Annotated in this window: 52 protein-coding genes and 3 pseudogenes (1 of these 55 running past the window's edge); 19 read left to right on the top strand and 36 right to left on the bottom strand. The window is 68.4% G+C overall.

What is annotated here, in order from left to right; translation table 11 throughout:
- Positions 1 to 2140: the 5' portion of an AfsR/SARP family transcriptional regulator gene (locus tag B0F77_RS23185; RefSeq protein WP_086665066.1), read on the bottom strand. 689 nt of this gene lie to the left of the window's left edge; only the first 2140 of its 2829 coding nucleotides appear in the window; its start codon is at positions 2138 to 2140; the stop codon falls past the left edge of the window.
- 191 nt (positions 2141 to 2331) lie between these two features.
- On the bottom strand, positions 2332 to 2826 hold the full coding sequence (gene mug, locus B0F77_RS23180) for a G/U mismatch-specific DNA glycosylase (RefSeq protein WP_211293950.1): 495 nt from the start codon (positions 2824 to 2826) through the stop codon (positions 2332 to 2334).
- A 37-nt stretch (positions 2827 to 2863) separates the two neighbouring features.
- On the opposite strand from mug, the gene B0F77_RS23175 reads away from it, so the two are divergent.
- Positions 2864 to 3118: an HAD domain-containing protein gene (locus tag B0F77_RS23175; RefSeq protein ID WP_086665065.1), complete on the top strand. Its 255-nt coding sequence runs from the start codon at positions 2864 to 2866 to the stop codon at positions 3116 to 3118.
- Between the two features lie 15 nt (positions 3119 to 3133).
- Here the strand turns inward: B0F77_RS23175 and B0F77_RS48040 are convergent, their stop codons facing one another.
- The 5 genes from B0F77_RS48040 to B0F77_RS23155 all read right to left on the bottom strand — a co-directional run bounded on the left by B0F77_RS48040 (position 3134) and on the right by B0F77_RS23155 (position 6455).
- Positions 3134 to 3298 (bottom strand): hypothetical protein, encoded by a 165-nt coding sequence (locus B0F77_RS48040; RefSeq protein WP_158102796.1) that lies wholly within the window; start codon positions 3296 to 3298, stop codon positions 3134 to 3136.
- A 32-nt stretch (positions 3299 to 3330) separates the two neighbouring features.
- Entirely contained in the window at positions 3331 to 3642 is a 312-nt protein-coding gene (locus B0F77_RS23170; RefSeq protein WP_086665064.1) for a sunset domain-containing protein, read from the bottom strand.
- A gap of 10 nt (positions 3643 to 3652) precedes the next feature.
- Entirely contained in the window at positions 3653 to 4108 is a 456-nt protein-coding gene (locus B0F77_RS23165) for a hypothetical protein (RefSeq protein WP_086665063.1), read from the bottom strand.
- 74 nt (positions 4109 to 4182) lie between these two features.
- Positions 4183 to 5832: a bifunctional metallophosphatase/5'-nucleotidase gene (locus B0F77_RS23160; RefSeq protein WP_483868449.1), complete on the bottom strand. Its 1650-nt coding sequence runs from the start codon at positions 5830 to 5832 to the stop codon at positions 4183 to 4185.
- Positions 5833 to 5924: 92 nt separating this feature from the next.
- Positions 5925 to 6455, bottom strand: a complete 531-nt coding sequence (locus B0F77_RS23155) for a hypothetical protein (RefSeq protein ID WP_086665061.1) — start codon at positions 6453 to 6455, stop codon at positions 5925 to 5927.
- Between the two features lie 109 nt (positions 6456 to 6564).
- Here B0F77_RS23155 and B0F77_RS23150 point away from each other — a divergent pair, with 109 nt between their 5' ends.
- Genes B0F77_RS23150 through B0F77_RS23135 form a run of 4 tightly spaced genes read left to right on the top strand, consistent with a single transcriptional unit; the run spans position 6565 to position 12228 of the window.
- Positions 6565 to 7290 carry a response regulator transcription factor gene (locus tag B0F77_RS23150; RefSeq protein ID WP_211293946.1) on the top strand — a complete coding sequence of 242 codons (726 nt, stop codon included), beginning with the start codon at positions 6565 to 6567 and terminating at the stop codon, positions 7288 to 7290.
- The gene (locus tag B0F77_RS23145; protein WP_086665059.1) at positions 7268 to 8659 is read left to right on the top strand and encodes a sensor histidine kinase; all 1392 of its coding nucleotides are present in this window, start codon (positions 7268 to 7270) and stop codon (positions 8657 to 8659) included. Before B0F77_RS23150 ends, B0F77_RS23145 begins: the two co-directional genes overlap by 23 nt.
- An 18-nt stretch (positions 8660 to 8677) precedes the next feature.
- Positions 8678 to 10399, top strand: coding sequence for an ArnT family glycosyltransferase (locus B0F77_RS23140; protein WP_086665058.1), 1722 nt, complete (start codon positions 8678 to 8680; stop codon positions 10397 to 10399).
- Entirely contained in the window at positions 10396 to 12228 is a 1833-nt protein-coding gene (locus B0F77_RS23135) for an ArnT family glycosyltransferase (protein ID WP_086665057.1), read from the top strand. The genes B0F77_RS23140 and B0F77_RS23135 overlap by 4 nt, the downstream gene beginning before the upstream one ends.
- On the opposite strand, the gene B0F77_RS23130 is transcribed toward B0F77_RS23135, so the two are convergent.
- From B0F77_RS23130 to aspS, 4 genes are all read right to left on the bottom strand, one after another.
- Entirely contained in the window at positions 12204 to 12974 is a 771-nt protein-coding gene (locus B0F77_RS23130; protein WP_245848568.1) for an SGNH/GDSL hydrolase family protein, read from the bottom strand. The genes B0F77_RS23135 and B0F77_RS23130 overlap by 25 nt on opposite strands.
- Before the next feature lie 53 nt (positions 12975 to 13027).
- Positions 13028 to 14038, bottom strand: coding sequence for a hypothetical protein (locus B0F77_RS23125; protein WP_342746813.1), 1011 nt, complete (start codon positions 14036 to 14038; stop codon positions 13028 to 13030).
- 264 nt (positions 14039 to 14302) lie between these two features.
- Entirely contained in the window at positions 14303 to 15244 is a 942-nt protein-coding gene (locus B0F77_RS23120; protein WP_086665054.1) for a DUF389 domain-containing protein, read from the bottom strand.
- Positions 15244 to 17028, bottom strand: a complete 1785-nt coding sequence (aspS, locus tag B0F77_RS23115; RefSeq protein ID WP_086665053.1) for an aspartate--tRNA ligase — start codon at positions 17026 to 17028, stop codon at positions 15244 to 15246. Before aspS ends, B0F77_RS23120 begins: the two co-directional genes overlap by 1 nt.
- A gap of 119 nt (positions 17029 to 17147) precedes the next feature.
- Between aspS and B0F77_RS23110 the strand changes: the two genes are divergently transcribed.
- Complete coding sequence (locus B0F77_RS23110; RefSeq protein ID WP_086665052.1) at positions 17148 to 17435, top strand: hypothetical protein; 288 nt, start codon at positions 17148 to 17150, stop codon at positions 17433 to 17435.
- Between the two features lie 230 nt (positions 17436 to 17665).
- On the opposite strand, the gene B0F77_RS23105 is transcribed toward B0F77_RS23110, so the two are convergent.
- The 3 genes from B0F77_RS23105 to B0F77_RS23095 all read right to left on the bottom strand — a co-directional run bounded on the left by B0F77_RS23105 (position 17666) and on the right by B0F77_RS23095 (position 21259).
- A complete protein-coding gene (locus B0F77_RS23105) occupies positions 17666 to 18835 on the bottom strand; it encodes a S8 family peptidase (RefSeq protein ID WP_342746812.1) in 1170 nt (389 codons plus the stop codon).
- 110 nt (positions 18836 to 18945) lie between these two features.
- Positions 18946 to 20019: a S8 family peptidase gene (locus B0F77_RS23100; protein WP_342746811.1), complete on the bottom strand. Its 1074-nt coding sequence runs from the start codon at positions 20017 to 20019 to the stop codon at positions 18946 to 18948.
- Positions 20020 to 20095: 76 nt separating this feature from the next.
- Positions 20096 to 21259: a S8 family peptidase gene (locus B0F77_RS23095; RefSeq protein ID WP_086665050.1), complete on the bottom strand. Its 1164-nt coding sequence runs from the start codon at positions 21257 to 21259 to the stop codon at positions 20096 to 20098.
- A 179-nt stretch (positions 21260 to 21438) separates the two neighbouring features.
- On the opposite strand from B0F77_RS23095, the gene B0F77_RS23090 reads away from it, so the two are divergent.
- Positions 21439 to 22356, top strand: coding sequence for a hypothetical protein (locus B0F77_RS23090; RefSeq protein ID WP_086665049.1), 918 nt, complete (start codon positions 21439 to 21441; stop codon positions 22354 to 22356).
- Here B0F77_RS23090 and B0F77_RS23085 read toward each other — a convergent pair.
- The 8 genes and pseudogenes from B0F77_RS23085 to B0F77_RS23050 all read right to left on the bottom strand — a co-directional run bounded on the left by B0F77_RS23085 (position 22296) and on the right by B0F77_RS23050 (position 31604).
- On the bottom strand, positions 22296 to 23111 hold the full coding sequence (locus B0F77_RS23085; protein WP_086665048.1) for an alpha/beta fold hydrolase: 816 nt from the start codon (positions 23109 to 23111) through the stop codon (positions 22296 to 22298). The genes B0F77_RS23090 and B0F77_RS23085 overlap by 61 nt on opposite strands.
- 13 nt (positions 23112 to 23124) lie before the next feature.
- Positions 23125 to 24264: an acyl-CoA dehydrogenase family protein gene (locus B0F77_RS23080; protein WP_086665047.1), complete on the bottom strand. Its 1140-nt coding sequence runs from the start codon at positions 24262 to 24264 to the stop codon at positions 23125 to 23127.
- Positions 24261 to 26108 (bottom strand): ATP-binding protein, encoded by a 1848-nt coding sequence (locus B0F77_RS23075; protein ID WP_086665046.1) that lies wholly within the window; start codon positions 26106 to 26108, stop codon positions 24261 to 24263. Before B0F77_RS23075 ends, B0F77_RS23080 begins: the two co-directional genes overlap by 4 nt.
- A gap of 5 nt (positions 26109 to 26113) precedes the next feature.
- Positions 26114 to 27664, bottom strand: coding sequence for an acyl-CoA carboxylase subunit beta (locus B0F77_RS23070; RefSeq protein ID WP_086665045.1), 1551 nt, complete (start codon positions 27662 to 27664; stop codon positions 26114 to 26116).
- Positions 27664 to 28776 (bottom strand): acyl-CoA dehydrogenase family protein, encoded by a 1113-nt coding sequence (locus tag B0F77_RS23065; protein WP_086665044.1) that lies wholly within the window; start codon positions 28774 to 28776, stop codon positions 27664 to 27666. The genes B0F77_RS23070 and B0F77_RS23065 overlap by 1 nt, the downstream gene beginning before the upstream one ends.
- A pseudogene (locus B0F77_RS23060) lies at positions 28773 to 30295 on the bottom strand (acyclic terpene utilization AtuA family protein). Before B0F77_RS23060 ends, B0F77_RS23065 begins: the two are co-directional and overlap by 4 nt.
- Positions 30292 to 31026 carry a TIGR03084 family metal-binding protein gene (locus B0F77_RS23055; RefSeq protein ID WP_086665043.1) on the bottom strand — a complete coding sequence of 245 codons (735 nt, stop codon included), beginning with the start codon at positions 31024 to 31026 and terminating at the stop codon, positions 30292 to 30294. The pseudogene B0F77_RS23060 and the gene B0F77_RS23055 overlap by 4 nt, the downstream one beginning before the upstream one ends.
- The gene (locus tag B0F77_RS23050; protein ID WP_245848567.1) at positions 31023 to 31604 is read right to left on the bottom strand and encodes a TetR/AcrR family transcriptional regulator; all 582 of its coding nucleotides are present in this window, start codon (positions 31602 to 31604) and stop codon (positions 31023 to 31025) included. Before B0F77_RS23050 ends, B0F77_RS23055 begins: the two co-directional genes overlap by 4 nt.
- A gap of 72 nt (positions 31605 to 31676) precedes the next feature.
- Between B0F77_RS23050 and B0F77_RS23045 the strand changes: the two genes are divergently transcribed.
- The 4 genes from B0F77_RS23045 to B0F77_RS23030 all read left to right on the top strand — a co-directional run bounded on the left by B0F77_RS23045 (position 31677) and on the right by B0F77_RS23030 (position 37925).
- Complete coding sequence (locus tag B0F77_RS23045) at positions 31677 to 32408, top strand: putative protein N(5)-glutamine methyltransferase (protein ID WP_211293943.1); 732 nt, start codon at positions 31677 to 31679, stop codon at positions 32406 to 32408.
- 129 nt (positions 32409 to 32537) lie between these two features.
- The gene (locus B0F77_RS23040; protein ID WP_086665041.1) at positions 32538 to 35321 is read left to right on the top strand and encodes a DUF4082 domain-containing protein; all 2784 of its coding nucleotides are present in this window, start codon (positions 32538 to 32540) and stop codon (positions 35319 to 35321) included.
- Positions 35322 to 35336: 15 nt separating this feature from the next.
- Positions 35337 to 35681, top strand: a complete 345-nt coding sequence (locus tag B0F77_RS23035) for a nuclear transport factor 2 family protein (RefSeq protein ID WP_245848566.1) — start codon at positions 35337 to 35339, stop codon at positions 35679 to 35681.
- Between the two features lie 135 nt (positions 35682 to 35816).
- The gene (locus B0F77_RS23030) at positions 35817 to 37925 is read left to right on the top strand and encodes a zinc-ribbon domain-containing protein (RefSeq protein WP_143466863.1); all 2109 of its coding nucleotides are present in this window, start codon (positions 35817 to 35819) and stop codon (positions 37923 to 37925) included.
- On the opposite strand, the gene B0F77_RS23025 is transcribed toward B0F77_RS23030, so the two are convergent.
- Positions 37912 to 39888, bottom strand: a complete 1977-nt coding sequence (locus tag B0F77_RS23025) for an intein-containing Rv2578c family radical SAM protein (protein ID WP_086665038.1) — start codon at positions 39886 to 39888, stop codon at positions 37912 to 37914. The two genes, B0F77_RS23030 and B0F77_RS23025, sit on opposite strands and share 14 nt — an antisense overlap.
- A 45-nt stretch (positions 39889 to 39933) precedes the next feature.
- Here B0F77_RS23025 and pnuC point away from each other — a divergent pair, with 45 nt between their 5' ends.
- The 3 genes from pnuC to B0F77_RS23010 are packed head-to-tail and all read left to right on the top strand — an operon-like array spanning position 39934 to position 42915.
- Complete coding sequence (pnuC, locus tag B0F77_RS23020; protein ID WP_245848565.1) at positions 39934 to 40494, top strand: nicotinamide riboside transporter PnuC; 561 nt, start codon at positions 39934 to 39936, stop codon at positions 40492 to 40494.
- Positions 40491 to 41552, top strand: a complete 1062-nt coding sequence (locus B0F77_RS23015; RefSeq protein WP_086665036.1) for an AAA family ATPase — start codon at positions 40491 to 40493, stop codon at positions 41550 to 41552. The genes pnuC and B0F77_RS23015 overlap by 4 nt, the downstream gene beginning before the upstream one ends.
- On the top strand, positions 41530 to 42915 hold the full coding sequence (locus tag B0F77_RS23010) for a YibE/F family protein (protein ID WP_342746810.1): 1386 nt from the start codon (positions 41530 to 41532) through the stop codon (positions 42913 to 42915). The genes B0F77_RS23015 and B0F77_RS23010 overlap by 23 nt, the downstream gene beginning before the upstream one ends.
- Here the strand turns inward: B0F77_RS23010 and B0F77_RS23005 are convergent.
- Positions 42836 to 43189, bottom strand: coding sequence for a DUF1304 domain-containing protein (locus tag B0F77_RS23005; RefSeq protein ID WP_086665034.1), 354 nt, complete (start codon positions 43187 to 43189; stop codon positions 42836 to 42838). The genes B0F77_RS23010 and B0F77_RS23005 overlap by 80 nt on opposite strands.
- A 45-nt stretch (positions 43190 to 43234) precedes the next feature.
- On the opposite strand from B0F77_RS23005, the gene B0F77_RS23000 reads away from it, so the two are divergent.
- On the top strand, positions 43235 to 44071 hold the full coding sequence (locus B0F77_RS23000) for a spermidine synthase (RefSeq protein ID WP_086665033.1): 837 nt from the start codon (positions 43235 to 43237) through the stop codon (positions 44069 to 44071).
- 74 nt (positions 44072 to 44145) lie between these two features.
- Here B0F77_RS23000 and B0F77_RS22995 read toward each other — a convergent pair whose 3' ends face one another.
- The 3 genes and pseudogenes from B0F77_RS22995 to B0F77_RS22985 form a co-directional block, all read right to left on the bottom strand.
- Positions 44146 to 44772 (bottom strand): hypothetical protein, encoded by a 627-nt coding sequence (locus tag B0F77_RS22995; RefSeq protein ID WP_086665032.1) that lies wholly within the window; start codon positions 44770 to 44772, stop codon positions 44146 to 44148.
- An 89-nt stretch (positions 44773 to 44861) separates the two neighbouring features.
- Positions 44862 to 46121: pseudogene (gene hisS, locus B0F77_RS22990) on the bottom strand (histidine--tRNA ligase); the annotation flags it as partial.
- Positions 46118 to 46813, bottom strand: a complete 696-nt coding sequence (locus B0F77_RS22985) for an MBL fold metallo-hydrolase (protein ID WP_086665030.1) — start codon at positions 46811 to 46813, stop codon at positions 46118 to 46120. The gene B0F77_RS22985 and the pseudogene hisS, both read right to left, overlap by 4 nt.
- A 114-nt stretch (positions 46814 to 46927) precedes the next feature.
- Between B0F77_RS22985 and B0F77_RS22980 the strand changes: the two genes are divergently transcribed.
- Positions 46928 to 47782, top strand: coding sequence for a peptidylprolyl isomerase (locus B0F77_RS22980; RefSeq protein WP_086665029.1), 855 nt, complete (start codon positions 46928 to 46930; stop codon positions 47780 to 47782).
- Positions 47783 to 47854: 72 nt separating this feature from the next.
- On the opposite strand, the gene B0F77_RS22975 is transcribed toward B0F77_RS22980, so the two are convergent.
- The 3 genes from B0F77_RS22975 to B0F77_RS22965 all read right to left on the bottom strand — a co-directional run bounded on the left by B0F77_RS22975 (position 47855) and on the right by B0F77_RS22965 (position 51268).
- Entirely contained in the window at positions 47855 to 50140 is a 2286-nt protein-coding gene (locus tag B0F77_RS22975) for a RelA/SpoT family protein (RefSeq protein ID WP_425435702.1), read from the bottom strand.
- Between the two features lie 122 nt (positions 50141 to 50262).
- On the bottom strand, positions 50263 to 50439 hold the full coding sequence (locus B0F77_RS22970; RefSeq protein WP_169730973.1) for a DUF397 domain-containing protein: 177 nt from the start codon (positions 50437 to 50439) through the stop codon (positions 50263 to 50265).
- Entirely contained in the window at positions 50414 to 51268 is an 855-nt protein-coding gene (locus B0F77_RS22965) for a helix-turn-helix domain-containing protein (RefSeq protein WP_086665026.1), read from the bottom strand. The genes B0F77_RS22970 and B0F77_RS22965 overlap by 26 nt, the downstream gene beginning before the upstream one ends.
- A 199-nt stretch (positions 51269 to 51467) precedes the next feature.
- Between B0F77_RS22965 and B0F77_RS22960 the strand changes: the two genes are divergently transcribed.
- The 3 genes from B0F77_RS22960 to B0F77_RS22950 all read left to right on the top strand — a co-directional run bounded on the left by B0F77_RS22960 (position 51468) and on the right by B0F77_RS22950 (position 52474).
- Positions 51468 to 51740 (top strand): hypothetical protein, encoded by a 273-nt coding sequence (locus B0F77_RS22960; RefSeq protein ID WP_143466862.1) that lies wholly within the window; start codon positions 51468 to 51470, stop codon positions 51738 to 51740.
- Between the two features lie 14 nt (positions 51741 to 51754).
- On the top strand, positions 51755 to 52042 hold the full coding sequence (locus tag B0F77_RS22955; RefSeq protein WP_086665024.1) for a hypothetical protein: 288 nt from the start codon (positions 51755 to 51757) through the stop codon (positions 52040 to 52042).
- A 105-nt stretch (positions 52043 to 52147) separates the two neighbouring features.
- Complete coding sequence (locus B0F77_RS22950) at positions 52148 to 52474, top strand: hypothetical protein (RefSeq protein WP_143466861.1); 327 nt, start codon at positions 52148 to 52150, stop codon at positions 52472 to 52474.
- Positions 52475 to 52477: 3 nt separating this feature from the next.
- On the opposite strand, the gene B0F77_RS22945 is transcribed toward B0F77_RS22950, so the two are convergent.
- The 6 genes and pseudogenes from B0F77_RS22945 to B0F77_RS22920 all read right to left on the bottom strand — a co-directional run.
- The gene (locus B0F77_RS22945; RefSeq protein ID WP_086665022.1) at positions 52478 to 52969 is read right to left on the bottom strand and encodes an adenine phosphoribosyltransferase; all 492 of its coding nucleotides are present in this window, start codon (positions 52967 to 52969) and stop codon (positions 52478 to 52480) included.
- Between the two features lie 23 nt (positions 52970 to 52992).
- On the bottom strand, positions 52993 to 54147 hold the full coding sequence (gene secF / locus B0F77_RS22940; RefSeq protein ID WP_086665021.1) for a protein translocase subunit SecF: 1155 nt from the start codon (positions 54145 to 54147) through the stop codon (positions 52993 to 52995).
- 1 nt (position 54148) lies between these two features.
- A complete protein-coding gene (gene secD, locus B0F77_RS22935; protein WP_086665020.1) occupies positions 54149 to 55942 on the bottom strand; it encodes a protein translocase subunit SecD in 1794 nt (597 codons plus the stop codon).
- Positions 55943 to 56071: 129 nt separating this feature from the next.
- Complete coding sequence (gene yajC / locus B0F77_RS22930) at positions 56072 to 56416, bottom strand: preprotein translocase subunit YajC (protein WP_086665019.1); 345 nt, start codon at positions 56414 to 56416, stop codon at positions 56072 to 56074.
- A gap of 93 nt (positions 56417 to 56509) precedes the next feature.
- Positions 56510 to 57523 (bottom strand): Holliday junction branch migration DNA helicase RuvB, encoded by a 1014-nt coding sequence (gene ruvB / locus B0F77_RS22925; protein WP_086665018.1) that lies wholly within the window; start codon positions 57521 to 57523, stop codon positions 56510 to 56512.
- Positions 57520 to 57671 (bottom strand): annotated as a pseudogene (locus B0F77_RS22920) (Holliday junction branch migration protein RuvA); the annotation flags it as partial. The gene ruvB and the pseudogene B0F77_RS22920, both read right to left, overlap by 4 nt.

Raw genomic sequence — 57671 nt, 5'->3', positions numbered from 1 at the left:
CGAGGGCCTCCAGCGCGCACGGGTACTCGCCGAGATCGCGGCACACCATGCCGATGCCGTTCATCGCGACGGCCTCGCCGTGCTTGTCGCCCAGGTTCACGAACAACGTCTGCGCGGTGTCGAACCACGACCGCGCCTCGACCAGGTTGTCGCGCTTGTAGTGCATCTGCCCGAGGCTGCAGCGCAGGACCGCTTCGAGCCGCACGTTCCCGGTCCTCCACACGGCTTCCAGCGCCGCTGTGTGTGTTCGTTCCCAGGCCTCGTACCGGTTGCGGAGCCCGAACCAGGCGAACACGAGCACCTCGGCGAGCTGCGACGCGATCTCCGCGAGCCCGAGTTCCGCGGCGCGTTCCACGAGTCTGGTCAGCAGTGACTCCTCGCGGGCGAACCAGGCGTCCTTGTCCGTGGGACGTGCTCCCGGCGTGACCACGCCGAGCGAGTCCTGCATCCGCGGCACGGCGAGGAAGAGCTGTTCGGTCAGTCCATCCACAGTGGACAGAGCCGCGACCACGGCCCTTCGCACCATGTCCTCGCGTTCCTCTTGCGGGTCTTCGGCTTCGGCGAGCTCACGGGCGTGCAGGCGTACCAGTTCGTGCATCCGGTACCGCGCGCTGCCGATGACGTCGAGCAGCCGGGCGTCGACGAGCTGGTCGAGCACGTCCTCGTCGAGCAGGTGCGCCCACAGGAAGCTGGGCACCTCGGGCAGCCCGAGGAACCCGAAGATCCGGTAGGCACTGCGCACGTTCTCGTCGAGCGCCCGGTACGTCAGCTCCAGGCTGGACCGCACGGCGAGGTCGTCCGCGACCAGCTCGTCGAGCCTCGACCGCTCGTCGGAGAGGCGGCGCACCAGCTTGGACACCGGCCAGTGCGCCCGCCCGGCCAGCCGCGCGCCGGTGATCCGCACCGCGAGCGGCAGATACCCGCACAGCCGCGCGACCTCGTTGGCCTGGTCGGGTTCGTCGGACACCCGGTCGTCGCCGAGGATGCGCTTGAGCAGCGTGACGGCCTCGTCGCTGCTCAGCACGTCGAGCGGGATGCGGCGCACGCCCTCCAGCCCGCACAACCGGCTGCGGCTGGTGATCAGCGTCAGGCACCCCGGACTACCCGGCAGCAGCGGCCTGACCTGCGACACGCTCGTGACGCCGTCCAGCACGATCACCACGCGCCGCCCGCCGACCGTCGCCCGCCAGAGCGCCGCGCGTTCCTCGGCCGACTCCGGAATCCGTTCGCTCGGCACGTCCATGGCCCGCAGCAACGCGTCCAGCGCCCCGGACGGCGAGTGCAGATCCACGAACAGCTGCCCGTCCGGATACCGCTCGGCCAGCCGGTGCGCCGCGTGCACCGCCAGCGCCGACTTGCCCACGCCCGCCGGTCCCTCGATCCACCAGACGCCGCCGTCGCCGTCCAGCAGCCGGCTCAGCTCCCGGTCCCGCCCGGTGAAGTCGCCCGCGTCGCGTGGCAGGTAGTTGCGCCGGCTGTCCCGCGCGCCCTCCAGAACGTCCCGGTAGAGCTGCTGGAGCTGCTCGCCCGGCTCGACGCCCAGTTCGTCGACGAGCACCTTGCGCGTCTCCCGGAACACCCGCATGGCGTCCGCGCGACGCCCCGCCCTGGCGAGCGCGGTCATGAGCTGACCCCGCAGCCGTTCGGCGAGCGGGTACTCGGCGACGAACGTGCCGACCTTCTCGATCAGCTCGGCGTGCCGGCCCAGCGCGAGCTCGACGTCGACCAGCTGCTCGGCCGCGGCGAGCCGTTGCACGTCCAGCGTCTGCGCGAACACCGCCGGCGCACCCCGCCAGAGCTGCAACGCGTTGTTGAGCGCCTCGGCCTTGACCCTGAGGTCGGTCTCGTCGCCCGCCTTCGCCACCAGCTTGCGGAACAGGTGCAGGTCGACGCTCTCGGGTTCGGCGTTGAGCACGTACCCCGCCGCCCGGTGCTCGACCGGCAGCCCAGCCCGCCGCAGACTCGAGATGTGCACCTGCAGCGACTTGCGCGCCTGCGGCGGCGGCTCCTCACCCCAGATCAGATCGATGAGGCGCTCGACGGGCACGATCTTCCCGCATTCGACCGCCAGAACAGCTAGGATCTGCGCGGGCTTCGGCGGTACCGACGGCTCGACCGGCCCGAGAATCCTGATCTCCACTGTGCCCCCACCAGTGTTGAAGATTCACCAAGTAATACGCGGAATCGCCAAATTCTGACGCAGTCCGACGTGACCAGGTTCCACTTCCGGGTGAATGCACTCGAACGGACGCAGTTCCGGATGCAAGTAGACCAGACTTGGTTCCGTCCAGCCCACTTTCAGTGGGCATAAATGTGAACTTTTGTTCCGTTTCAGAGAGTTGCCCTGAGTCGCGCGAACTCCTCGGCCAACGCCGGAAGCTGCCAGTGCGCGTTCAACCCGCTCGGATTGGGCAGCAACCACACCCGCGCCCCACCCACCAGCTCCTCCTGTGGCCCGACCTGCGCTTTCTTGCGGCCGAACGCCGCCCGGTACACCGTCACCCCGAGCACCGCGAGAACCTTCGGTGAATACCGCGCGACCTTTTCGGCCAGCTCGACGCCACCGGCCTTGAGTTCGTCAATTGTTAATTCATCGGCCTTGGCACTGGGCCGCGCGACGACGTTCGTGATGCCCAGCCCGAGCCCGAGCAACTCCTCCTGCTCGGCCGGCGCGAACAGCCGAGGCGTGAAACCGGACAAATGCAGTGCGGGCCAGAACCGGTTTCCGGGCCGCGCGAAGTGGTGCCCGGTCGCCTCCGACACGAGGCCGGGGTTGATGCCGCAGAAGAGCACGTCCAGCCCGGGCTTGATCACATCGGAAATCACTCGCCGAGCCTACGAGACGCCGCCTACCGTGCCCGCCATGGCCGGGCTCCCCCTCCTCTTCCTCGACGTCGACGGCCCGCTCCTCCCCTTCGGAGACGGCGTTGCCGGCACTCCAGGCCTCTCCCGCCTCGACCCGATGCACGGCCCGTGGCTGGCCGCTCTGCCGTGCGAGCTGATCTGGGCCACGACGTGGATGGACGACGCGAACGACCCACGGCACGGGCTGACCGACGCCGACTACCTGAAGCTCGACGCCTGGCTCCGCACCGCGACCGAACTCACTCGCGGTTGATCGAGAACCCCAGGATCACCGCCGCCGACACCACCACGTGGACTCCATTGCGAACGTCGCCTCGCGCTCGTAGCCGGGGAACTGGCGCTCCGAGCCGTAGGTCCACGAGCTGCGCAGGCCGAGTTGGGAGCGTTCAACCGCCGCGTCGGACACGCCGTGGGAGCGCAGTGCATCGCGCACGGCGGCCATCGCGTCGCCGGGGCGGAGAGGTTTTAGGGAACCGCCGGCACGCGCGGTCGAGGCGTCCACATCGTGTAGCCGGCTCGGCGCGCGTCCTCCGGTGAGTGGAAGAACGCGTCGCCCTTCATCCGCTTGTAGTAGGGCGATTCAGGCGTGTGGTACATCATCGTGCGCGAGTTCGCCTTGATCGCGGGCACCACCGCCGGCGGCTCCTCCATGATCGACAGGCGGGCCTCTGCCGGGGCCTCCGCTCCCCGCGTGCGCATGGTCAGCCAGGTCAGCAGCACGCCGGCGAGGAAGGCGCCCGCGCACAGCAGGAACATCTGGAAGAAGAACCCGAACAACGAACAGCTCCTAGTCCGAAGTGAAGTCCTCGTCGACGCGCAGGCCGGGGACGGCGGCGCGCAGGGCGTCGCTCAGGGCGCCCGCGCGGTCCGGGTCCGCCACGCGGGCCGACGCGGTCAGGTGTCCTTTGTCGACCACGCCGGTGAAGTCGGTGACGTCCTGGTCGAGCACCGCCGCCAGCAAGCCCGCCGCCGCGGCCGCGCTGACCGGCATGCGCTCGCCCGCGTTCGGGGTGATCATGTCGGTGATCCGGTGGGCGGCGGTCAGCGCGCGGACGGCGTCGACCAGGTCCTGCCGTTCACGAGCGGACGCGGCGGTGCCGGCCAGCACGATCTCGGACGACCGCACGGCGAACACCAGGTGGCCGGGCGTCACGTCCGGCGCGGGATGGGCCGCGACACCCACCGTGGCGAGCAACGCGGGCACGATGAGAGCGCCGACGAAGACGCGTTGCGGCAACTGCACGCGCTTGGCCTATCTCATTCGGGCGATCGCGTGCCACCGCCTGCCGCGGAACTCCCTGGACAACACGCCCAAATTCACCCGTTGGTGGAGACCACCACTGGTATGCCGCCAGCCACCAGGCGCCAGTCCGAACCGGCGAAGTCAGCGGGGTCGAGCACGCCCGCGGCCTTGACCCAGTCGATCAGCAACTGCCGGATCTCCTGCCGCTGGTTGTGCAGCACGGGCGCGGACGCGATGTGCGGGAAGTCGCCGCCACCCGCCTGCCGGTAGTTGTTCACGGCCACCGCGAACTCGAACCCATCCGCGACCGGCACCCCGTCGTAGGCCAGCCCCACGATCCGCGACCCGACCGGCTGCGAGATGTCGATGTCGTACGTCAACGGCGCGGACAACCCGTACGCGATGTCGAAGTTGTAGTCCGGCACGTCCGCGGAGATCTCGTCGGCCGTGAACGGTCCTGGACCACCGACCTGGAGGAAGTACCGCGCCGACTCCTCCAGGAAGTCCCGCAGCTGCGCCCCGGTCAGCCGCACGCCCACCAACGTGTTGTCGAAGATGTAGAGCCCGGCGACGTCCCGGATGGACACCTCGCCGGACGGAATCGCCGCCGCGCGGTTGAACGGCGCACACAGCGACACCACGGGCAACGACGTGGAGTTCGCGACCTCCAGCGCCTGCACGTGGTTGATGAACCGCAGCGCGGGCGTGTCCTCGAACCGCGACCGGGCGGCCGACATGGCCGCGGAGCACGTGCCGATGTGCGCGTTCACATAGGAGACGACCTTCTCGTGGTCGTGCCGCAGCAGTCGCACGATCCGCGGATCCTCCTCGACCGACGCGGTGGACAGCACCGACGACCGCGCCCCGACGAGTTCCCAGCGGCCGTTGTGCCGCAGGTCGAACTCCATCAGCGACAGGCGCTTGCCCCAGTACAGCGGCTCGGTCAGCAGCACCGGCCGTCCGGTGACCTTGTTCGTGACGAACCGCTCCGGGATCTCCACGTGCGCGTGCCCGACCAGCACGGCGTCGATCCCCGGCACCGTCTCGGCCACGAGCTCGGCGCAGTTCTCCGGGAACGGCACCTGGTCGCCCAGCGACGACGACAGATCGGCCCCGGAATGCGCCGCCACGATCACCAGGTCGGACTTCGACCGCACCTCCGGCACCCAGTGCAGCGCCTGCTCCACCAGACCGGGGAACGTCAGCACGCCCTCGACGTGAGCGCGGTCCCACACCGCGATGCCGGGGTTGGTCAGCCCGAGGATCCCGACCCGCAACGGCGGCCCGTCCGTCCGCCACACCGTGTGGATCACGTACGGCGGGAACGCCGGTTGACCGGTGGACACGTCCAGCGCGTTGGCCGCGAGCAGCGGGAACTCCAGCTGCCGCTCGAACATCCGCAGCACGTCCAACCCGTAGTTGAACTCGTGGTTGCCCAACGCCGCCGCCGTGTACCCGATGGCGTTCATGGCGGCCGCCATCGGGTGCACGTGCGTACGCGTGATCGGCTCGACCTTCGCGTAGTAGTAGGCGAGCGGTGTGCCCTGGATGGTGTCACCGGCGTCGAGCAGCAACGTCCGATGGCGCCCCACGGCAGCACGTACCTCGTTGACCAACGTCGAGATCTTCGCGAGCCCGACGTCGTTGTGCGCGAAGTCGTCGAACTCGCGATCGAGGTAGTAGTCCCAGTTGAAGAGATTGCCGTGCAGGTCAGTGGTCCCCAACACAGTCAGTGTGAACGTGCGCAGACCGCTCACCTCCGGTTGTGGTCGGGCATAACCCGACCATAACCACTCACACTTGACCAAGCAGCCGGCTACCGGGTCGGAGGCTGCTGCCCCTGCTGGCCCTGTTGACCGCGCTGACCAGGCTCGACGACGCTCGAAGCGACCGACTTGCCGTCCTCTGTGGTGGCGATCACCGTCACCGTGTCGCCCTTCTCGACACCTTCGGCCACGGTGTCGGCGTCGATCACGTAGGTCTTCGTGTAGCCGTCGGTCGACTTCACCTCGACGGACGTGTCGCTGATCGCGGTGACCTCACCGGTCTGGAACTCGCCGTGCGTGGCCGACCCGGACCCGAGGCCGAAGCCGGGTCCGCCCTGGCGCATGCCGCCCATGCCGTAGCCACCGCCGGGCGGCCCTCCGCCCATGCCGCCGGGGCCTCCCATGCCGTTCTGCTGGTTCGTGCCACTGGCGGCGTAGATCGCGACGCCACCGGCCGCCGCGATGCCGACGGCGATGGCCACGGCGGCGACTGTCTTCTTCGCGGTCCAGGCCGGGCGCTGCGCTTCGGGCTGGGGTGCGGGTGCTGGTGCGCCCCACTCCGGGGGCTGTTGTTCGGTCATGTCAGCCACCGTGTCGGCGTTTTCTGTGCCGAACCTGTGCCTGAAGTAGGCCTGAGCTGTGCACCTCGCTCACAGCTGGTACACAGAATCGGCATTCAGGATGGGAGCCATGCGCGCGATGAAATCCGAACTCCGCAGGCCCGACGGGCAGCCCGTGCGGGTGCTCGTGGTGGACGACGAGTCCACCCTGGCGGAGCTGATGTCGATGGCGTTGCGGATGGAGAAGTGGGACGTCCGCACGGCGCTCGACGGTCAGACGGCGGTGCGGACCGCGCGTGAGTTCCGGCCGGACGTCGTCGTCCTCGACGTGATGCTGCCGGATTTCAACGGGTTCGAGGTGCTGCGCAAGATGCGCGCGGACTTCCCCGCGTTGCCGGTGCTGTTCCTGACGGCGAAGGACGCCGTGGAGGACCGCATCGCCGGGCTGACGGCGGGCGGCGACGACTACGTCACCAAGCCGTTCTCACTGGAGGAGGTCGTGCTCCGGTTGCGCGCGCTGCTGCGCCGCACGGGCGTGACGGACGCGGACGCGGGTGCCCGGCTGGTCGTCGGCGACCTGTCGCTGAACGAGGAGACGCGCGAGGTGAACCGCGGTGGCGCGGCGATCGAGCTGACGGCGACGGAGTTCGAACTGCTGCGCTACCTGATGAGCAACCCGCGCCGGGTGCTGAGCAAGGCGCAGATCCTGGACCGCGTGTGGAGCTACGACTTCGGCGGCCAGGCGAACATCGTCGAGCTCTACATCTCCTATCTCCGCAAGAAGATCGACGCCGGGCGCGCCCCGATGATCCACACGATGCGAGGCGCCGGATATGTCCTCAAGCCTGCGACCTAGAACCCTGCGGGCCCAGCTGGTCTCCGGCCAGATCGTCCTGCTCACCGCACTGTGCCTGGTGATCGGCGGGATCGCGGTGCTCGCCCTGCACGCGTTCCTGATGGACAACCTCGACCGCCAGGTCACGACGATGCGACCGCCACCACCGGGTTCCCCGTACTCCATCGGCCTCAACGCGATCGTCCAGCGCGACGGCACCATCAACGGCACGATCGAGCTGCCCGGCTGGCTGCAGCCGCGTGCCCTCACCGACGAGGAGATCACGGCACTGGAGGCGGTGCCGTCCGGCCTGCACACGATCGACATGGGCGAGGCGGGCGAGTTCCGCGTGCTCACCGACGGCCGGGGCATCAGGGGCCTGTCGCTCTCCCCCGTGATGGACATCGTCTGGCAGATGGTGTGGATCCTCGCCGGGCTGATCATCGCGGGAGCGGCGGCCGTCGCGCTGGCAGGCCGGGTCGTCGTGCGGCGCGCGCTGGTGCCGCTCGACCGCGTCGCCGAGACCGCCACCCGCGTGTCCGAACTGCCGCTGCACGAGGGCGAGGTCGCGCTCGCCGAACGCGTGCCGGAGGAGGACACGGACCCGGCGACCGAGATCGGCAAGGTCGGGCTCGCGCTGAACCGGATGCTCGGCCACATCGATGAGGCGTTGAAAGCCCGGCACGACAGCGAAACGCGCGTGCGGCAGTTCGTCGCCGACGCCTCGCACGAGCTCAGGACACCACTTGCCGCGATCCGGGGTTACGCCGAACTGACCAGGCGGACCGGCGAGGACCTGCCGCCCGAGGTCACCCACGCGATGAACCGGGTCGAGTCCGAGGCGCTGCGGATGACCTCGCTCGTCGAGGACCTGCTGCTGCTCGCCCGGCTCGACGCGGGCCGTCCGCTGGAGCGCGAGGACGTCGACCTCTCCCGGCTGGTGCTGGACGTGGTCGGCGACGCGCGGATCGCGGGTCCCGACCACAGCTGGAAGCTCCAGCTGCCACAGCAACCCGTGGTCGTCCCCGGTGATGTCCAGCGGCTGCACCAGGTGCTCGGCAACCTGCTGTCCAACGCCCGCACGCACACCCCGCCGGGCACCACCGTCACCACCGGATTGTCCGTCCACAACGGACGCGTCGACCTGACCGTCACCGACGACGGACCCGGTGTCCCGCAGGGCCTGGAAGTGTTCGAACGGTTCGCGCGCGGCGACAGTTCACGGTCGCGCGCGGCGGGCAGCACCGGGCTGGGCCTGTCGATCGTGTCCGCTGTGGTCGGCGCGCACAACGGTGACGTGTCGGTGACGAGCGCGCCAGGTCACACGACTTTCACCGTCTCACTGCACACAGGTGGTTCACAGCAACAGCACACGACCGACCCAGGGTGACCGGCGATTCTCGTCTCCATGAGACGAGAACGCCTGGCGCTGGCGGTCCTGCTGATCGCGACCGGCGCGCTGTACCTGTGGCGGCTGGGGGACTCGGGCTGGGCCAACGCCTACTACTCCGCCGCCGCCCAGGCCGGTGCCACGAGCTGGAAGGCGTGGTTCTTCGGTTCGTCGGACGCCTCGAACGCGATCACCATCGACAAGACACCCGCCTCGGTGTGGGTGATGGGCCTGTCCGCCCGGCTGTTCGGCGTCAACGCGTGGAGCATCCTGGTGCCGCAGGCGTTGATGGGCGTGGGCAGCGTGTGGTTGCTGTACGCGACCGTCCGCCGCTGGTTCTCCCCCGCCGCCGCGCTGATCTCCGGCGCCGTGCTCGCGCTGACCCCGGTCGCGGTGCTGATGTTCCGCTTCAACAACCCGGACGCGCTGCTGGTCCTGCTGCTGATCGCGGGCACCTGCTGCGTGACCCGCGCGGTCGAGCAGGCCAGCCCGTTCTGGCTCGCCCTCGCCGGTGTCGCCGTCGGGTTCGGGTTCCTGACGAAGATGCTGCAGGCGTTCCTGGTACTGCCCGCGTTCGGGCTGGTCTACCTGATCGCCGCACCGACGAGCATGGGCAAACGCTTGCTGCACCTGCTCGGCGCGCTGGGAGCGATGATCGTCGCGGGCGGCTGGTGGATCCTCGCCGTCGAGCTCACGCCGGACCGGCCCTACATCGGCGGCTCGCAGACGAACAGCGTGCTCGAACTGGCGTTGGGTTACAACGGTCTCGGCCGGCTCACCGGGGACGAGGTCGGCAGCGTCGGCGGCGGTCGCGGCTGGGGCTCGGCCGGCTGGAGCCGCCTGCTGGGCGCGGAGATGGGCAGTCAGATCGCGTGGCTGCTGCCGGCCGCTCTGGTGCTGCTGATCGCCGGGCTGTGGCTGACCAGGGGCCGCACCCGCACCGCGCTGGCGTTGTGGGGCGGCTGGCTCGTGGTCACCGCCGCGGTGTTCAGCTTCATGAACGGGATCATCCACTCCTACTACACCGTGGCGCTGGCTCCCGCGATCGCCGCGATCGTCGGCATCGCCGCCACCGAACTGTGGGCGCGCCGGCACGAACCCGTTGCCGCAGCGGTGCTTTCGGGCTCCGTCGCGTTGAGCGCGCTGCAGTGTTACGTGCTGATCAACGCTTTCTCCACGCCCGTCGCCGTGCTGGCGCTGATGGCCGGGCTGATCGCGGCGGTGGGCCTGGTGCTGTCGATGCGCTGGGCCATCCCGGTCGCGCTCGTCGCCGCGTTGCTCGGCCCCACCACGTACTCCTTCGCCACCGTGACCACTCCGCACACCGGCGCGCTGCCCGTCGCGGGCCCGTCGAGCGGGCGGATGGGTGGCATGGGCGGCGGCCTGCTCGACGCCACGACGCCGGACTCCCAAGTCGTGACCCTGTTGCAGGACAACGCGGCTGACTACAGGTGGGCCGCGGCGACGATCGGGTCCAACAACGCGGCGGGCCTGCAGCTCGCGAGCGGGCAGCCGGTGATGGCGCTCGGCGGCTTCAACGGCACCGACCCCGCACCGACCCTGGCGGAGTTCCAGGAGATGGTCCGAAATGGACAGATCCACTACTACGTCGCGGCCGGCCGGATGATGCAGGGCAACACCGGCAGCGACGCAGCCCACGAGATCGCCGACTGGGTCGCGCAGAACTACACCGCGACCACCGTCGCCGGTACCACCCTCTACCGACTGGACGCCTCATGACCGCCACACTCGCACCCGCGGCACCGGCCGCGCCGGCCCCGGCCGAGCGCCGGAAGGTGAACGCGAAGACGTTGCACCGCATCGCTTTCCTCTGCCTGCTCGCCGGTACCGCCGTGCTGTACCTGTGGAACCTCACCGCGTCCGGCTACGGCAACGAGTTCTACGCGGCGGCGACCCAGGCGGCCTCCCAGAGCTGGAAGGCGCTGCTGTTCGGTTCACTCGACCCCGGCAACACGATCACCGTCGACAAGCCGCCCGCGTTCCTGTGGGTGAGCGGCCTGTTCGCCAAGGCGTTCGGCTTCTCCAGCTGGACCGTGCTGGCCCCGCAGGCGCTGGAAGGCGTCGCGGCGGTGGGACTGCTGTACGCGACCGTGAAGCGCACGTCCGGTCCGGTCGCCGCCCTGTTCGCCGGAGCGGCCTTCGCGCTGACCCCGGTGGCCACGCTGATGTTCCGGTTCAACCTGCCGGACGCGTTGCTGGTGCTGCTGATGGTCGCGGCCGCGTACTGCACGGTGCGGGCGCTGGAGAAGGCGAGCCCGCTCTGGCTGGCGCTCGCGGGTTCGGCGATCGGATTCGCGTTCCTCACCAAGATGTTGCAGGCGTTCCTGGTGCTGCCCGCGCTCGCGCTGGCCTACCTGATCGCCGCGCCGACGTCACCGCTCAGGCGGCTCGTGCACCTGCTCGGCGCCGGTCTCGCCGTGGTCGTGTCGGCCGGGTGGTTCATCGCGCTGGTCGAGCTGTGGCCGGCGGACAGCCGCCCGTACATCGGCGGCTCCACCAACAACTCGTTGTGGGAGCTGGCGATCGGCTACAACGGCCTCGGCCGCATCTTCGGCAACAGCGGCGGCGGACCCGGCGGCGACGGCGGGGGCATGGGCGGCAACGGGAACATCGGTTTCGGCGGCTCGACGGGCATCGGCCGGTTGTTCGGCGCCAGCATGGGCCCGGAGATCTCCTGGCTGCTGCCCGCGGCGTTGATCGGGCTCGCCGCCGGGCTGTGGTTCAGCCGCAGGGCACCGCGCACCGACCGCACGCGCGCGGCGCTGGTGATCTGGGGTGGCTGGACGATCGTCAGCGGTCTGGTGTTCAGCTTCATGAGCGGCATCACGCACCCCTACTACACGGTCGCCATGGCACCCGGAATCGCCGCGCTCGTGGGCGTTGCCGGGCGTGAGTTGTGGCGTGGCCGCGCGCACTTCCCGGTGCGGATGGCGTTGACGGCGATGGTCGCCGCGACCGGTGTCTGGGGCTTCATCCTGCTCGACCGCACGCCCACCTGGATGCCCTGGCTGCGCTGGGTTCTGCTGGCCGTCACGGCGGTCGCGGTGTTCGCGCTGGTGTTCGGCGTGAACGCGCGCCGCTGGGTCGCCGCCGCTCTTCTGGTGACGGCATTGCTCGGCACCTCCGGCTACGCGTTCGCGACCGCAGCCACCACGCACAGCGGCTCGATCCCGTTGTCCGGCCCGCGCTCCCAGCAAGGTGGTGGCGGAATGGGCGGAGGCAGTTCCTCCACCGAGGTCGTGCAGTTGTTGAAGGCCACGGACACCCAGTGGGCGGCCGCGACCGTCGGCGCGCAGAGCGCGGCGTCGTTGCAGCTCTCGTCGGGCCGGCCGGTGATCGCGATCGGCGGCTGGAACGGCAGCGATCCCGCGCCCACGCTCGACGAGTTCAAGGCGCTCGTCGCCGAGGGCGAGGTCCGCTACTTCGTCGCGGGTGGCCGCGGCGGACCCGGTGGTGGCAACAGCGAGATCGGCGAGTGGGTCGCGGCGAACTTCAAGGCCGTGACGGCGGGTGGCGAGTCCATCTACGACCTGACGGTCGCCGCCTGATCGTCAGCGCCGGCCGGGAACATCTCGGCCGGCGCCTCGCCGGTCCACAACAACGGCAGCAGGTCCGCACCCCGCTTCCACAGCCACGGAATCCCCTTCAGCATCAGCCACGCGACGTGGTGCCACACCGTGAGCTCGCGCCCGCCGGAGCACTCCAGGCTCACCTCGCCGACCGGGTGCCCGAGCGCGCGCAACTCGTCGGCGAACGCCCGCGCCAGCATCCGGTGACCGAGCTCGGACGGGTGCAGCCGGTCGACCGCCCACGTCTCCAGCTCGTACGCGCCGGGCAGGGTGTGCAGGTCGACGCAACGGACGCCGTGCCGCGCGACCACGACGTCGATCACGCGGTTGTACTCGTCGATGCGCTCCTTGAGCACCCGCCGCAGCTTGCCGGGCAGCTTGAACACGCGGCCCTGGTCGTGGAACCGCACGGTGACCACGGAAACGCCGACGCTCGTCAGCTCGCGGCAGACGTGGTCGAGGTCCTCGTGCATCTGCCGCGTGGAGAAGTCCGAACGCAGCGTGTCGTTGACGCCGGCGATGACGACGGCGGCGGTGGGCTTGTCCCGCAACGCCTGCGGCAACTGGGTGCGTCTGACGTCGGCCAGCCGCGCGCCGGAGACGGCGTAGTTGCGGTAGCCGTTGTCCGGGTAGGCGGACGAGAGGATGGGACCGAACCCGCGCCAGCCGCCGGGAACGAGGTCGCCGATCCCGACCGCGGTCGAGTCACCGAGTAACACCAGCACACGCCTCAGCATCAGCGGGCCTGGTGATCTCGGCATGGCCGTGCGGGAACGGTTCAGCGAAATGCTGGGTAAAGCGGGAGTTCGAGCACCTCAGGGCCGTAGCGGTCGGCCAGTGCGCCGATCACCGCGTCGGCGTGCGAAGCAACGGTCTTCTCGCCCAGGATCAGCGCGTCGGACCGCAGCCGGACCCACCGCCCGGTCAGCACGACGCTGCGCGGTGGCGCGTTGACGACGCTCGGCATCGGCTTGGACAGCGCCCGCCACGTCGCGAGCCACACCCACAGCAGCTGGGCTTCCAGCAGGCGAGGTAAGAGCACCGCGTCGTCGTCCATCTCCGGCCACACCGACCCGACCTCGGCCCGCCACGCGGCGACCATGGCCTCGGACATGCCCGGCGGCAGACCCCAGCCGCACCAGCAGGACGGGAACGGCACGCGCAGCGCGGCGGCGTCGAACACGATGTCGCGGACGCAGCCGCCCTCGAAGTCGACGAACCGGACACCGCGCGAGGTGACCAGGTGGTTGTCCGGACAGGACGTCGACGGGCTGAACGCACGGCGACGCGAGGTGCTGAACGACCGTGCGGCGTCGGCGGCGAACTCGCTGGCCTGCGGGGACGTCTCGATGCCCAGTGTGGACGCGAGCAACGCAGGTAAGCCCACGATCGCCGCGTGCACGTCGACCGCGATCGGGTCCTGGCAGCACTGCGCACCGGCCCGGCGCATCAACGCGTCGAAGTCCGCGTCACGACCGGCCGTCGTGGCGTGCAGACGGCCCATGGCGTGAGCCCACGACAACAGCCCGCGTTCCGCGGCGCGCGCGTCCGGGGCGTGCAGCTTCTCGGACAAACGCGGCGCACGGCCCAGGTCTTCCAGTACGACCAGACGCGCTGCGGCGTCGTGTGCGAACAGTTCTGGCGTAGCGCGCTCTTCGGACGGAAGCGCGGTGAGCAGCTGATGGCTGACCGCCTCGTGCGCCCACGGGTCCCGGTCGCCGCTCGCCTCCGGATAGCGCTTCACGACCAGCGTGCGCGGCATGGAGAACGGCGAGGACGCGACTCTCACGCGAATGACGACGGAACGACCGGTACCCCCGAGAGTCTCGGGGTCCGAGAGGCGCACCTGTGCGCCCAGTCGCCTGGTCAGTACCCGCTCGGCGGCGTCGACAGCTTCGGCAATCTCAGGTGAAGTCGTGTCGGGAGGGCCCGCGGTGATCTCCACGCTCATCCCCTCCGACCCTACTCCCCATGTCCGTGAGCCGGACCGACGCTAATCCGGCCAGGCTGCGACCACCACCACTCGTTGATAACGGCTCGCGCCGTTTCCGGATCACCCCTTGGACAGTGGACGTGTGGAAACACCATCCGTTGCCCGGCGCCTGCGGATCAACAGAACGAGCGCGGCGGCGACGACAATACCGATCAAGTTGATGCCCAGCTGAGCAACAGCGGGCCCGACTCTGTCCCACACTCCGAGAATCGCGGCCAGCGCGGCGTACCCGGCGGCCGGAACGGTGGTGACCGAGATGAACACGCCGACGAGCACCGCCGACTTCGCGGACGTCATCGAGAGCATGCCCGCCGCACCCGCCAGCAGTGCCACGATCAGCGAGAACGGCCCGAACTGGTAGACGAAGTCGACCTGGTGACCGTTGACCAACGCGGTCCTGTCGAACAGCCCGCCGAGCTCGCCGAACCACGTCAGCACGGACGTGATCACCATCGCCAGCGGGAACCCGACGCCCAGCGCGATCGATGCCCGTTTGACCAGGTCCCACCGCTTCGCGACGAGCCCGACGGCGATCGCGGCGAGCGGCCCGAACTCCGGCCCGACGACCATCGCGCCGACGATCGTGACCGGCGAGTTCGTCGCGACGCCCACCGCCGCCAGCAGGCAGGCGATGGTGAGGAAGGCCTGGAAGGTGACGCTCGGCCGGGACTCCTCGCCGGACTTCGCGATCAGCTCCTCCCACACGATCACGTCCGAGCCCTCGCCCGGCGCGTTCTCCTCGGCGCGGTCGGCGCTGTCGGACAGCGAGGTGTCGATCGTCTCGATCGTCACGCCGCCGGTGTGGTCGATGTGGAGGTCGCAGAGCGCGCCGACGATCTCGTCGACGGCCTCGCGGGCCACGTCGGCGGTGATCAGGTCGCCCTCGGGGTCGATCGCCGCGCCACGCAGGAGCACCAGGTGGGTGGCTCCCGCGTGGTCGCGGAGGATCTTCGTGGCGGCCTCGGTCTGGTCTGCCGGACAGACCACCCGCAGCCGCAGCATCAGGCCTTCTGGTCCTTCTGCTCCGGCTTGAAGTCGACGCCGGCTTCCTTGCGCTGCTGCGACGTGATCGGCGCCGGGGCCGCGGTCAGCGGGTCGTAGCCGCCGCCGCTCTTCGGGAACGCGATGACCTCGCGGATCGAGTCGGCACCCGCGAGCAGCATGCAGAGGCGGTCCCAGCCGAGCGCGATGCCACCGTGCGGCGGCGCACCGAACTTGAACGCGTCGAGCAGGAAGCCGAACTTCTCCTGCGCCTCCTCGGCACCGATGCCCATGACGTTGAACGCGCGCTGCTGCACGTCCGCGCGGTGGATACGAATCGAGCCACCACCGAGCTCGTTGCCGTTGAGGATCACGTCGTAGGCGTAGGCCAGCGCGTTGCCGGGGTCGGACTCGAAGTTGTCGATCCACTCCGGCGTCGGCGAGGTGAACGCGTGGTGCAACGCCGTCCAGTTGCTACCGCCGACCGCGACGTCACCGGCCTCGAGCTTGTCGACCGACTCGAACATCGGGAAGTCGACGACCCACGCGAACGCCCACGCGTTCTCGTCGATCAGGCCAACGCGGTGCGCGATCTCGACCCGGGCCGCACCGAGCAGCGCCCGCGCGTCCCGCGGGTCGCCCGCACCGAAGAAGATGCAGTCGCCGGCGTTGGCACCAACGGCCTTCGCGAGACCGTCGCGCTCGGTGTCGGTGAGGTTCTTGGCGACCGGCCCGCCGAGCGTGCCGTCCTCCTGGACCAGCACGTACGCGAGCCCCTTGTGACCACGCTGCTTGGCGAACTCCTGCCACGCGTCGAGCGTGCGCCGCGGCTGCGAGGCACCACCCGGCATCACCACGGCACCGACGTACGGCGCCTGGAACACGCGGAACGTCGTGTCCTTGAAGTACTCGGTCAGGTCCGTCAGCTCGAGCTCGAAGCGCAGGTCCGGCTTGTCCGAACCGTACTTGGCCATCGCGTCCGCATAGGAGATCCGGCGGAACGGCAGCGGCAGCTCGACGCCCTTGGTCTCCTTCCAGATCGCGGCGAGCAACTTCTCCGTCAACCCGATGACGTCGTCCTGCTCGACGAAGCTCATCTCGATGTCGAGCTGGGTGAACTCCGGCTGACGGTCGGCGCGGAAGTCCTCGTCCCGGTAGCAACGCGCGATCTGGTAGTACCGCTCCAGCCCACCGACCATCAGCAGCTGCTTGAACAGCTGCGGCGACTGCGGCAGCGCGTACCAGGACCCAGGACGCAGCCGCGCGGGCACCAGGAAGTCACGCGCGCCCTCGGGCGTGGACCGCGTCAGCGTCGGCGTCTCGATCTCGACGAACTTCTCGCCGTGCAGCACCTCACGAGCGATCCGGCTGACCTCACTGCGCAACCGGATGGCCTTGGCCGGGGCGGAACGACGCAGGTCGAGGTACCGATGCTTGAGACGGGCCTCCTCGCCCGGCTCGACATCGCTCTCGACCTGGAACGGCAGCGGCGCTGCCTCGTTGAGCACCTCGAGGTCGCTCACGTAAACCTCGATGGCCCCGGTGGGCAGCTCGGGGTTCTCACTGCCCTCGGGCCGCTTGCTCACGTCGCCGGTGACCTTGATGACGTACTCGCTGCGCAACCGGTGCGCGCGCTCGGCCATCTCACCCTCGCGGAACACGACCTGGGCGACACCGGAGGCGTCACGGAGGTCGATGAAGATGACACCGCCGTGATCACGCCGGCGAGCGACCCACCCGGTGAGGGTGACGGACTGCCCGGCGTGCTCGGCCCGGAGTGATCCGGCCTCGTGCGTGCGCAACACGGTGGTGGCTCCTTGTAGACGAAGTCAGCTTTGCCGTCAAGGCTAGCCGGACCCGCCTCCCGTTTTTCACTCAGGTGCTTTCTCCAGCGGGGACGCCCGCCGTTGGCTAGCTTTCGATCATGCGGATCGCGGTGGCTCTGTTCGGCACGCTGGCGATGTTCGTGCTCAGCATCGGCGTGCTCTTCCTGGGCATCCTCGGCTTCACCCCGGTGAACCCGTGCACCGGGCCGTGCCACGTACCGCTGGCCCTGGTCCTGGTCGGCACCGGTGTCATCTGGCTGTCCACGATGTTCGCAACGTGGTTCCGCGCCCTACGCGAGCCGCGCGCGTACTGGCCATGGATCGGAGCACTACTGATCGTCGTGCTCTACCTGGTGTCACTCAAGATCGCGGAACAGGTCCTCTAGCCGCGCCGACCGGCCCTGAAGGCGTCTGCAAGTACCACCAACTCATCATCAACAGACACTTTTCTACTACCAACAGGGCCGTTCTGGCCCGCGAGGGCACGGCGTGCGACGAACGAGTTGGGTGTAGTTAGCTGCGATTCGATCAAGAGTTGGTGGTACTTGCAGACGCCAGCCGCCACCAACAGAAGAAGGCCGCGACCGAAGCCGCGGCCTTCTCCTAGAGACTCGACTCACGCAGTAGGCGCGAGGTAAAGCAGCCGGTTCGGCGACCCGGTCCCCGGCGAGGTGACCTTCGACGGCGTCGACTGCGCGATCAGGTAAGAAGCAACCTGAGCCGGAGTCGCCGTCTTGTTCGTCGACAGGTAGCGCGCCGCGGCACCGGCCACGTGCGGGGTCGCCATCGACGTACCCGAGATGGTGTTGGTAGCGCTGTCAGAGGTGTTCCAAGCCGACGTGATGTTGCTGCCCGGAGCGAAGATGTCCAGGATCGCGCCGTAGTTCGAGTACGAGGCGCGGGCGTCGGTGTTGGTGGTGGCGCCCACCGTGATCGCCTCAGCCACACGGGCCGGCGAGAACCCGGACGCGTTCGCGTTCGAGTTACCAGCCGCCACCGCGAAGGTCACGCCCTTGGCGATGGCGTTCTTCACGGCCGTGTCGAGGGTGGCGTTGGAGCTGCCGCCGAGCGACAGGTTGGCGACGGCCGGCTTGACGGCGTTGGCGCCCACCCAGTCGATGCCCGCCGCGACACCCGCGAGGGTGCCGGAGCCGTCGTTGTCGAGCACGCGGACGGCGACGATCTTCGCGGCCTTCGCGACGCCGTACTGCGAGCCCGCGATGGTGCCGGCGACGTGCGTGCCGTGGCCGTTGCCGTCCTGCGCGACGTTGTCGTTCTCCACGAAGTCACGGCCGTTGGAAGCGCGACCACCGAACGTGGAGTGGCTGATCCGCACGCCGGTGTCGATGACGTACGCGGTGACGCCCGAACCGGTCGACGTGTAGCTGTACTTGGAGTCCAGCGGCAGGTTCTTCTGGTCGATGCGGTCGAGACCCCACGACGGCGGGTTCGTCTGCGTCGCCTGCGCGTGGACGACCTGGTCGGCCTCGACGAACTCGACGGACGGGTCGGCGGCCAGGTGCTTGGCCTGCTTCTCCGTCAGCTTCACGTTGAAGCCGCCGAAGCTGGTGTAGTCCCGCTCGACGTTCGCGCCGAAACGCGACGCCAGGGCGTGGGAGGAACCCTTGCCCTCCTTCAGCTTCACGATGAAGCTGCCGGCGATCTTGTCGGGGGAGCCGAGGGACAGGACCTCGCCTTCCGCTGCGGAGGCGTTGGGAACCAGGAGAACCGACATGGCGAGGCTCGCCACGCCGGCACCGGCCAGGAACCGGATCTTTCGCGTCATGATGTGCATTCCGTTCTTTGCAGGGGAACGAAGCACTTTCGACGTTATGGATCGATCCGGTTCCTGCCAAGGGTGTCCTAAAGATTAGGACGAACCTGTGTATTCACCTTTCACAGGGAAGACGGCCAATGGAGAATACGAGTGACGGGTGGCGTTCCCGGAGTGCCCGTGGTAACCAGCGCGCGCTCCACCTGCGCGGGCGTGGCCGCACGGTTGAACTCCAGGTATCGGGCCGCGACACCGGCCGCGTGCGGGGCCGCCATCGACGAACCGCTCAGCGTGTTGGTCGCGGTGTCCGAAGTGTTCCAGGTGGACGGGACGTTGACGCCCGCCGCCCAGATGTCCACCAACGGCCCGAAGTTCGACGACGACGACTTGGTGTCGGTCGGCGTCAACGCACCCACGCAGATCGCCTGCGAAACCCGTTGGGGCGACGACCCACCGGGATCGGTGTTGCTGCCACCGGCCGCCACCGTGTACGAGATCCCTGAGTCGATCGACTTCTTCACCGCGGTGTCCAGCGCCGCGGAAGCACTGCCGCCCAACGACATGTTCGCCACGGCGGGCTTCACGGCGTTGCGCGTCACCCAGTCCACGCCCGCGATGACACCGGAAATGGTGCCGGAGCCCGAGCCGTTCAGCACCCGCACGCCCCACACGGTCGCGCGCTTGGCCACGCCGTAGGTGGTGGCCGCGGCGATGCCGGCGACGTGCGTGCCGTGACCGTTGTCGTCCTGCGCGATCGCGTCGTTGTCGACGGTGTCCCAACCGTTGCGAGCACGCCCACCGAAGTCCGTGTGCGTCACACGGAGACCGGTGTCGAGCACGTAGATGTTCACGCCACGGCCGGTGCTCGTGTACTCGTAGCGCTGATCCAACGGCAGCGCGCGCTGGTCGATCCGGTCCAGTCCCCAGGGCGGGTTGAGCTGGACGCTGTTGGCGTGCACGATCCCGTCACGTTCCACGGAGGACACGTTCGGGTCCGCCTTCAGCGCACGAACCTGTGCAGCGGTCATCCGGGCGCTGAAACCGTTGAAAACACTCGAATACGTGTGCTCGACCGTGCCACCGAACGACGACACGGCTCCATCTCTGAGCACCACGATGTACGAGGACGTGGCCGCGGACGCCGGGGCGACCACGACCGCTGCCGCCAGGGCGGCGACTGCCAGCAGGGCTCTCACAGGCGGATTTCCTTTCATTTGCAGGGAAAACGGCCCCGGCTCGAAGGGAGCCGGGGCCGCACATCTTCAAAACCGATCAGCTGGTCGACGGCCAGTACAGGAGCCTGGTCGTCGTGCCGGCGCCGGGGTTGGTGACCTTGCCGTTGGTGGCGTTGGAGGTGATCGCGGCCGAGACCTGCGCGGGCGTCACGTTGAAGTTGCCCTGCAGGTAACGGGCCACCACGCCGACGACGTGCGGCGTCGCCATCGAGGTGCCCGAGATGGTGTTCGTGGCCGTGTCACTGGTGTTCCACGCCGACGTGATGTCGCGGCCGGGTGCGAACACGTCGACGACGGGGCCGAAGTTGGAGAACGACGACCGCGCGTCGTTGCGGTCGGTCGACCCCACGGTGATCGCCGCCGCCACCCGTGCGGGCGAGGTGTTGGCAGCGTTGGTGTTCGAGTTGCCGGCCGCCACCGCGAACGTGACGCCCCGCGTGATCGCGCCCTGCACGGCGCTGTCGAGGGAGGCGTTCGCGCCGCCGCCCAGCGACATGTTGGCCACCGCGGGCTTGACGTGGTTCGCGGCCACCCAGTTGATGCCCGCGTTGACACCGGCGAGCGTGCCGGAACCCGAGTTGTTCAGCACGCGCACCGCGATGATGTTCGCGGCCTTCGCCACGCCGTACTGAGAGCCCGCGATGGTTCCGGCGACGTGCGTGCCGTGGCCGTTGCCGTCCTGCGCGACGGCGTCGTTGTCCACGAAGTCGTACCCGTTCTTCGCACGGCCGCCGAACGTCTGGTGTGTGATCCGGACACCGGTGTCGATCACGTAGGCGTTCACGCCAGAGCCGGTGGAGTTGTAGGTGTAGCGCTGGTCGAGGGGCAGGTTGCGCTGGTCGATCCGGTCCAGGCCCCACGAGGGCGGGTTGACCTGGGTGGCCTGGACGCTGAGCACCTGGTCGCGTTCCACGAAATCGACCGAGGGGTCAGCGGCCAGTCTGCGTGCCTGGGCGTCGGACATCCTGACCGAGAAGCCCTTGAACGCGGCGTCGTAGACGTACCCGATCTGGCCGCCGAAGCGGGTACCGAGAGTCGCGGCGCTCGCGGTGACGGCGTTGTCCTTCAGCTTCACGACGAAGCTGCCGGGGATGTTCTGGACGCCCTGGAAGGTGAGGATCTCGCCCACTGCGGCCTGTGCGGGTACCGCGAAGGCCGCGATCATGACCGCCGAGCCGAGCAGGGTCGCTGTCTTGCGCATTCGTCGTCCTGTTCGTCGCAGGGATGCTCAGGAACCCAATCGAGACTATTGGCGGCGTAATAGACCCGAGATCTGAACTTTCCGGGTTTCCCAGCGGCCCGAAACCGCCGATCGGCTGTACCGCGTTCCCTTTGCTGCCGATAGCCTTCCCAGCTTGACCCCGGGAAACGGAGGGGTGGATGCTGACGATTTACCCACCGCGCGAGGAGCTCGCCGACCTCTTGGTGACGGGTCCGTTCGCGGACGCGTTGCGGGTCGCGATCCAGGTGCGGGGGCTCAGTCTGGAACGGCTGCAGCACCGGCTCAAGGTGCGCGGCGCGCCCATCAGCGTCACGGCGCTGAGCTACTGGCAGTCGGGTCGCCGCAGACCCGAGAGACCCGAGTCGTTGATGGCGCTCACCCAGCTCGAGGACGTGCTCGGACTACCGGAGACCGCCCTGTCGCGGCTGCTCGGCCCACCCCGGCCGCGCGGGCGTTCCCGCAGGCGGGAGCAGTCGGCACGGGCACCGTGGGACGGTTCCGGGCTGGTCCTGACCGCCCAGCACGACCGGGTCGAGGTCGCGCCCTGCGGCGGTGTGCGCGGCGTCCGGTCCCGCCAGGTCATGCAGGCGAGGGCGGCCAATGTGGACCGATGGATCCTCTGCCACGAAACGGGTTCCGCCCAGGGCACGGCACAGCCCGCGCTGACCGCCGTGCGGTCCTGCCGGGTCGGCCGGATCGCCAGGGAACGCACGAACGGCGTGCTCGTCGCGGAGTTGTTGTTCGACGAACCGATCTCTCCCGGCGAGTCGGTCGCGATCGAGTACGAATTGATCTATCCACATCCGACGGTCGAGCACACGCATTTCCGCCGGTTCGCCGAACGCGTGCACGACTACGTGCTGGAGATCAAATTCCCGGCCGGGTCCCCGCCCGCTTCGTGCGAGCAATTCGCGTCCGGTCCGGCGGGAACGGAAATGTTCGGCGGCACGCGCCCTGCCCCGGTGGACTCGTGGGGCTACGCGCACGCCGCCGCGCTCGACTTCGGTCCTGGCCTCTACGGGATGCGCTGGACCGCCGCCGCGAACGCCTCCCGGTCGTCGAGCCAGGGGGCGTGACCGGCCGCCTTCTGGACGACGAACCGCGCGTGCGGGAGCAGTTCCGCGTACTCGTGCGCGCGGTTGAGCGGAAGTGCGATGTCGATCTCACCGACGAGCAGAAGCGTTGGCACGTCGAGGGATTCGAGTGCCGCGCGGGTCGCCTCGGGGTCGAGCGCACCCTCGGCGTAGAACATCTCGGCGGCGTCCTCGTTGGTCGGGTGCTCGTCGTCGAGCTTGCTGATCTCGTCGTCCCAGCGTCCGTGCCAGAACGGGGCGATCGTGTCGAACGCCTCGGGCGTCGCGTTGCCCGCCCAGATCTCCTCGAACCCCTTGATGGCTTCCGCGTACCAGGGCTCGCCGCTGCGGCTGTGCGCGATCACCCGGCGATCGTCGTCGGTGACGTCGATGCCGACGACGCGCGGGCTCGGTGCGACGAGGACGAGTTCCTTGACGTGCTGCGGGTATCGCGTGGCGTAGAGGATCGCGAGGGTGCCGCCGGCGGAGTGCCCGAGCAGCCTGATCCGGTCGAGCCCGAGGTGACGGCGGAGTGCTTCCACGTCGTCGACCTGGCGGTCCACGCGGTAGGACTCCGCCGGCGCCGTCTCGGACTCACCGGTGCCGCGCAGGTCGAGCCTGAGCATGTTGTCCAACGGCAGTGGTGCGAGGTAGGACGACGCCGTCATTGGCCCGCCCGGCAGGCAGATGAGCGGGTCATCCCCTGCCGGGCCGTGGTACGCGAGCGTGATGCCGTCGAAGGTCTTGAAGGTCCCCATGCCCCGCAGTCTGTCAGTACGACCTGGGCAGCTTCAGGCTGTTCTGCGCGACGAAGTTGAGGACCATCTCCCTGCTGACGGGCGCGATGCGGGACAGCCGGGACATGCCGAGCATCGACGCCAGCCCGAACTCGGTGGTCAGTCCGTTGCCGCCGTGCGTCTGGATCGCCTGGTCGACGGCGGCCGCGATGGCCTCACCCGCCGCGTACTTGGCCATGTTCGCGGCCTCACCAGCCTGCTTGTCGCGGCCCGAGTCGTACAGCGCGGCGGCCTTCTGCGTCATCAGCCGTGCCAGTTCGATCTCGACGTGGATCTTCGCCAGCGGGTGCGCCAGACCCTGGTGCGAGCCGATCGGGCTGTCCCACACCTTGCGCTGCTGGGCGTAGGTCACGGCCTTGCTGATCGCCAGCCGGGCCGAGCCGGTGGCCATGCTCGCGCCCATGATCCGTTCGGGGTTGAGGCCCGCGAACACCTGCAGCAGGCCCTGGTCCGGGGAACCGACGACAGCGTCCGAAGGCAGCCGGACGTCGTCGAAGAACAGCGTGAACTGCTTCTCCGGCGCGACCAGGTCCATCTCGATCCGGTGCCAGGTGAAGCCCTCGGCGTTCGTCGGGACGACCACGAGCACCGGCCCGGTCTTCTGGATCGCCACGACGAGCACGGCGTCGACCTCGTCGATGCCGGAGATGAACGTCTTGCTGCCCTTGAGGATCCAGTCGTCACCGTCGCGGCGGACGTGCGTCTTCAGCTGGTGCGAGTTCGATCCGGCGTCCGGCTCGGTGATCGCGAACGCCATCTTGAGCGTGCCGTCCGCGAAACCGGGCAGCCACTTGGACTTCTGTTCCTCGGTGCCGAACCGGGCGATCACCGTGGCGCAGATCGCCGGCGACACCACCATGAGCAGCAACGGACATCCCGCCGCCGCCAGCTCCTCGCACACCGCGGCGAGGTCACCGATGCCGCCGCCACCGCCGCCGTACTCCTCTGGCACGGCCACGCCGAGGTAGCCGAGCTTGCCGGCCTCCTCCCACAGCTCGGTGGCCTTCTCCCCCGATTTGGCCTTGGTGATGAAGTACTCGTGACCGTACTTGGCGCCCAGCTCGGACACGGCCTTGCGCAGCGCGATCCGCTCTTCGGACTCGACGAAGCTCATTGTTCGTCTCCACTCTCTTCGGCTACTACGGCCAGGACATCGCCGGCATTGACCTGCTGGGCATTCTCGACGAGGAGCTCGGTGACGGTGCCCGCGTTGGTGGCGAGCACCCGGTGTTCCATCTTCATCGCTTCCAGCACCAGGAGTTCGGCACCGGCCTCGACCTGATCGCCCTGCCGGACGCTGACCCGGACGACCGTGCCGGGCATCGGCGCGACGGTCGCGCCCGGTGCGAGCCTGGTCTCCGGTTCGGGGAAGCGCGGCACGACCTTCAACGTCACCGACCCGCGCGGCGAGTCGACCTCGACCAGATCGCCGTACCGGGCAACGTGGAACGGCGTCCGCACGCCGTCCAGGTCCAGGGTCACCACGTCGGGAGCGGCCTGTTTCGGGTCGTACTCGACCTCGACCAGTTCCTCCCCGAACAGGAACCTCGCCTTCGGCTGCTGCGACCGCACGTTGCGCCAGCCGAGGGGCAGGTGCCCGATCTTGCGACTCGCGGCGGACGCGAGCGCGGCGGCGAGCGCAAACGGTTGCGGGTCAACGGTCCGGACGAAGTCGTGCTCGGTCAGGAACCCGGTGTGCGTGTCCCCGTTGAGGAACGCGTCGCTCTCCAGGATGTCCACGAGCAGCGCGCGGTTCGTGACGAGGCCGTGGATCCGCGCGCCCGCCAACGCCGTCGCGAGCTTGCGGGCGGCCGCGGCCCGCGTCGGCGCGTACGCGATCACCTTGGCCAGCATGGGGTCGTAGTGCACGGAGACGACCGAGCCGTCCTCCACCCCGCTGTCCAGCCTGATGTCACCGGGCACGTGGAACCGGTGCAGCGTGCCGCTCGCCGGACGCCAGTCGTTCGCCGGGTCCTCGGCGTAAAGCCGCACCTCGATGGCGTGGCCGCGCGGTTCCGGCACCTCAACCGGCAGCGCGGCGCCCTCCGCGATCCGCAGCTGCCACTCGACCAGGTCGACGCCGTGCACCAGTTCGGTGACCGGATGCTCGACCTGTAGCCGCGTGTTGACCTCCAGGAAGTGGAAGTCCTCGCCCTTCAGCATGAACTCGACGGTGCCGGCGCCCACGTAGCCGATCGACTCGGCCGCTGCCGTCGCCGCCGCGAACAACCGCCTGCGGACGTCGTCGGTCACCGCCGGGCTGGGCGACTCCTCGACGATCTTCTGGTGCCGGCGCTGGATCGAGCACTCGCGTTCGCCGAGCGCCCACACCGTTCCGTGGGCGTCCGCCAGGATCTGCACCTCGACGTGTCGTGCGTGCTCCAGCAACGGCTCGCAGAACACCGTCGGGTCGCCGAACGCGGACTCGGCCTCACGGCGTGCGCTGGCCAACGCGTCCGCGAACTCGGACTTCTCACGCACGATCCGCATACCGCGCCCGCCACCACCGGCGGAAGCCTTGATCAGCACGGGGAACGTCGTGACGGTCTCCGGATCCAGTTCCGGCAGCGTCGGCACACCGGCGGCCGCCATGCGCTTCTTCGCGGCGACCTTGGAGCCCATCGACTCGATCGAGTCCGGTTCGGGGCCGACCCAGGTCAGGCCCGCCGCCTGGACCTTCCGCGCGAAGTCGGCGTTCTCACTCAGGAACCCGTAGCCGGGGTGAACGGCGTCCGCTCCGGCCTTCACCGCCGCTTCGACGAGCAGGTCGGCGCGCAGGTAGGTCTCGGTGGGCGACGCACCGGGCAACCGCACCGCGAAGTCGGCCTCCCGCACGTGCGGCGCGTCGGCGTCCGGGTCGGAGAACACCGCGACCGTGCGGATTCCGTTGGCCTGGCAGGTGCGGATGATCCGGCGAGCGATCTCGCCGCGGTTGGCGATCAGCAGAGTTTTGATCACGGGACTCACATCCGGAAGACGCCGAAGCCGTCGGCGCCCTTGATCGGTCCACTGTGGATAGCGGAGAGGCAGAGGGCCAGCACGGTCCTGGTGTCGCGCGGGTCGATCACGCCGTCGTCGTAGAGCTTCCCGGACAGGAACGGCGCCAGCGACTGCTCCTCGATCTGCGCCTCGACCATCTTCCGCATGGCCGCGTCGTGCTCCTCGTTGTACTCCTGGCCCTTCGCGAGGGCGGCCTGCCGCCCGACGATCGAGAGCACGCCCGCGAGCTGCGCCGGGCCCATCACGGCCGACTTGGCGTTGGGCCAGGTGAACAGGAACCGCGGGTCGTACGCCCGCCCGCACATCCCGTAGTTGCCCGCGCCGTACGACGCGCCCATCGTGATCGTCAGGTGCGGCACCCGGCTGTTCGACACGGCGTTGATCATCATCGAGCCGTGCTTGACGATGCCGCCCTGCTCGTACTGGGCACCGACCATGTAGCCGGTGGTGTTCTGCAGGAAGACGAGCGGGGTGTCGCTGGAGTTCGCGAGCTGGATGAACTGCGTGGCCTTCTGCGACTCCTCGCTGAACAGCACGCCGCGCGCGTTGGCGAGGATGCCGACCGGGTAGCCGTGGATCCTGGCCCACCCGGTGACGAGGCTGTTGCCGTACAACGGTTTGAACTCGTCGAACAGTGACCCGTCGACGAGCCGCGCGATGACGTCGCGCGGGTCGAACGGCACCCGCTGGTCCTCGGAGACGACGTCCAGGATGCTTTCGGCGTCGAACAACGGCTCCTCGACGGGTGCCGGTTCGGGACCGAGCTTGCGCCAGTTCAGCCGCGCGACCACCCTGCGCGCCAACCGGATCGCGTCGGTCTCGTCCTCCGCCACGAAGTCCGCGAGCCCGGACGTCGTGCCGTGCATCGAAGCGCCGCCCAGCGACTCGTCGTCGGCGTCCTCGCCGGTCGCCATCTTCACCAGCGGCGGCCCACCGAGGAACACCTTGGACCGGTCCTTGATCATGATCACGTAGTCCGACATGCCCGGTACGTACGCGCCACCGGCCGTCGCGTTGCCGAACACCGCCGTGATCGTCGGGATGCCCGCGGCCGACAACCTGGTCAGGTCGCGGAACGCCCGCCCGCCGGGGATGAAGATCTCGCCCTGCGTCGGCAGGTCGGCGCCACCGGACTCGACGAGGCTGATCAGCGGCAACCGGTTCTGCAGCGCGATGTCGTTGGCCCGCAACGACTTGCGCAGCGTGTACGGGTTCGACGAGCCACCGCGCACGGTCGGGTCGTTCGCGACGATCACGCACTCGACGCCTTCGACCCGCCCGATGCCGGTGACGACGCTGGCTCCGACGGGGAAGTCCGTGCCCCACGCGGCGAGCGGGGACAGCTCCAGGAACGGGCTGTCCTCGTCGATGAGCAGCTCGACCCGTTCGCGGGCCAGCAGCTTGCCGCGCTTGTGGTGCCGTTCGACGTACTTCGGCCCACCTCCCGCGAGCGCTTTGGCGTGTTCGGCGTCGAGTCCCGCGATCTTCGCGAGCAGCGCCTCCCTGTTGCCCATCAGGCGAACCCCAATCGTCGTGCCGCGAGCTCGGTCATCACTTCACTCGCCCCGCCCCCGATGCCGAGGATGCGGGCGTCCCGGTAATGACGCTCCACTTCGGACTCCCGCATGTAGCCCATGCCGCCGTGCAACTGCACCGCCGCGTCCACCACGAACGAACACGCGTCCACGGCGGCGTTCTTGGCGAAGCAGACCTCCGTGACGCAGTCCTCGCCGCGGTTGATCCGCGCCGCGACCTCGCGTGTGTAGGTCCGGGCCAGGTCGATCCGCTGCGCCATGTCGGCGAGCCGGTGACCGACCACCTGGTTCTTGATCAGCGCTTTGCCGAACGTCTCGCGGTTGCGCGTCCAGTCGACGGTCAGGTCGAGGGCGCGCTGCGCCGTCGCGTACGCCTCGACCGCCATCGTCACGCGCTCGACCTGGAACTGCCGCATGATCTGCGCGAACCCCTGGTTCTCCTCGCCCACCAGGTTCTTCGCCGGCACCCGCACGTCGTCGAAGTGCAGTTCGGCGGTATCGCTGCAGTGCCAGCCCATCTTGTCGAGCTTGCGTCGGGTGAACCCGTCCTCGACGACGAGCAGCGAAATGCCTTTGTAGCCCTTCTCGCCGGTGCGCACTGCCGTCGTGACGAAGTCCGCCCGGTGTCCCGAGGTGATGAACGTCTTGGTGCCGTTGACGACGTAATGATCGCCGTCCCGGACGGCCGTGGTCCTGATCGCCGCGACGTCGGAGCCCGCACCGGGTTCGGTGACCGCGAGGCTGCCGATCTTCTCGCCCCGGATGGCGGGCCTCGCGAACCGGTCGATCAGGTCCTCGTTCCCGGACTGCCAGATGTGCGGGATCGCGATGCCGAGCGTGAACAACGCCGCCATCAGTCCAGACGAGCCGCCGTTCTGGATGATCTCCTCGGTCAGCGCGACCGAGTCGAGCAGGTCGCCGTGCTCGAACCCGATGCCGAGCAGGTCGAGTTCGGCCGCCTTCTTGTGCAGCTCGCGCGGCACCTCGCCCTGCTTCTCCCACTCGTCCAGGTGCGGCGCGATCTCCTTGCGGGTGAAGTCGCGGACGAGTTCCCTCAGCTCTTTGCGCTCGTACAGGTCCTTGGTGATCACAGGAGCTCCTCCGGGATCTCGACTTCCCTGCTGCGCAACCACTCGCCGAGCGCCTTCGCCTGCGGGTCGAACCGCGTGCCGGCGGCCACGCCGTCGCCGAGCAGCCCGTGCAGCACGAAGTTGAGCGCCTTGAGGTTCGGCAGCTCGTACCGGCTGACCTCCTGGGCCTCCGGCAGCAGCTCGCGCAGCTTCTCCGTCGTCAGGAACCCGTTGAGCCACTCGTACGCTTCTTCTGACCGAACCCAGACTCCGAGGTTCGCGTCTCCGCCCTTGTCACCGCTGCGCGCCCCGGCGATCGTTCCCAACGGCCTCTTCACAGCAACACCGCCTTGGCGCTGACCTCGTCACGGTTCACGTACGCCGCCCGGTAGACGCCGAACGGCGTTCCGTCACTCGGCGGTGCCGTCACGTGGAACCCCGGATAGCTCGCCAGCGCCAGCTCGATCGCCGCCCGGCTGAACCCCTTTGCCCGCTTCGGATCCGTCGTCTTGATCGTCACGTGCAGCAACGCGCTGGCCCGCTCCTCGGTGTCCGCGTCCGCGTGATCCGTGCGTGCCAGCGTCCAGCTCAGGCCCTCGGCACCGATGGCGTCGTGCAGCTGCCGCCTGACCAGCTCGGCCTTCTCCTCGACGTCGAGTCCGGTGAGGACGAACGTCGTGGCGTTCTTGAAGCCGCCCAACGTGTTCAGGCACACCTTCAGCGTGTCCGGCGGCGGACTCCCCTTGACGCCGCTGATCCTCACGCCGCGCTCGTGCCCGTCCAACCGGATGGTGTCGAAGTGCGTGGTGACGTCCGGCCCCAGGTACTCCGGCGCCCCGATCTCGTAGAGCAGCTGGGCCGTGACGGTGTCGACGGTGACCGCGCCACCTGTCCCGTCGTGCTTGGTGATCAGGCACGACCCGTCCTCGTCGAGCTCCGCGATCGGGAACCCTGGCCGGGTCGCGTCGATCTCGGTGAAGAAGGAGTAGTTCCCGCCGGTCGCCTGCGTCCCGCACTCCAGCACGTGCCCGGCGACCGTCGCCCCGGCGAGCCGGTCCCAGTCGTCCCGCGCCCAGCCGAAGTGCGCGGCCGCCGGCCCGACCACCAGGCTCGCATCCGTGACCCGCCCGGTGACCACGACCTGCGCGCCCTGGTTCAGGCAGTCCGCGATCTCCCACGCGCCCAGATAAGCGTTGGCGGTCAACGCCTCCGGGAACCGCGCCTTGAGATCGTCACCCGTGACGTACCCGACCTTGGCGTCCAGCTTGCGCGCCAGCCCCTCGGGGTTGAGCCCGCCGGCGTTCACGACGATCTTGACGCCCTGGTCCAGGGCCAGCGCCAGACAGTCCTCCATCTGCCGCAGGAACGTCCTGGCGTATCCCAGCGACGAGTCCTTCAGGCGATCCCGGCCGAGGATCAGCATGGTCAGCTCGGCGAGGTAGTCACCGGTCAGGACGTCGAGCTCGCCACCTTCGAGCTGCTCGCGCATGGCGGACAGGCGGTCGCCGTAGAACCCGGACGCGTTGCCGATCCGGATCATCGGCCACCTCCTGGCGGACCCGCGAAGGCCTGCGCGATCGGCACCCACTCCTGCGCGACCGGCCCGACGGCCTCGATCGCCAGCTCCTTGCGGTTGCGCCGCTGCGTCACCAGCCACGCGAAGTCCAGCGCGGGCCCGGAAACCCGGTTCTCCGCGCCCTCGGGCCCCCACGTCCACAGCTCGCCACCAGGCCCGGTCAGCTCGACGCGAACCTCGGCCTCCGGTGCCGCCAGGCCGTTGAGCAGGAACGCGAATCCCATGGCCCGCACCCCGATGTGGCACACGTGCCGGATCCGCGCGGACGGCTCCCGCACCACTCCCAGCGCGTCGAACACGTCCTGCCCGTGCGCCCACGTCTCCATGATCCGCGCGGTCGCCATCGACGCCGGGCTCATCGGCGGCCCGAACCACACGATCTTCCCGGACGCCCGCGCCAACTGGGCCCGCAACGCCGCGCGCCCGGAACGCCACTGCTCCAGCAGGTCCGGCATGGCCGCGCCCTCTGCCGCGGTCCGGTCCACGATGTCCCCGGTCAACGGCTGAGCCTGGAACGCCTCGGGATCGGTGATCGCGAGGATCGCCGCCCGGTCCGTCCACATGAGATGACCGATCTGGTGCCCGACCGTCCACCCCTGCGCGGGCGTCGGCACCGTCCAGTCCGGTGCGCCCGCGACGAGGTCGTCCAGCTCCCGCGACTCGGCGTCGAGGTCGGCCAGCAGTTCCGTGATCACAGCTGTTCCTCCAGCATCCTCGCCCAGTAGCGCACGACGTGCGCGCGGCGCTTGGCGTCGTCGGCGAGCTGGTTGGCCAGCGCCAGTCCGCGCACGAGATCCAGGGTCGCCTGCACGGCGTCCTTCACCCCGGGCTTGGTGTCGTCGACGTCGAGCAGTTCCAACGCCAGCTCGTACACCTCACGCCCGAGCCGTGCCTGCAGCTCCAGCACCTGCCCGTGCAGCTCGGGGTCGGTACGCGCGGCCACCCACAGCTCCAGGGCCGCGGTGAACAGGTCGCTGGCGTGGAAGTCCGCGATCAGCTCCACCACGGCGTGCGTGCTCTTGTCCGCGATCTCCGCGCGCCGCTTGAGCACCTCGACGCTCTCCGCGCCCACGTGCTCCACGGCCGCCGCCACCAGCTCACCGCGCGTGCGGAAGTGGTGCAGTTGCGCGCCCCGCGACACCCCGGCACGTTCGGCCACCTCGGTCGTCGTAGTGCCTGACCAGCCACGTTCCACCAGGCACTGGACCGTCGCCTCCATCAGCTTCCGCTTGGTCCCGCGGCTGCGGTCGGCCTGGCGTTGCCTCGTCTCCACGGTCCCGAGTGTTCCGGCCCACAAACAAACAGTCAAGCCTGCTTGTAAATGCCGGTGTTAGCGTCGGCAGCGATGAACGTCGTTGATCGCCTCCGGGCCGCGGGCTGCGTGTTCGCCGAGGAAGAAGCCGCCCTGCTCGCCGAGGCTGCCACCTCCCCCGAACACCTCGAAGAACTGGTCGCCCAACGGGTCGGCGGCCTGCCGCTCGAGCACGTCGTCGGCTGGGCGGAGTTCTGCGGGCAACGGATCGTGGTGACCAAAGGCGTGTTCGTGCCGCGCCACCGCACCGAACTGCTCGTCGACCTCGCCACCGACCTGAAGCCCGAGCTGATCGTCGACCTGTGCTGCGGCTCCGGCGCGGTCGGCGCGGTGCTGCAACACAGGCTTCCGAACGCCACGGTCTACGCAGCCGACATCGACCCCACGGCCGTTGAGTGCGCACGCCAGAACCTGACCAACGTGTTCGAGGGCGACCTGTTCGACGCGCTACCCGCACACCTAAAGGGACACATCGACGTCGTGGTCGCCAACGTGCCGTACGTGCCGACCGACGACATCCAGTTCATGCCGCCTGAAGCACGCGAGTACGAGGCCCGCGTCGCCCTCGACGGCGGCACGGACGGACTCGAAGTCATGCGCCGAGTGGCGGCCCAGGCGACAACCTGGCTACGCCCCGGCGGTCGCCTGATGAGCGAGACGAGCGCCCGCCAGGCACCCGCGGCACTGGATGCCTTCAGAACAGCCGGACTCGACGCCGAATTGATCACCGGAGAAGACTCGGCCGCAGTTGTCGGCCGCAGTTGAACGGTCGGTATCGCTTTTTCAGCCCGAGCGTTATCCGGTTCAACAAATAGTCACCTAATCGGCGCATCCTTATCCACTGATTTGGCAACATTCCGGGCAACAGCCGCAATTGCCGAGGTAGGGTCCAGCATGGCAGCTGAAAACACGACTGGTTCAGTGGCCGCCGCCCAGGGGGGAAACCTGGTCGCCGCCGACGGGCCGTACAGCATTTGGGGACCGACTGACACGCCAGCGGTCATTTCCGAGTCGGACACCGACTCGCTCGAGTTAGGCGTTCGATTCCGGGCCAACACCGCCGGTCGCATCACCGGTGTGAGGTTCTACAAAGGCGCCGGCAACGGCGGTACCCACACCGGATCGGTGTGGACGACGAACGGCATCCGGCTCGCGACCGCGACCTTCACGAACGAGACCGCCGCGGGCTGGCAGACGGCGACGTTCGCGACGCCGGTGCAGGTTCAGCCCAACACGACCTACATCGCCTCGTACTTCGCGCCGCAGGGCCGCTACAGCACGAGCTACAACTACTTCACCACCGCCAGGGTCAACGGGCCGCTGACCGCGCCCGCGTCGAAGACGGCCGAGCCGAACGGCGTCTTCCGCTACGGCACCACGAGCGCGTTCCCGGACTCGACGCACCTGAGCGCCAACTACTGGGTCGACGTGATCTTCGAGTCCGTGCCGCTGGACCAGGGGTTCGGCGGGCCAGTGCTGCTGGTCAAGTCGGACGCGCACCCGTTCAGCCGGTACTTCAGCGAGATCCTGCGCGCCGAGGGCATCGGCTCGTTCACGACGGCCGACCTGGCGTCCGTCACCGCCACCGTCCTCGGGCAGCACGACGTGGCGATCCTCGGCGAGATCCCGCTGACCCAGGCGCAGGCCACGATGTTCACCGACTGGGTCAACGCCGGCGGCAACCTCATCGCCTCCCGGCCGGACAAGAAGCTCAGCGCGTTGCTCGGGCTGACCGACCAGAACACCACGCTCAGCAACGCGTACGTGCTGATCGACCCCGCACAGGTGCCCGGTCTGCCGAACACGACCCTGCAGTTCCACAGCACCGCAGACCGTTACACCGCAACGGGTGCGACGACCGTGGCCACGCTCTACAGCAACGCCACGACCGCGACCAACAGCCCGGCCGTCACCATCCGCCAGACGGCAGGCGGCGGGCACGCGGTGGCGTTCACCTACGACCTGGCGCGCTCGGTAGTCCAGACCCGGCAGGGAAACCCGGCGTGGGCGGGTATGGAACGCGACGGCGACGACCCGTTGCGTCCGGTGGACCTGTTCTTCGGCGCGAAACAAGGTGACGTGCAGCCGGACTGGATCGACTTCAGCAAGGTCGCCATCCCGCAGGCGGACGAGCAGCAGCGCCTGCTGACGAACGTCCTCGCGCTGATCAACCGCGCCAAGAAGCCGATCCCGAAGACCTGGTACCTGCCCAAGGGCCTCAAGGCCGCCATCGTCATGGCCCTCGACGACCACGGCGTCCCGGACGGCACCCAGACGTACTTCAACGAGCTCCTCGCCAACACGCCCGCCGGCGCGCAGCTGAACCAGTGGGAGTGCCTGCGCGCCACGTCCTGGATGTTCGTCGACGGCGCGACCATGACCAACGCGCAGGCGGGGACATACAACTCGCAGGGCTTCGATCTGGGCATCCACGTCAACACCGGCTGCGCGGACTGGACACCCGCCTCACTGGAGGCGACGTTCACCTCGGAACTGGCGTTGTGGGCCTCGCACTACCCGAGCCTGCCCGCGCAGACGGGCAACCGGACGCACTGCATCGTGTGGAGCGACTGGGCGACGCAGCCCAAGGTCGAGCTGGGCAAGGGCATCCGGATGGACCTCAACTACTACTACGCGCCGGACTGGTGGGTGCAGAACCGGCCCGGCATGTTCACCGGCTCCGGCCTGCCGATGCGGTTCGCCGACCTCGACGGCTCGATGATCGACGTCTACCAGGTCGTCTCGCAGCTCGTCGACGAGAACGGCATCGCCTACCCGGCCGGCATCGACGCCATGCTCGACCGCGCGCTCGGTTTCGAGGGCTACTACGGCGTTTTCGGCACGCACTACTACATCAGCGGGGACAACTTCGGCACGCAGGTGATCACGTCGGCGAAGGCCCGTGGCGTGCCGATGATCACCGGCAAGCAGATCCTCGACTGGACCGACGGCCGCAACGCGTCGTTCTTCTCACAGATCGCCTGGAGCGGCAACAACCTGACGTTCACGGCCACTGCGGACGGACGAACGAACGGCATGTTGCGCGGCATGCTGCCCGTGCAGTCGGTCAAGGGCGCGCTCACGGGACTCACCCGCAACGGCGCGGCCGTCGCCCACACGCAGGAGACGATCAAGGGCGTCACGTACGCGATGTTCCCGGCCGCCTCGGGGAACTTCAGCGCGGCCTACACACCGCACACGTTCCCCGCGTCGCTCTTCGCCCAGTCCCTGCCGACGAACGTCACGACGACCGACACCAGCGCCGGCGAGCTCGGGTTCAAGTTCGTCCCCGCGGTGAACGGCAAGATCACCCACGTCAAGTTCCACAAGGGCCCGCAGAACCTCGGCACGCACACGGTGAGCGTGTGGTCGTCCACCGGCACCCGGCTCGCCACGGCCACGGCGACCAACGAGACGGCGGCCGGCTGGCAGACCGTGGCGCTGCCGGCGCCGCTCAACGTCACCGCGGGCCAGACGTACATCGCGTCGTACTTCTGCCCCGGCGGCCGCTACTCGTACGAATACGACTTCTTCACCCAGGCCCGCACCAGCGGTCCGCTCACCGCGCCGTCGTCCATCGGCAGCGGCGGGAACGGGGTCTACGCCCTCGGCAGCAACTTCCCGGACCAGACGTATCGGGCGTTGAACTACTGGGTGGACGTGATCTTCCAGCTGTAGCGTACAATGTACGGTATGTCGTACGACGAGGTCATGCAGTGGTTCGCAACCTGGGACGAGCTCGCGGTGGTGGGAGAGGTCGAGAAAATGGCCGACATGGCCCTGTTCCCGATCAACACCGTCACCGACGGCTCGGCGACGTCGTGGGACCGGGAGCGGTTCCTGACCGAAATGGGGGCCCAACTGGGCGGTGAGGTGCAGATGGAGTCCGTGCGCACGCCGCACTTCATCAACGACAACCTGGTCTTCGTCATCACGGACGGAACGATCAACGGGATGACGGTTCGCTACGGCGACCTTCTGGTGAAGGTCGGCGGCGAGTGGCAGTTCCAGACGATGGTCCAGGGCGGCTGGGCCTAGACCCTGGACCGCGTGAGGTGCCTGATCACGCCAATCAGGCACCTCACCTCGAGGGCTCGGTTTTCTGTCGGTGCTCGTCGCTATGGTCCAGCCGTGCCCGCAGAGTTGGATGATCACCGCAGCAGAGTGGCTCATGTGGTGGTCCCCCGTGAGAAGTCAATCGCCGCACTCTTCCCGCACCTGGTGCCCGAGTTCGTCGGCTGCGTGAAGTACCCGGAGCTGACACCGGACCTGCTCAGCCCAAACTCAGGCCTCGACTGCACCTGGCTCTGCCCGACGTGTGAGAAGCCGTGGCCGGCCCGGCCGGAAGAGCGGACGAAAGGCCGCGGGCGCGTGTGCCCGACCCTGTCCTGCCGAGGCCAGGTCTCGTTCGCTGAGGCCCGCCCGCACCTGGTGCCGGAGTTCGTCGAGTTCGTCAAGAAATCCCACCGCAGCCTGCACGACATTCCTTCCGGCTCCGAGGTGAAATGCCTGTGGCGCTGTCCCTCCGGACATAGCGACTATCCGATGCGCCTCAACACCCGCACCAAGGGAAGCGGCTGCCCGGACTGCGGAGCCGCACGTGCCGGCGCAGCCCGCCGCAAGCCCAAGCCAGGCAGGTCGCTCGCCGACACCCATCCGCATCTGACCGCCCAGTTCGTCCGAAACCTCACGAGCCCCGGCAGCACGCCCGACCAGCTGAGCTACGGGTCGAACGACAGGTGCGTCTGGCGATGTCCGCTGCGACACGAGCGGGAGATCGTCGTCAAGAGCCGCGCCAGGAACGGGTGCCCTGGATGCGGAACGGCAGGGACGTCCCTGTTGGAGTTGAAGATCGCCGAGTTGCTGATGGCCGCGACCGGGGCCGAGATCGAGGTCGACGCCCGCCGCCCTGTCGCGAAGGGCAACAAGGTGCGAGTCGACCTGCACCTGCCGGCGATCGACCTGTTCGTCGACCTCGATCCCGACTTCACGCACGGCCCCGACAAGCTTCCTGCCGACCTGCGCAAGAACGACGCGATGGCGGACGCGGAATACGTGCGCATCAGGTCGACGAACGCACCACTCATCCCTCGGTCGATCGTGGTCGCCGAAAACGAACCCTGGTACAGGCCGTGGGAATGGGCGCAAGCGCTGGCACACGAACTGACGAACCGCGGACTGCCGTGGCGCGACCTGACCGACGCGGAGCAAGCCGAGGCCGTCCACCGCGCCACCCTGCGCTGGTTCGAGCTCCCCGGCTCTCGGCCGAAGGTGTCCGCACTCGACGCCACGCCTCAACTGGCCGCGGAGTTCGTCATCAACAAGGATCGTCCGGGTGTCGAGCTCTGCATGCTTCCGCCGGGCGCTGGGGACAAGTGCCGGTGGCGGTGTGTGTACGGGCATGAATGGGAAACGAAGGTCAGGGATCGCACAAAGCCGCAGGGCACTGGCTGTCCGGACTGCGACCGCGCCGCACGGGGTCGCAAAGCCAGGGAGAGGGCCATCGCCGCACCGGGCGAGTCACTCGCCGACCGGCGTCCCGATCTTGCCGCCCAGTTCGTCGCCTGCATCGATCGCCCCGAACTGACGGAGCACACGATGAAACCCGGTGCGGAGCTTCGGTGTCGGTGGCTCTGCGACCACGGGCATGAATGGGAAGCCCTTGCTAACAACAGGTCGAAGCCCAACGGCACGAGATGTCCCGACTGCGCGCAGGCCGAAGGTTGGAAGAGCCGCGGTATCGCGAAGCCTGGTGAAGCACTCGCCGACAAGCGCCCGGAGATCGCGGCCGAGTTCTTAGCCTGCATCGACCGGCCAGAACTGACAACACACACGCTCAAACCGCACTCGAAGTACGAGTGTTCCTGGTGTTGCGGCAGATGCGGCCACAACTGGACTGCGGTGGCCGCGGACCGGAAGCGGCCGTGGTGCGAATCGTGCAACTCAAAGGCAGGGTGGGACCGGCGGCGTCAAAACAGTGCCAAGAAGAGCCTCGCCGAAGTGCGTCCGGAGATCGCCGCCGAGTTCATCGCCTGCGTCGATCGCCCCGAACTGACAGCGCAGACCCTGACGCCAGGAACGAAGTTCAAGTGCTTGTGGAGATGCACGTGCGGCCACGAGTGGACGGTGGCACCGCAGACCCGCAGGCGGCCGGGATGCCGCTCCTGCAATCTGAAGAAGGGGTGGAAGCTGAGGCGGAGCGTGAAGCACCCTGGGGAAGAGGGTGCCCGCGGAGTCCAGCACTTCACTGAGCCAGAGCTCGGGAAGATCAGAGCAGAGTGAGCTGTTCCTGATCCACGCGCGGCGCCGGCACACCCACCGGCAGACTGCCGTCGGGCCACACGCCCTCGTCGTCACCGGGCACACCGGTGACGGCGTCGGTGGACCTGCCCCGCGGCGCCAGTCCGTGCTTCTCGATCAACGGAACGACCCGCGCGGTCAACCACTTCCGGTACCGCTTGTCCACATAGGACCCTCTGCCGTACAGGTGCCGGTACGTCTCGACGAGGTCGGGATGCTCGCGGCGCAACCAGGCCGCGAACCACTCCTTCGCTCCCGGACGCAGGTGCAACGGCAGCACCGTCACGCCCGTGGCCCCGGCCGCGGCGATCTGTTCCAGCAGGAAGTCCAGCTGCTCAACGGAATCCGTCAGCTCGGGCAGCACAGGAGCCACGAACACCCCGCAGGGCAACCCGGCCTCCCGCACCTTCCGCACCAGGTCCAGCCGCGCGGCCGGCGTCGGCGTGCCGGGCTCCAGCGACCTGTGCAGATCGCGGTCCATCAACGCGAGCGACACCGCGATCCCGACCGGCACGACCTCGGCCGCGGCGGACAGCAGCGGCAGATCACGGGCCAGCAGGGTGCCCTTCGTCAGGATCGAGAAGGGCGTGCGGGAGGCGGTCAGGGCCTCGATGATCCCTGGCATCAAGGAGTACCGCCCCTCCGCCCGCTGGTACGGGTCGGTGTTGGTGCCCAGCGCGACGTGCTCCTGCTTCCACTTGGACGACCGCAGCTGACGCGACAGCACCTCCCCGGCGTTGACCTTGACGATCAGCTGGTTGTCGAAGTCCTTGCCCGAGTCCAGATCCAGGTAGGTGTGGGTCTTGCGGGCGAAACAGTTGTGCGACACCACGCCGTTCGCGATGAAGTCGGCCGTGCCGGTCGAGATGTCGTAGAGCGTCATCTCCCCCAACGGTTCCACGGACACGACGCCCAGCGGCTGCTGCGACTTGATCGCCACGCCGTCGATGTCCCGCTTGCGCGTGATCGCCGGGTCGACGGTGTGGAAGAAGCGCAGGTTCTCCCGCAACCCGCCGCGCAGTCGCACGACCCGCACGCCACGACGGCGGCGCAGTTCCTCGATCGCGAAGTCGAAGTGGAAGTGCTTGAGCGCCAGGCAGATCGCTTCGAGCATCGTGGCGTTGCGCGTCGACAGGCGCAGGATGCTGCGCGAGCAGGTCCCGAGGTAGTCGAACGCACCGGCCAGGAATCCCTTGAGCCAGTCCGGGTTCGGGGCTATCTGCCAGTGCGCGAGCTCGCGCACTTGGTGCAGAAATCCACTCCCTTCTCGCACACCGAAGTAGTCGAGATACTCCTGTGTGCGGTCCATGGCCTCTATGTCGGCCAAGGGGATCCGGAACTCGTTCTCGTCGTCCACCATGCCGCGCAGGTAGCCGCGGCGGTAGTCGTCGGTCACGGCGGGCTGCTCGACGAAAGCCCCCGTGCCCATCAGCTTGTTGCCGGTCGTGAGATGCGGACGGCGACCCGTGCCCGCGGTCTCGCCGGTCACGTGCTTCCAGCCGCGGTCGGTCAGGAAGCGGTGATCACCGGACGCGATCACCGACGTGCCGTCCTCCAGCGTCAGCCGGTACGCGTCCTTGCGCGTCTCCCAATGCGCGAGAACGGTCGTGAGTTTGTAACGCCGGTAGTTGCCGACGAGTTCGGTGCCGTAGATCTCATCGCCCTCCCGCAGCTCGGCCAACGGCTTGGTGCGGCCGTTGCCCATGAGGATCGGGGTGTCGCCCGCCAGGCAGTAGGTGCAGGCGTGTGAGCAGCCCCGGTACGGGTTCACGGTCCACGAGAAGGGCAGCGACGAACCCGGTACCCCGTTGAGCACGGATTTGGCGCGGACCTCGTGGAACACCACGTCCGCGAACTCAGGAGTTCGTACGCTGCGCACCAGTCCCGGTAGCCCCGGTAGTGCCTGCTGCGGCTCTGCCTCGAGTTTCTGTCCGTCCCATCGCACATCATCGATTCGAACACATGTTCGAACGGCGGTCAAGGAGAGCGCGTGTCACCCGTTGAGGTAGCAGGCTTCATCACCGGCGCTCTGTGCGTGTGGCTCGTCGCCCGGCAAAACCCCTGGAACTGGCCGATCGGCATCGCCAACAACATCGCGTTCTTCGTGCTGTTCTGGGGCAGCGGGCTGTACGCCGACTCCGGGCTGCAGGTCGTGTACGTCGTGTTGGCGGTCTACGGCTGGTGGGCGTGGCTGCGCGGCGGCGAACAGCACACGACGCTGCACGTCAGCCGCACGACACGGCAGCAGTGGATCTGGCTCGCGGTCGCCGGTGTGCTCGGCACCGGGCTGCTGCACTGGATCCTGGTGGCGTTCACCGAGTCGACCGTGCCGTTCTGGGACGCCGTAACGACGGTGTTGTCGCTGCTCGCGACCTGGGGCCAAGCCCGCAAGAAGATCGAGTGCTGGTGGCTGTGGATCGCCGCCGACGTCATCTACGTGCCGCTCTACGCCTACAAGGAGCTGTACCTGACGGCTGTGTTGTACGTGGGATTCATGGTGCTGTGCGTGATCGGGTTGCGTTCGTGGCTCAAGGACGAGGTGCGCGTGTGAAGGAGTTCGAACACGCGTTGGTGCTCGGCAAGTTCTATCCGCCACACAACGGACACCACCACCTCATCGAGACGGCAGCCGCACGCAGTGAGCGCACCACGGTCACTGTGCTCGCCGCGTCGTCGGAGACCATCCCTCTCGAACACCGCGTGCACTGGCTGACGGAGACGCACCGCGCGACGCCCGGCGTACGGATCATCGGCGATCTCGACGACCACCCGATGGACTTCGACTCCGACGAGATCTGGAACCTGCACGTCGAACTGACCCGTGCCGTCCTCGCCCGGCGCGCGATCGCGGACGGAGATCCCTCGAAGGCGCCGGTCGACGTCGTGTTCTCCAGCGAGAAGTACGGCGACGAGCTGGCCGGCCGGCTGGGCGCGCGGCACGTTCTGGTCGACCCGGACCGCCTCGCGCACCCGGTCTCCGGGACCGCTGTCCGCACCGACCCGATCGCGAACTGGCACCACCTCGCGCCCGCCACCCAGCGCGGTCTGGGCCGGAAGGTCGTGGTCGTCGGCGCCGAGAGCACCGGCACGACGACCCTGTCCCGGCAGCTCGCGGACCACTTCTCCGCGCCGTGGATCGCCGAGTACGGCCGCGAACACACCGAACTCAAGCTGGCCGCAGCGCGAGCGTTCACACCCTCGTCCACTGTGGATGATCTGGTGTGGACTCAGGGCGACTTCGAAGACGTGGCACACGAGCAGGAACGCCGCATCCAGGCGTCGACCGCGCCGTTGGTGATCGCGGACAACGACGCGTTCGCCGCGACCGTCTGGGGAGAGCGCTACCTCGGTTTCCGGCCGGACATCTTCCTCGGGTCCGAACCGGACCTCTACCTGCTGACCGACCACGTCGGCGTCCCGTTCGAACAGGACGGCTGGCGTGACGGCGAACACCTGCGGGAGTGGATGACCGGACTGTTCGAACAGGAGCTGACGCGGCGCGGCGTGCCGTGGCTGAAGCTGACCGAGGACAGATTCGTCACAGCCACAACGGCGATCGAACAACTCATGAGGCAGGATGTCTCGCGTGGGTCACGGTCACGGGCATAGCCACGCGCTGGAGGACGAAGAACCCGCATCGGAGCGCGTACGCACGTTGCTGATGTGGCTGCTGGTGCCGTTGGCACTGGCCACGCTCGTCGGCGCGGCGCTGCTCTACCCGTTCGGGCACGAGCAGAAAACCGGCGCGGAGATCGGCCTGCACCAGAAGCCCGTCAACGCCGTCGTGACCGGCGAGCAGGCGAACTGCGGCGAGAAGTGCATCGCGATCACCGTGCGGATGACCGACGGCGAAGCGAGCGGGCAGAGCATCACGATCCCGAGCGTGAACGGACCGGGAGCCCCGCGCTTCAAGATCGGCGACGAGGTCGTTCTGTCCTATTCGGGCAGCCAGCCGCAGGCCGCCGAGTCGTACCAGATCGTCGACTTCCAGCGCGACTGGTCACTCGTGATCCTGGCGGTGCTCTTCGCCGCGGCCGTGCTGCTGCTCGGACGATGGCAGGGGCTCGCGGCGCTGGGTGCGTTGCTGCTGAGCTTCGTGGTGCTCGTGCTGTTCGTGATGCCGTCCATCCTGGCCGGCAAGAGCCCGCTGATGGTGGCGGTCGTCGGCGCCGGACTGATCATGTTCGCGGTCCTCTACCTGACCCACGGGGTCAGCGCCCGAACATCGACAGCGGTGCTCGGCACGTTGGTCAGCCTCGCGCTGATCGGCGTGCTCGGCGCGTTGTTCTCGGCCTTCGCCTCGCTCACCGGGCTCGACGAGGACACGATCAACCTCGTCACCATCCTCGGCACCGACATCGACACCCGCGGACTCTTGCTGGCGGGCACCCTGATCGGCGCGCTGGGCGTGCTCGACGACGTGACCGTCACGCAGACCAGTGCGGTGTGGGAACTGCGGCGGGCCAACGACAAGCTGACGTGGCGCGAGCTGTTCGCGGCGGGCTCACGGATCGGGCGCGACCACATGTCGTCCGTCGTGAACACGCTCGTGATGGCCTACGCGGGCGCGGCGCTGCCGTTGCTGCTGGCGATCTCGCTGTCCGGGCGGTCGATGGGCGAGATCCTGACCGCACAGCAGATCGCGCAGGAGATCGTGCGCACGCTGGTCGGCAGCATCGGCCTGGTGGCGGCGATCCCGGTGACGACCGCGCTGGCCGCCCTGGTCGCCGTGCGCCAGGAGGTCGCCCCGACCGCGACACCGGAACCCGAGCCCGAGCCCGCCCCTGCGCCGAAGACCGTGAAACGCGCGAAGCCTGAGAAACCCAGGCCCGCGCGGATCGAGGGCGACCTCTTCATCGGGTACGACCCCGACAAGGGGCCGTGGGAACGACCTAGCGAGCCAAGAGCACGAAGAGCAGCGTCAGCACGCCAGGCACCACCTGCACGAAGAAGATCTTCCGGCTCGCCGTGAACGTGCCGTAGACACCGGCGACGATCACGAACACCGTGAAGAGCACGGACGCGCCGAAGTCCTGCCGGATCAGCGCGTAGATCAAGCCGGCGGCGAGGAAGCCGTTGTAGAGGCCCTGGTTCGCGGCGAGCGCCTTGGACGCCTGTGCGAACTCGGGCGTGAGCCCGAACGCCTTCTGGCCGCGCGGAGTCGTCCAGAGGAACATCTCCAGCACCACGATGTAGATGTGGATCAACGCCACCAAGGCGATCAGGATGTTCGCGATAACCTGCACTTAGGCCCTCCTCAGGACTGACACACCCGGTGAGACAATAGAGCAGTGGGAAGACAGCGGCCCGACACAGAGGCGATCACCGAGTCGATCGACTCAGGCGTTGCCGAGCTGGTCCCCGATCTCGGTGGCCGGAACTCGTGGACGTTGCGAGTCAACGGAACCCCACAGTCGCATGTGGACCTGGACGACCCGACCTACCTGGAGTTCGAGTACGTCCGCAGGCTGGGTCACATCGTCGATCTCACCGCGCCTTCGCGGGTTCTCCACTTGGGCGGTGGCGCCCTCACGCTAGCGCGCTACGTGGCCGACCTGCTGCCTCGGGCGTCTCAGCAGGTGGCCGAGATCGACGCGGGCCTGATCGCGTTCATCCGCCGTGAGCTCCCCCCGCCCTCACGGGTGAGGATCACCACCGGCGACGCCCGCGCGGTGCTCGTGAAGGCACGCCCCGGCTCGTTCGACCTGATCGTGAGCGACTGCTTCGCCGGCGCCCGCACCCCCGCCCACCTGACCTCGGTCGAGTACGTGCGCCAGGCGTCCGCCGCGCTGGCCGACGACGGCATCTACGCCGTGAACATCGGCGACGGCAACGGCCTGCAGTTCGCCCGCGCCCAGTGCGCCACCGTGCGCGCGGTGTTCGAACATGTCTGCGTGCTCGCCGAACCGGGCGTGTTCCGGGGTCGCAGGTTCGGCAACTTCGTGATCCTCGCGTCGCACAACGGCCTGCCGATGCAGCAGCTGACCCGCGCGACGGCCGGCGATCCGTTCCCGGGGCGAGTCGAACACGGCACGGGCCTGACGAAGTTCATCGGTGGCGCACCTGTCACCACCGATGCCACCGCGACCCTGTCCCCCGCGCCGCCGTCCGGCCTCTGGGGCACCTGAGCCGCTGGCCATGAACGGCGCTTTTGTGGACCCCAGGTCCACAAAAGCGCCGTTCATGGCCAGCTCGCGGGCGCCTAGTCCAGCGAAGTGACGAACTTCGACACGGCCTCCGGATGGAGCTTCTGCGCCATCCGCCCGGCCGGCGCCAGCGACCCCAGCCGGTACAACGGCCGCTCGGCCGCCGCCAGTCCCCGCGCCTCGGCCCTGAGTTGGGCCACCAGCAGCTCCGAGAACACCAGCCCGGGCGTGTCGCCACGGGCCGCCAGCGCGTCCGCCAGCCGGCGGAGCTGGTAGATCCCCAGCTCCCGCCCACCGGTACCCGCGTACATCGACAACGCGATGTTGATCGCCTTCTTGCCGCCGCGCACGAACAGCCCGACCGTCCGTGCCCCGCGCAGATCCGTGACCAGCAGGTCGAGCCCGTCGGCGGTGGCCAGGTCGACCTTGCGCGTGCCGAACGCGCGGACGTAGACCGTCGCGCCCTCCAGCCACACCGTGCGGCGGGCCTCGGACAGCGCCAGCAGGATCACCGGCACCGACACGATCACCCCGGCGATGACGCCCGGCCAGCGCCCGCCGATCAGGCCCACGATCGCGCCGAAAGCGAGCGCGACCATGATGCCGCCGATGGCCACCATGCGCGCACGCTTGCGGACCGTCGTCTTGTCCAGCAGGTCGAGAACGAGCTTGTCGTCGTTCACGGGGTCTCTCGCACCGCCTCGGCCACTGTGTCCGAGAACTCGACCACCGGGCGCTGCTCGCCCCGCGAATCCAGATCGATCCACACGCTGGGATCCAGCACATCCCGCACAACCGAGACCACGTCGGCCAGCCTGACCGTCACCTGCTCGCCCGTCGCCAAGGTTTTGATGCCGATCTGCCCGGCCTCCAGGTCGCGCTCGCCCAGCACCAGCGCCAGCCGTGCACCGGACTTGTCCGCCGCCTTGAACCCGGCCTTCATCGACCGGCCGCCGTACACGAGGTCCGTCCGCACCCCTGCGGCACGCAGCTCACCGGCGACCGCCACCAGCCGGGCCCGCGCGGCCTCGCCCAGCGGCACGCCGATCACGTCGACCCGGCTGAACTCCGGCAGCACGCCCTCGGCCTGCGCCGCCAGCAGCGCCCGGTCGACGCCGAGGCCGAACCCGACGCCGGACAGCTCCTGGCCGCCCAGCTGCGCCATCAGGCCGTCGTAGCGACCACCGCCGCCGATGCCCGACTGCGCGCCCAGACCGTCGTGGACGAACTCGAACGTCGTCTTCGTGTAGTAGTCGAGGCCGCGGACCATGCGCGGGTTCTCGACGAACTTCACGCCCAGCTCGGTCAGGTAGCCCTTGACCAGCTCGTAGTGCTCACGGCACGCGTCGCACAGGTGATCCACCATCAACGGCGCGTCCGCGACCAGCGCGCGCACCTCTGGCCGCTTGTCGTCGAGCACCCGCAGCGGGTTCAGCTCGGCGCGCTGCCGGGTCGCCTCGTCCAGCGGCAGCTTCGCCAGGAACGCCTGCAGCAGCTCGCGGTACGCCGGACGGCAGTTGGCGTCACCCAGCGAGGTGAGCTCCAGCCGGTATCCGGTGAGGCCCAGCGCGCGGAACCCCGCGTCGCCGACCGCGATGACCTCGGCGTCCAGCGCGGGGTCGTCGACACCGATCGCCTCGATGCCGACCTGGTGGAACTGCCGGTACCGGCCGGCCTGCGGTGCCTCGGCGCGGAAGAACTGACCCGCGTAGTAGAGCTTCACCGGCAGCGAGCCGCGGTCGAGGCTGTGCTCGATCACGGCGCGCATCACGCCGGCGGTGCCCTCGGGGCGCAGCGTGATGGACCGGTCACCGCGGTCGAGGAAGGTGTACATCTCCTTCGTCACGACGTCGGTCGACTCGCCGACGCCGCGCGAGAACAGCGCGGTGTCCTCGAACACCGGCAGCTCGACGTAGCCGTAGCCCGCGAGCTCGGCGGCCTTCGTCAGGGTCGACCGGACGTGCACGAAAGCGGCGGACGTCGGCGGGATGTAGTCGGGAACGCCTTTGGGTGCGGAAAACACGTTTCTCAAAGTCCTCGGTGCGGGGCGGCCGGCGCGTTCTGCAGCTGGAGCAGGTACGGATTCGTCACGCGTTCGCGGCCAATGGTCGTCGAAGGGCCGTGGCCGGGCAGCACCACCGTGTCGTCGGGCAAGGTCAGGACCTTGTTCTGCAGAGACGACAACATGCGCGAGTGGTCACCGCCAGGCAGGTCGGTGCGTCCGATGGAACCGGCGAAGAGCGTGTCACCCGAGATCACCAGGCGACCCCCTTCCTGCACGCCGGAGCGGAACATCACCGACCCGCCGGTATGGCCCGGCGTGTGGTCGACGGCGATCCGCAACCCGGCGAGGTCGAGCTCGACGCCGTCGGTCAGCTCGCGCACCTCGGACGGCTCGCGCATCTCCAGGTTGCCGCCGAAGAACGCGGCCGACTCGCGGCTCACGCCCTTCAACGGGTCGGAGAGCATCGCTACGTCGTCCGGGTGGATGTAGGCGGGGATGTCGTTGCCGTCGCAGACCGGGGTGACGGAGAACGTGTGGTCGAAGTGCCCGTGCGTGAGGAGCACGGCGACCGGCGCGAGCTTGTACTCCCGCAACGCCTGCTCGACCGGCTCGACCGCGTCCTGACCGGGGTCGATGATCACGCAGGGCTCGCCCTCACCGGCCGCCAGGACGAAGCAGTTCGCCTGGAGCGCACCAGTGGGGAACCCGATCACGAGCACGAAAATGACCTCCCTGTTCAACCACAGCCTAACCACCACACAAAGCTCATATGCCCAGGCCCTAGACTGCCGAGCCGACCGCCCTATTCGCATGAGTCCCTGGGGAGGGAGCACGTGCCCACCAACGAGCAGCGACGCGCGGCAGCCAAGCGCAAGCTTGAGCGTCAGATGGTCTACCGCCAGGAGCGGGCCAAGAAGCGTCGCATCATCGCCGTCGTCTCGACGGTCGTCGTTGTTGCGCTCGTCGGAAGTGGCGTGTGGTGGCTCGCGACCCACGACTTCGGTAACGGCGACGCCGCCGCCTCGGAGACTCCCAAGCAGGAGTCGGTGGACAAGGCGGAGAACATTCCCACCGCACTGCACCAGATTCCGAAGCGCCCGACCGCGCTGCCGGAAAAGGTGAACTGTGAATACACGAAGGGCCAGGAGCCGGCGGCGAAGGAGAACACCCCGCCCGCGAACGGCGAGCAGCCCGCCACCGGCACGGTCGGCGTCACGCTCGGCACCTCCATCGGCGACCTGAAGTTCAACCTGGACCGCGCGCTCGCGCCGTGCACGGTGAACAACTTCGTCAACCTGGCGAAGCAGAAGTACTTCGACAACACCACCTGCCACCGCCTCGTGGTGACCGGCATCCAGGTCCTGCAGTGCGGCGACCCCGGCGGCAACGGCATGGGCGGCCCCGGCTACTCGTTCAAGGACGAGGTCTACCCGGAGCTCACCTACGGCCGCGGCGTGCTCGCCATGGCCAACTCGGGCCCGGACACCAACGGCTCGCAGTTCTTCATCGTCTACGGCGACGGCGCGAACCTGAAGCCCGCGTACACCGTGTTCGGCACGGTCGACGAGGAGTCGCTGAAGAAGATCGACGAGGTCGCGAAGACCGGCGCGCTCTCGCAGTCGCCCGGCCAGGGTGACGGCAAGCCGAAGACCCCGGTCGACATCAAGTCGGCCCTGGTAGCGAACTAACTCTTAGCGCGATGAAGGGCTCCTTCATCCACCTCAGGTGGATGAAGGAGCCCTTCATCGTTTGCGAGGGGGTTACGAGGCTGAGGTCACGCGGTAGACGTCGTAGACGCCCTCTACGCTGCGCACGGCCTTGAGGACGTGGCCCAGGTGCTTCGGGTCGCCCATCTCGAAGGAGAACCGGCTGACGGCCACGCGGTCCCGCGACGTCGTCACCGACGCCGACAGGATGTTCACGCGCTCGTCGGCCAGCACCTTCGTGACGTCCGAGAGCAGCCGGTGCCGGTCGAGCGCCTCCACCTGGATGGCCACCAGGAACACGCTGGAGGCCGACGGCGCCCACTCGACGTCGAGCAGCCGCTCCGGCGACTTCAGCAGCTCGTCCGCGTTCGTGCAGTCGGTCCGGTGCACGGAGACACCGCCACCCCGCGTCACGAACCCGAGGATGTCGTCGCCCGGCACCGGAGTGCAGCAACGGGCGAGCTTCACCCACACGTCGCCCGCGTCCTTGACGATCACGCCCGCGTCGCCGGTGGGCCGGCGCCGGGTGACCGTGGACGGGGTGGCGCGGTCGGCCAGCTCCTCCTCGGCGTGGTCCACCCCGCCGAGCTGGGCCACGAGACGTTGCACCACGTGCCGCGCCGAGGTGTGCCCCTCGCCGACCGCCGCGTACAACGCGCTCATGTCCGGGTAGTGCAGTTCCTTCGCGAGGGCCTGCATGGAGTCGACCGACACGAGGCGCTGGATCGGCAGACCGACCCGGCGGACCTCCTTGGTGATCGCGTCCTTGCCCTGCTCGATCGCCTCTTCCTTGCGCTCCTTGGCGAACCACTGCTTGATCTTCGCCTTGGCCCGCGGGGACGCGACGAAGCTCAACCAGTCGCGGGACGGGCCCGCTCCCTCCGCCTTGGAGGTGAAGATCTCGACGACCTCGCCGTTCTCGAGCTTGCGTTCGAGAGCGACCAGACGACCGTTCACGCGGGCGCCTATGCACCGGTGACCCACCTCGGTGTGCACCGAGTACGCGAAGTCGACGGGCGTGGACCCCGTCGGCAACGTCTCGACGTCACCCTTGGGGGTGAACACGAAGATCTCGCGCGCGGCGAGGTCCCAGCGCAGGCCCTCCAGGAACTCACCGGGGTCCGCGGCTTCCCGCTGCCAGTCGAGGAGCTGACGCATCCACGCCATCTCGTCGATCTCGACGGACTTGCCGTTGTGCGTGCCCTTGGTCTCCTTGTAGCGCCAGTGCGCCGCGATGCCGTACTCGGCCCGCTGGTGCATCTCCTGCGTGCGGATCTGCACTTCAAGAGGCTTGCCGTCGGGACCGATCACGGTCGTGTGCAGCGACTGGTACACGCCGAACCGCGGCTGCGCGATGTAGTCCTTGAACCGTCCGGGCATCGGCTGCCACGCGGCGTGCACGACACCCATCGCGGCGTAGCAGTCGCGCACCTCGTCGACCAGGATCCGCACACCCACGAGGTCGTGGATGTCGTCGAAGTCCCGGCCCCGGACGATCATCTTCTGGTTGATCGAGTAGTAGTGCTTCGGCCGCCCCTCGACCTTCGCGACGATCCGCGCACCCTCGAGCTGGGCGTTCAGCTCGTCGACGACGGTCCGCAGGTACGTGTCGCGACTCGGCGCGCGCTTCGCGACCAGGCGGACGATCTCGTCGTACTTCTTCGGCTGCAGGATCGCGAACGCGAGGTCCTCCAGCTCCCACTTCACGGTCGCCATGCCCAGGCGGTGGGCCAGCGGCGCGAGCACTTCGAGCGTTTCACGGGCCTTGCGGGCCTGCTTCTCGGGCGGCAGGAACCGCATGGTGCGCATGTTGTGCAGCCGGTCGGCCAGCTTGATGACCAGGACCCGCGGGTCCTTCGCCATCGCGATGACCATCTTGCGGATGGTCTCGGCCTCGGCCGCTGCCCCCAGCTTGACCTTGTCGAGCTTCGTGACGCCGTCGACGAGACGAGCGACTTCCTCGCCGAAGTCGTCCTTCAGCTGCCCCAGTGAGTAATCGGTGTCTTCAACTGTGTCGTGCAGCAGCGCGGCCACCAGCGTCGTGGTGTCCATGCCCAGCTCGGCGAGGATCGTCGCCACGGCGAGCGGGTGGGTGATGTACGGGTCGCCGGACTTGCGGCGCTGCGGGCGGTGCTTCTCCTCGGCGACGTCATATGCGTGCTGCAGAAGCGCCAGATCGGCCTTGGGATGGAGGTCACGGTGCACGGCGGCGAGAGGTTCGAGGACCTGCTTCACCGGGGCCGCACGTTGGGCGGTGATACGCCGCGCAAGGCGGGCGCGCACACGCCGGGTAGCCGACGGTTGAACAACCGTCGCAGCGGGTTCGGTGTCTTGACTCAACCCCACGCTCCTCGGGTCTCGCGAGTACCGAGGATAACGCGTTTACGCTGACGAAACTTCCGATGGCGCGCTGAGCGGCACAGCTCACACGGTGAACGCCGCCCAAACTTTTGCTGGGCCGATCAGGCGACGCTCACCACGAACGCGCGCCACGCCTGAATCGAGAAGACCAGGGCGTCACCGCCAGTGGCCTTCGAGTCACGCACGAGAGCGTCCTGGGCGAGCGACACCTCAACGCACGAGCCGCTGCCCGTATCGCCGCTGTAAGTGCTCTTACGCCAGCTCCGTTCGGGGCCCATTGAAGTCCTCCCGCAGTCTGTTGACGTAGCTCGCCAGCAGGCTCCGCGATTGTCCCTCATCCAAAGCGTGCGTCTCCAACCACTTGAAGAACTCCCGGCTCTTCGCGATGGCCCTGCCGTCGTGTGCGAACACCTGGGCCACGTCGGTCTCCGTGTAGGCGACGGGCGGGTGTTTCTCGAAGCTGAACAGCATGCGAGCAGACCGTGTCGCGATGGCCGCGCCTGCCGACATGGGCACGATGCGAAGGATGTGGGTGTGAAAGAGCAGGCGCAGGTACTGCTCTTCCATGATCCGCGCGTTGCCCACCTGAATCTGCAACGCGAGCTCATGCACGTAGAAGAGACATTCCGGGCGATCCGGACGCCTCAGAACCGCTTGCCGGTCGCCACGAAACTGAACGTACTTCTCGACGTCCGCCAGGGCCGCGTGACCACCCTCCGTGAACAACGCCCGCGCGTATTCCGGAATCTGGATGAGACCAGGCACTGTCAGGGCGTCGAAGGTCGTGATCTTCTTGGCCTGCGCCTCCGCCATGGCGAGTGTGCGGAGGTTGTCCGACACCAGCACCACGTTCGGATCGAAGGCGTGGCGATAACGCTCGCGAAAAGCCTCGAAGAACACGCTGTCCCGGCCGCAGACCATCAGGTACTGCACCAGGTCGATCTCGCTCGCACGCGCCTTGCCCTTCTCGATGTTCGAGACTTTGCTCGGATCCCACCCGAGTTCCTCGGCAAAGCCCGCGCCGGTCAATGTCGTAAACTTCTCGCGCAGCCGACGCAGTTCGTCGCCCAGGTCGCGGCTGTAGGCGGTGGAGGTGATCGCAGTCATGCGACCGACCGTAGGGATTGGACCTGCTCCACGAACCAGCTCCTTCGGGTGAAAACGATGCTCCCATTCGCTTGCGAATTCGTTCGATCACGTGTTCGACATTACCGCAAGATCACGACGAAAATGCACGTCAGCGACTACACGTTCGGGTGAACCACCTGGTCAATGGCCATAGGTTCCGTTAGTGCACACTCGCACCGTGAGGACCCTGTTCTGGTGCGCCGCGATGACGTTCGTGTGGCTCGGCACGATGGCGTACCTCGCCCTGGACGACCCCAGCTACATCGACCCGAGGTCGATCATCGGCTCGTCCGTCGGCTGGCTGCTCGCCACCACGATCAGCTGGCTGCTGCTACGCCGCGCCGACGCCCCGAAGCTGTGGGAGTTCGCCGTGGTGACCGCACCCGCGTCGCTGGTGACGCTGGTGTTCGTGAGCATCGGCGCCGCCTTCCTGGCACCGCCGCCGGCCTGAGACAATCAGTCGCGATGCAGCAGCACACGCACGTCCACCGGCCGTACTGGCAATGTCTCGCGTTCGCAGGCATCTGGTACGCCGCGATCGTTCTGCTCAACGCGTTGAACGACAACGGCTTCAGCACGCTGTTGCTCGGCGTCGTGCCGTGGCTGGGCACGTCGGTCGCGCTGCTGCGGGTCGCGCACGGCGGCATGAAGGCGTGGCGGCTGATCCTGCTGGGCCTGCCGATCTTCTACTTCCTGTGGGCGCTGACCGTCGTCGTCGCCTACCGGTTCGTCGTGCCGATCACGAGTTCGTGACGCCGCTGCCACTCCTCTGACATGCTTGGCCACTCGTTCTGAGTTGACGACAGGTCTGGGGGGACCGATATGCAGCCGAACCCGTTCGCACCGCCGCCACCTTCCATGACGCGGCCCGTTCCGCAGGGCACGCCGTTTCTCCACGTCGCAGCAGCCACCGGGATCTGGTACGCCCTGATCATCGCCGCCAACACCGGTGCCACGCTGGCTAAGGGGACCGGCTGGGGCGGCGTGATGCCGGCGCTGATCGTCGGCGGGATCCTGTTCGTGATCGCCACGCCGCTGATGTGGCTGTTCCTGATGAGGAAGCGCCTCGGGGCGTGGGCCCTGGTCCCGCTCGCGGTGCCGATCTACCTCGCGGTGGCGCTCGTGATCAGCGCGATCGTGGGCGGGTTCAGGGGCGTCTACCTGTTCCTGCTGAGCCAGATGTGACCGTCAGACCGCCAGCAGCGCGCTGACCTCACGTCCGGCGAGCCTGGAGCGGCCGCCCAGAGCGGCGATCTCCAGCACCACCGACACACCCGTCACGATGCCGCCGGCACGCTCCACGAGCGTGCAGGCGGCCTCTGCGGTGCCACCCGTGGCGAGCACGTCGTCGACCACGACCACGCGCTGTCCGGGCTGGATGGCGTCCGCGGGCAGTTCCAGCGAGGCGGTGCCGTACTCCAGGTCGTAGGACTGGGAGTCGGCGACCACCGGGAGCTTGCCCGGTTTGCGCAGCGGCACGACGCCGTAGCGCCAGCCGTAGCCCAGGGCAGCACCCAGGAGGAAGCCGCGCGACTCGATGGCGGCGATCACCTGGGTGCTGTCGTCGATCTTGTCCTGAAGTGCGTCGACCACGGCGCGCAGGGCGTCCGGGTCGGCGAGAATGGGCGTGAAGTCCCGGAAGACGACCCCCGGCTGGGGGAAGTCGGGGACTTCACGCATCAGTCCCAGAGCACGATCCAATTTCAACGCTGACGCTTTCCGGTCGGGCGGCGACGGGCGTCGCCGGCCTTGGCGGTGCGGTGGGGCACCGACGCGGCGGCGGCCATCGCCTCTTCCTTGCGCAGGTCCGCGGAGAGCGCGTCCTCGTCCATCGACTCGATGCCCTCGGCGACCTGGGGACCCGACGCCTTGGCGCGGCGGGCGGACACGCGCTTGGCCTGCGCGATGTACTTCGGGTCGCGCATCTTGAGGTCGACCAGCACCGGCGTCGCGATGAAGATCGACGACAGGGCACCGATGAACATGCCCACCAGCTGCACCAGCGCGAGGTCCTGCAGCGTGCCGACGCCCAGGATGCCGACGCCGACGACCAGCAGGCCGATGACCGGGAGGAGCGCGATCAGCGAGGTGTTGATCGAGCGCATCAGGGTCTGGTTGAGCGCCAGGTTGGCGGCCTCGGCGTAGGTGCGGCGGGTCAGGCCCAGCAGGCCTCGGGTGTTCTCCTTGACCTTGTCGAACACGACGACCGTGTCGTAAAGGGAGAAACCGAGGATGGTGAGCAGACCGATCACCGTCGCCGGCGTCACCTCGAAGCCGCTGAGCGAGTAGACGCCCGCGGTGATGATGACGTCGTGGAAGACGGCGACGAGAGCCGCGACGGCCATGCGCCACTCGAAGTAGAACGCCAGGAACGCCGTGACCGCGATGAAGAACCAGAACAGGGCCCACAGGGCCTTGCCGCTGATCTCACCACCCCAGGACGCGGAGACGGCGCTGTCGGAGATCGCCGTCTGACCGCCGCGCGGCTTGGTGTCCTGCGCGAGAGCCGTCTTGAGGGTCGCGACCTCGCCGATGTTCAGCGCGGGCGACTTGATCTGGATCGTCGCGCTGCCACCGGAACCGACCGCCTGCACGGCGTTCGGCTTCTTGCCGGGCAGTGCCTTCGCGTACGCCTCCTCGACGGTCTTCGTCGAGATGGTCTGGCTGGACTCGGAGACCGACGGCATCGAGATCTTGGTGCCGCCCTCGAAGTCGATGCCGAGGTTGAACTGCTTGAACACCATCGAGCCGATGCAGACCAGCAGGATGATGCCCGAGACGATGTACCAGCGGGTGCGCTTGCCGACGATGTCGAAAGCGCCGTTGCCGACATAGAGGCGCGTGAACACGTTGCTCATGTCAGGCCTCCTTCACGGCAGCGGTCTTGCCGGACGTGCCCGCGCGGTGGGCAGCACCTTCACGGAAGGCGCCGCCCAGCCCGGACAGTTTCGGGTTGGACAGGAACTTGGACTTCGACGCCATCGCGACCAGCGGGTGCGTCACGAGGAACACGACCACGAGGTCGAGGACCGTCGACATGCCCAGGGTGAACGCGAAGCCCTTCACCTGGCCGACCGCGATGATGTACAGCACGGCGGCGGCGATGAAGCTGACCGCGTCGGCGCTCAGGATCGTGCGGCGGGAACGAATCCACGCGCGCGGGACGGCCGAACGGAACGTGCGGCCTTCACGCACTTCGTCTTTCAGTCGTTCGAAGAAGACGATGAACGAGTCCGCGGTGATACCGATGGCGACGATGAAGCCCGCGATGCCGGCGAGGTCGAGGGTGAACCCGATGAGGCGGCCCAGCAGGACCAGCACCGCGTAGATGATCACGCCGGACAGGGCCAGCGACAGGATCGTCAGGATGCCCAGGAGGCGGTAGTAGAACATGCAGTAGACGAAGACCAGCGCGAGGCCGATGCCGCCGGCGATCAGACCCGCCTTGAGCGACTGCAGGCCGAGCGTCGGGGAGATCGTCTGCGCCTCGGAGGAGTCGAAGGACAGCGGCAGCGCGCCGTACTTCAGCGTGTTCGCGAGGTTCTGGGCTTCCTTCAGCGTGAACTTGCCGCTGATCTCGGTCGAGCCGCCCTCGATGGCCGACTGGATGGTCGGCGCGGACATGACCTCGCCGTCGAGCACGACCGCGACGGCCTGCTGGACGTTGGCCGAGGTGAACTTGGCCCACTTCGAGCCGCCCTCGGACTTGAAGTCGAGGTTGACGACGTAGCCGGTGCCGTTCGGGTTGTTGTTGGCCGCGGCGTTGTTGATGTCCTCACCGGTCAGGCGGGAGTAGTTCTTGTAGTCGTCCGGCTTGGTCTCGGTGTCCTCCTTGGGAGGGTTGACCGGAGCCAGCGTGTACTTGAACTCGCCCTTCTCGTCACAGGTGACGAGCGGCTTGTCGAGGTCGTCGTTGCCGCGCAGCGGGTCCGGCTTCGAGCAGTCGAGCATGATCGCCGCCTGCTGCAGGATCTGCGGGTCCGTGCTCTGGCGGAGCGCCTTGGCCTCCTGGATCTCCTTCGCGACCTTCGGGTCGACGTTGGAGGGGACCGACGGCGTGCTCGTCGGAGCGCTGGACGACGGAGCGGTGCTGCTGCCCGACGGCGGCGTGCTGGACGGCTGCGCGGCCAGGTTCGGCGCGGGGCGGCCCTGCGGAGCGTTGCTCGACGAGGGGGTGCCCGCGCTCTGGCTCGGCGGCGTGGACGGCGGTGTGCTGGCGTTGCCCGACGGGGTGCCCGACGACGACGTCTCCGGCGTGGTCGGCATGGCAGCCGGAACCGGCTGGCCGATGACCTTGCGGAACGCGAGGCGGGCGGTCTGGCCGAGGCCCTTCGCGCCTTCGCTGTCCGCACCGGGCACGGTGATCGTCAGGTTGTTGCCGTCGCGCACGACCTCGGCACCGGAGACACCGAGACCGTTGACGCGGACCTCGATGAGGTCACGTGCGCGGTTCAGCGCCTCCTCGCTGGGCTGGGCCCCGTCTTCCTGACGCGCGGTCAGCGTGACGATGGTGCCGCCCTGGAGGTCGATTCCGAGCTTGGGTTTGGCCGAACCGTTCCCGGTGAGGAACACCAGGGCGTAGAGCGCGACCACGATGAGGACAAAACTCGCCAAATACTTCGCAGGGCGAATTTGCCCGGCCGGAGGTGCCACGATCCGTCCGTCTCCTAGTAGCGATGGTTTCCGAGCGCGCAGCGTAACGCGCGCCGCGTGAGCTGCGCGTCACTACCTGGAGTCGGCGGATTTCACAGTTGCCAACTCCAGGTAGCCGAGCTTATGCGTTTACTTCTTGGCGTTGTGGTCGAGGGGCTCGGCGACCTGTGCGGTGGTCACCTCGGCCTCGTCCTCGTCCGCCTTCTCCTCGACCACGGCCTCGTCGGTCTCGGCGACCTTCTCGCGGATGGCGGCGCGCAGCCAGCGCGTGACGACACCCTCGGAGATCTCGATGTCGATGGTGGTGTCGTGGCTCGCGTCGGCGACGGTGCCGTACAGACCAGAAGTGGTCATCACCTTGTCACCGGGGGCGAGATCGTTCTGCAACTTCTGCTGCTCGGCCATTGCGCGCTTCTGCTTGCGCGCGCTGAGGAACAGCGGCACGGCCAGCAGAACCAGCAGCAACGGGAACATCAAAGAGCCAAGGTTGCCCATCATTCTCCGATCAAGTGGACATGCCTCGACGCACGTCCGATATGTCCAGGTGCTTTCACCGATTGTGCCAGGTCACCACAGTTGATCACCGGCGGGCGGTTCCAGCCCCAGGTGGTACCACGCGGCAGGTGTCGCCACCCGGCCGCGCGGTGTCCGGGCCAGCATGCCAGCCCGCACCAAATACGGTTCGCACACCTCTTCCACCGTGGTGGGCTCCTCACCGACGGCGACGGCGAGCGTGGACACCCCGACCGGTCCCCCGTTGAAGCTCTTGACCAGGGCGTTCAACACCGCGCGGTCGAGCCTGTCGAGGCCGAGTTCATCGACGTCGTAGACGACGAGGGCCTGCTTCGCGATGGCCTCCGTCACCTTGCCGTCGGCCCTGACCTCGGCGAAGTCGCGGACCCGGCGCAGCAGCCGGTTCGCGATCCGGGGGGTGCCCCTGGAGCGCCCGGCGATCTCGATCGCGGCGTCCTCGTCGAGGTCCACCCCGAGGATCTTCGCGCTGCGCTTCACGATGAGGTCGAGCTCGTCGGCGCTGTAGAACTCCATGTGCCCGGTGAAGCCGAACCGGTCGCGCAGCGGCCCGGTCAGCGCGCCCGACCTGGTCGTGGCTCCCACCAGCGTGAACGGCGCGATGTCGAGCGGAATGCTGGTCGCTCCGGGCCCCTTGCCGACCACGACGTCGACGCGGAAGTCCTCCATCGCGAGGTACAGCATCTCCTCCGCCGGCCGGGCCATGCGGTGGATCTCGTCGATGAACAGCACGTCGCCTTCGACCAGGTTGGACAGCATCGCCGCCAGGTCTCCGGCACGTTCGAGCGCGGGGCCGCTGGTGATGCGGATGGCGCTGTTCAGCTCTTTCGCGATGATCATGGCCAGCGACGTTTTGCCGAGGCCGGGCGGACCGCTGAGCAGCACGTGGTCCGGCGCGGTCCCCCGTCGCATGGCGCCGTGCAACACGAGTTCGAGCTGTTCGCGCACACGCTGCTGCCCGACGAACTCGTGCAGGTCAGCGGGCCGAAGCGACGTTTCGACATCGCGCTCGGCCGGCGCGACGTAGGGGCTGAGCTCGTCCTCGGTCACTTGCGCCCCAGGGACGCGAGCGCACGACGCAGGACGGCGGACGTGGACTGGTCCGGGTTGTCGGCGAGCACACCGTCGACCGTCTGCTCCGCCGCCTTGGCCGGAAACCCGAGTCCGAGCAGCGCCTCGACCACGTGGTCGCGCGTCT

Origin of the sequence: Lentzea kentuckyensis (genome assembly GCF_002150765.1) — a bacterium.
Lineage (GTDB): Bacteria > Actinomycetota > Actinomycetes > Mycobacteriales > Pseudonocardiaceae > Lentzea > Lentzea kentuckyensis.
Note: the sequence above shows the minus strand (reverse complement) of the source record. Positions and strands in the feature narration are given on the sequence as shown.

Coding starts and splice junctions, on each gene's coding strand:
- B0F77_RS23175 (WP_086665065.1), top strand. CDS start 2,864: ATGGCCGGGCTCCCCCTCCTCTTCCTCGACGTCGACGGCCCGCTCCTC.
- B0F77_RS23155 (WP_086665061.1), bottom strand. CDS start 6,455: ATGACCGAACAACAGCCCCCGGAGTGGGGCGCACCAGCACCCGCACCC.
- B0F77_RS23150 (WP_211293946.1), top strand. CDS start 6,565: ATGCGCGCGATGAAATCCGAACTCCGCAGGCCCGACGGGCAGCCCGTG.
- B0F77_RS23145 (WP_086665059.1), top strand. CDS start 7,268: ATGTCCTCAAGCCTGCGACCTAGAACCCTGCGGGCCCAGCTGGTCTCC.
- B0F77_RS23140 (WP_086665058.1), top strand. CDS start 8,678: ATGAGACGAGAACGCCTGGCGCTGGCGGTCCTGCTGATCGCGACCGGC.
- B0F77_RS23135 (WP_086665057.1), top strand. CDS start 10,396: ATGACCGCCACACTCGCACCCGCGGCACCGGCCGCGCCGGCCCCGGCC.
- B0F77_RS23120 (WP_086665054.1), bottom strand. CDS start 15,244: ATGCTGCGGCTGCGGGTGGTCTGTCCGGCAGACCAGACCGAGGCCGCC.
- B0F77_RS23110 (WP_086665052.1), top strand. CDS start 17,148: ATGCGGATCGCGGTGGCTCTGTTCGGCACGCTGGCGATGTTCGTGCTC.
- B0F77_RS23105 (WP_342746812.1), bottom strand. CDS start 18,835: ATGACGCGAAAGATCCGGTTCCTGGCCGGTGCCGGCGTGGCGAGCCTC.
- B0F77_RS23095 (WP_086665050.1), bottom strand. CDS start 21,259: ATGCGCAAGACAGCGACCCTGCTCGGCTCGGCGGTCATGATCGCGGCC.
- B0F77_RS23090 (WP_086665049.1), top strand. CDS start 21,439: ATGCTGACGATTTACCCACCGCGCGAGGAGCTCGCCGACCTCTTGGTG.
- B0F77_RS23085 (WP_086665048.1), bottom strand. CDS start 23,111: ATGGGGACCTTCAAGACCTTCGACGGCATCACGCTCGCGTACCACGGC.
- B0F77_RS23080 (WP_086665047.1), bottom strand. CDS start 24,264: ATGAGCTTCGTCGAGTCCGAAGAGCGGATCGCGCTGCGCAAGGCCGTG.
- B0F77_RS23070 (WP_086665045.1), bottom strand. CDS start 27,664: ATGGGCAACAGGGAGGCGCTGCTCGCGAAGATCGCGGGACTCGACGCC.
- B0F77_RS23045 (WP_211293943.1), top strand. CDS start 31,677: ATGAACGTCGTTGATCGCCTCCGGGCCGCGGGCTGCGTGTTCGCCGAG.
- B0F77_RS23040 (WP_086665041.1), top strand. CDS start 32,538: ATGGCAGCTGAAAACACGACTGGTTCAGTGGCCGCCGCCCAGGGGGGA.
- B0F77_RS23035 (WP_245848566.1), top strand. CDS start 35,337: ATGTCGTACGACGAGGTCATGCAGTGGTTCGCAACCTGGGACGAGCTC.
- B0F77_RS22970 (WP_169730973.1), bottom strand. CDS start 50,439: ATGGGCCCCGAACGGAGCTGGCGTAAGAGCACTTACAGCGGCGATACG.
- B0F77_RS22965 (WP_086665026.1), bottom strand. CDS start 51,268: ATGACTGCGATCACCTCCACCGCCTACAGCCGCGACCTGGGCGACGAA.
- B0F77_RS22955 (WP_086665024.1), top strand. CDS start 51,755: ATGCAGCAGCACACGCACGTCCACCGGCCGTACTGGCAATGTCTCGCG.
- B0F77_RS22950 (WP_143466861.1), top strand. CDS start 52,148: ATGACGCGGCCCGTTCCGCAGGGCACGCCGTTTCTCCACGTCGCAGCA.
- B0F77_RS22945 (WP_086665022.1), bottom strand. CDS start 52,969: ATGCGTGAAGTCCCCGACTTCCCCCAGCCGGGGGTCGTCTTCCGGGAC.
- secF (WP_086665021.1), bottom strand. CDS start 54,147: ATGAGCAACGTGTTCACGCGCCTCTATGTCGGCAACGGCGCTTTCGAC.
- yajC (WP_086665019.1), bottom strand. CDS start 56,416: ATGTTCCCGTTGCTGCTGGTTCTGCTGGCCGTGCCGCTGTTCCTCAGC.